61 protein-coding genes, 1 tRNA gene and 1 pseudogene (2 of these 63 cut by a window edge) are annotated in these 54,967 nt (G+C 70.3%); 23 read left to right on the forward strand and 40 right to left on the reverse strand.

The genetic code is table 11. From position 1 onward, the window contains the following. On the reverse strand, positions 1 to 211 hold the 5' end (the start) of the coding sequence (locus L6E10_RS30450; protein WP_236223595.1) for a DHA2 family efflux MFS transporter permease subunit. It extends 1,217 nt beyond the left edge of the window; 211 of the gene's 1,428 nt are visible here — the first part of the coding sequence; the start codon lies at positions 209 to 211; its stop codon lies off the left edge, out of view. Positions 212 to 531: 320 nt separating this feature from the next. Between L6E10_RS30450 and L6E10_RS30455 the strand changes: the two genes are divergently transcribed. Continuing rightward, the gene (locus tag L6E10_RS30455) at positions 532 to 912 is read left to right on the forward strand and encodes a hypothetical protein (RefSeq protein ID WP_236223596.1); all 381 of its coding nucleotides are present in this window, start codon (positions 532 to 534) and stop codon (positions 910 to 912) included. Between the two features lie 630 nt (positions 913 to 1,542). Here the strand turns inward: L6E10_RS30455 and L6E10_RS30460 are convergent. From L6E10_RS30460 to L6E10_RS30470, 3 genes are all read right to left on the reverse strand, one after another. After that, entirely contained in the window at positions 1,543 to 2,961 is a 1,419-nt protein-coding gene (locus L6E10_RS30460) for an alpha/beta fold hydrolase (protein WP_236223597.1), read from the reverse strand. A gap of 18 nt (positions 2,962 to 2,979) precedes the next feature. Further along, positions 2,980 to 4,002 (reverse strand): NADP-dependent oxidoreductase, encoded by a 1,023-nt coding sequence (locus tag L6E10_RS30465; protein WP_236223598.1) that lies wholly within the window; start codon positions 4,000 to 4,002, stop codon positions 2,980 to 2,982. Between the two features lie 86 nt (positions 4,003 to 4,088). Continuing rightward, positions 4,089 to 4,526 (reverse strand): nuclear transport factor 2 family protein, encoded by a 438-nt coding sequence (locus L6E10_RS30470; RefSeq protein ID WP_236223599.1) that lies wholly within the window; start codon positions 4,524 to 4,526, stop codon positions 4,089 to 4,091. 158 nt (positions 4,527 to 4,684) lie between these two features. Between L6E10_RS30470 and L6E10_RS30475 the strand changes: the two genes are divergently transcribed. Further along, positions 4,685 to 5,167 (forward strand): SRPBCC domain-containing protein, encoded by a 483-nt coding sequence (locus L6E10_RS30475; protein ID WP_236223600.1) that lies wholly within the window; start codon positions 4,685 to 4,687, stop codon positions 5,165 to 5,167. 217 nt (positions 5,168 to 5,384) lie between these two features. Here L6E10_RS30475 and L6E10_RS30480 read toward each other — a convergent pair whose 3' ends face one another. Genes L6E10_RS30480 through L6E10_RS30490 form a run of 3 tightly spaced genes read right to left on the reverse strand, consistent with a single transcriptional unit; the run spans position 5,385 to position 8,190 of the window. Continuing rightward, positions 5,385 to 5,645, reverse strand: a complete 261-nt coding sequence (locus L6E10_RS30480) for an ACT domain-containing protein (protein WP_236223601.1) — start codon at positions 5,643 to 5,645, stop codon at positions 5,385 to 5,387. Then, positions 5,645 to 7,357, reverse strand: a complete 1,713-nt coding sequence (locus tag L6E10_RS30485) for an acetolactate synthase large subunit (RefSeq protein ID WP_236223602.1) — start codon at positions 7,355 to 7,357, stop codon at positions 5,645 to 5,647. The genes L6E10_RS30480 and L6E10_RS30485 overlap by 1 nt, the downstream gene beginning before the upstream one ends. Before the next feature lie 17 nt (positions 7,358 to 7,374). Beyond that, positions 7,375 to 8,190, reverse strand: a complete 816-nt coding sequence (locus L6E10_RS30490; protein WP_236223603.1) for an AfsR/SARP family transcriptional regulator — start codon at positions 8,188 to 8,190, stop codon at positions 7,375 to 7,377. A 529-nt stretch (positions 8,191 to 8,719) separates the two neighbouring features. Here L6E10_RS30490 and L6E10_RS30495 point away from each other — a divergent pair. Then, positions 8,720 to 9,673, forward strand: coding sequence for a sensor histidine kinase (locus tag L6E10_RS30495; protein WP_236223604.1), 954 nt, complete (start codon positions 8,720 to 8,722; stop codon positions 9,671 to 9,673). A 37-nt stretch (positions 9,674 to 9,710) separates the two neighbouring features. Here L6E10_RS30495 and L6E10_RS30500 read toward each other — a convergent pair whose 3' ends face one another. The 3 genes from L6E10_RS30500 to L6E10_RS30510 all read right to left on the reverse strand — a co-directional run bounded on the left by L6E10_RS30500 (position 9,711) and on the right by L6E10_RS30510 (position 11,899). Then, entirely contained in the window at positions 9,711 to 10,316 is a 606-nt protein-coding gene (locus tag L6E10_RS30500; protein WP_236223605.1) for a DNA-binding response regulator, read from the reverse strand. Between the two features lie 245 nt (positions 10,317 to 10,561). Beyond that, positions 10,562 to 11,242, reverse strand: coding sequence for an SDR family NAD(P)-dependent oxidoreductase (locus L6E10_RS30505; RefSeq protein ID WP_236223606.1), 681 nt, complete (start codon positions 11,240 to 11,242; stop codon positions 10,562 to 10,564). Positions 11,243 to 11,308: 66 nt separating this feature from the next. Next, positions 11,309 to 11,899: a TetR/AcrR family transcriptional regulator gene (locus L6E10_RS30510; RefSeq protein WP_236223607.1), complete on the reverse strand. Its 591-nt coding sequence runs from the start codon at positions 11,897 to 11,899 to the stop codon at positions 11,309 to 11,311. Positions 11,900 to 11,988: 89 nt separating this feature from the next. On the opposite strand from L6E10_RS30510, the gene L6E10_RS30515 reads away from it, so the two are divergent. Genes L6E10_RS30515 through lipA form a run of 3 tightly spaced genes read left to right on the forward strand, consistent with a single transcriptional unit; the run spans position 11,989 to position 14,242 of the window. Beyond that, the gene (locus tag L6E10_RS30515; protein ID WP_236223608.1) at positions 11,989 to 12,297 is read left to right on the forward strand and encodes a hypothetical protein; all 309 of its coding nucleotides are present in this window, start codon (positions 11,989 to 11,991) and stop codon (positions 12,295 to 12,297) included. Then, positions 12,294 to 13,184, forward strand: coding sequence for an oxidoreductase (locus L6E10_RS30520; protein WP_236223609.1), 891 nt, complete (start codon positions 12,294 to 12,296; stop codon positions 13,182 to 13,184). The genes L6E10_RS30515 and L6E10_RS30520 overlap by 4 nt, the downstream gene beginning before the upstream one ends. A 56-nt stretch (positions 13,185 to 13,240) precedes the next feature. Continuing rightward, on the forward strand, positions 13,241 to 14,242 hold the full coding sequence (gene lipA / locus L6E10_RS30525; RefSeq protein WP_236223610.1) for a lipoyl synthase: 1,002 nt from the start codon (positions 13,241 to 13,243) through the stop codon (positions 14,240 to 14,242). 58 nt (positions 14,243 to 14,300) lie between these two features. Here lipA and L6E10_RS30530 read toward each other — a convergent pair whose 3' ends face one another. The 17 genes from L6E10_RS30530 to L6E10_RS30610 all read right to left on the reverse strand — a co-directional run bounded on the left by L6E10_RS30530 (position 14,301) and on the right by L6E10_RS30610 (position 23,156). Beyond that, positions 14,301 to 14,840, reverse strand: a complete 540-nt coding sequence (locus L6E10_RS30530; protein WP_236223611.1) for an alkaline shock response membrane anchor protein AmaP — start codon at positions 14,838 to 14,840, stop codon at positions 14,301 to 14,303. After that, a complete protein-coding gene (locus tag L6E10_RS30535; RefSeq protein WP_236223612.1) occupies positions 14,837 to 15,355 on the reverse strand; it encodes a DUF6286 domain-containing protein in 519 nt (172 codons plus the stop codon). The genes L6E10_RS30530 and L6E10_RS30535 overlap by 4 nt, the downstream gene beginning before the upstream one ends. After that, entirely contained in the window at positions 15,352 to 15,672 is a 321-nt protein-coding gene (locus L6E10_RS30540; protein WP_236223613.1) for an Asp23/Gls24 family envelope stress response protein, read from the reverse strand. Before L6E10_RS30540 ends, L6E10_RS30535 begins: the two co-directional genes overlap by 4 nt. Before the next feature lie 2 nt (positions 15,673 to 15,674). After that, complete coding sequence (locus tag L6E10_RS30545; protein ID WP_236223614.1) at positions 15,675 to 15,851, reverse strand: hypothetical protein; 177 nt, start codon at positions 15,849 to 15,851, stop codon at positions 15,675 to 15,677. A 10-nt stretch (positions 15,852 to 15,861) separates the two neighbouring features. Beyond that, entirely contained in the window at positions 15,862 to 16,302 is a 441-nt protein-coding gene (locus L6E10_RS30550) for an Asp23/Gls24 family envelope stress response protein (protein WP_236223615.1), read from the reverse strand. A gap of 57 nt (positions 16,303 to 16,359) precedes the next feature. Beyond that, the gene (locus L6E10_RS30555) at positions 16,360 to 16,659 is read right to left on the reverse strand and encodes a hypothetical protein (RefSeq protein WP_236223616.1); all 300 of its coding nucleotides are present in this window, start codon (positions 16,657 to 16,659) and stop codon (positions 16,360 to 16,362) included. Next, positions 16,653 to 17,000, reverse strand: a complete 348-nt coding sequence (locus tag L6E10_RS30560) for an Asp23/Gls24 family envelope stress response protein (protein ID WP_236223617.1) — start codon at positions 16,998 to 17,000, stop codon at positions 16,653 to 16,655. The genes L6E10_RS30555 and L6E10_RS30560 overlap by 7 nt, the downstream gene beginning before the upstream one ends. Before the next feature lie 4 nt (positions 17,001 to 17,004). Next, positions 17,005 to 17,547 (reverse strand): Asp23/Gls24 family envelope stress response protein, encoded by a 543-nt coding sequence (locus tag L6E10_RS30565; RefSeq protein WP_236223618.1) that lies wholly within the window; start codon positions 17,545 to 17,547, stop codon positions 17,005 to 17,007. After that, entirely contained in the window at positions 17,538 to 18,095 is a 558-nt protein-coding gene (locus L6E10_RS30570; protein WP_236223619.1) for an RNA polymerase sigma factor, read from the reverse strand. Before L6E10_RS30570 ends, L6E10_RS30565 begins: the two co-directional genes overlap by 10 nt. Positions 18,096 to 18,415: 320 nt before the next feature. Continuing rightward, positions 18,416 to 19,441 (reverse strand): trans-acting enoyl reductase family protein, encoded by a 1,026-nt coding sequence (locus L6E10_RS30575; protein ID WP_236223620.1) that lies wholly within the window; start codon positions 19,439 to 19,441, stop codon positions 18,416 to 18,418. A 9-nt stretch (positions 19,442 to 19,450) separates the two neighbouring features. Further along, entirely contained in the window at positions 19,451 to 19,744 is a 294-nt protein-coding gene (locus L6E10_RS30580) for a hypothetical protein (protein ID WP_236223621.1), read from the reverse strand. A 106-nt stretch (positions 19,745 to 19,850) separates the two neighbouring features. Further along, a complete protein-coding gene (locus L6E10_RS30585) occupies positions 19,851 to 20,315 on the reverse strand; it encodes a GNAT family N-acetyltransferase (RefSeq protein WP_236223622.1) in 465 nt (154 codons plus the stop codon). Positions 20,316 to 20,328: 13 nt separating this feature from the next. Then, positions 20,329 to 21,528: a cytochrome P450 gene (locus tag L6E10_RS30590; protein ID WP_236223623.1), complete on the reverse strand. Its 1,200-nt coding sequence runs from the start codon at positions 21,526 to 21,528 to the stop codon at positions 20,329 to 20,331. 40 nt (positions 21,529 to 21,568) lie between these two features. Continuing rightward, positions 21,569 to 21,949: a hypothetical protein gene (locus L6E10_RS30595; protein ID WP_236223624.1), complete on the reverse strand. Its 381-nt coding sequence runs from the start codon at positions 21,947 to 21,949 to the stop codon at positions 21,569 to 21,571. Between the two features lie 123 nt (positions 21,950 to 22,072). Further along, positions 22,073 to 22,144, reverse strand: a tRNA-Val gene (locus L6E10_RS30600). Positions 22,145 to 22,183: 39 nt separating this feature from the next. Continuing rightward, positions 22,184 to 22,648, reverse strand: coding sequence for a peroxiredoxin (locus tag L6E10_RS30605; RefSeq protein WP_236223625.1), 465 nt, complete (start codon positions 22,646 to 22,648; stop codon positions 22,184 to 22,186). A 76-nt stretch (positions 22,649 to 22,724) separates the two neighbouring features. Then, positions 22,725 to 23,156 (reverse strand): DUF3052 domain-containing protein, encoded by a 432-nt coding sequence (locus L6E10_RS30610; RefSeq protein ID WP_090100657.1) that lies wholly within the window; start codon positions 23,154 to 23,156, stop codon positions 22,725 to 22,727. A 320-nt stretch (positions 23,157 to 23,476) separates the two neighbouring features. Between L6E10_RS30610 and aceE the strand changes: the two genes are divergently transcribed. Then, positions 23,477 to 26,236, forward strand: coding sequence for a pyruvate dehydrogenase (acetyl-transferring), homodimeric type (aceE, locus tag L6E10_RS30615; protein ID WP_236223626.1), 2,760 nt, complete (start codon positions 23,477 to 23,479; stop codon positions 26,234 to 26,236). A 67-nt stretch (positions 26,237 to 26,303) separates the two neighbouring features. On the opposite strand, the gene L6E10_RS30620 is transcribed toward aceE, so the two are convergent. The 3 genes from L6E10_RS30620 to pnuC all read right to left on the reverse strand — a co-directional run bounded on the left by L6E10_RS30620 (position 26,304) and on the right by pnuC (position 28,968). Continuing rightward, entirely contained in the window at positions 26,304 to 27,071 is a 768-nt protein-coding gene (locus tag L6E10_RS30620) for a GNAT family N-acetyltransferase (protein WP_236223627.1), read from the reverse strand. A gap of 113 nt (positions 27,072 to 27,184) precedes the next feature. Next, a complete protein-coding gene (locus L6E10_RS30625) occupies positions 27,185 to 28,360 on the reverse strand; it encodes a M14 family metallocarboxypeptidase (protein WP_236223628.1) in 1,176 nt (391 codons plus the stop codon). Further along, the gene (gene pnuC / locus L6E10_RS30630) at positions 28,357 to 28,968 is read right to left on the reverse strand and encodes a nicotinamide riboside transporter PnuC (RefSeq protein ID WP_090100843.1); all 612 of its coding nucleotides are present in this window, start codon (positions 28,966 to 28,968) and stop codon (positions 28,357 to 28,359) included. Before pnuC ends, L6E10_RS30625 begins: the two co-directional genes overlap by 4 nt. A gap of 67 nt (positions 28,969 to 29,035) precedes the next feature. Here pnuC and L6E10_RS30635 point away from each other — a divergent pair, with 67 nt between their 5' ends. Together L6E10_RS30635 and L6E10_RS30640 are read left to right on the forward strand one after the other, a co-directional pair. Further along, entirely contained in the window at positions 29,036 to 30,124 is a 1,089-nt protein-coding gene (locus L6E10_RS30635) for a phytase (RefSeq protein ID WP_236223629.1), read from the forward strand. A 9-nt stretch (positions 30,125 to 30,133) separates the two neighbouring features. Then, complete coding sequence (locus L6E10_RS30640) at positions 30,134 to 31,174, forward strand: winged helix DNA-binding domain-containing protein (RefSeq protein WP_236223630.1); 1,041 nt, start codon at positions 30,134 to 30,136, stop codon at positions 31,172 to 31,174. Here the strand turns inward: L6E10_RS30640 and L6E10_RS30645 are convergent. From L6E10_RS30645 to L6E10_RS30655, 3 genes are all read right to left on the reverse strand, one after another. Continuing rightward, on the reverse strand, positions 31,171 to 32,214 hold the full coding sequence (locus tag L6E10_RS30645) for a glucose-1-phosphate thymidylyltransferase (RefSeq protein WP_236223631.1): 1,044 nt from the start codon (positions 32,212 to 32,214) through the stop codon (positions 31,171 to 31,173). The two genes, L6E10_RS30640 and L6E10_RS30645, sit on opposite strands and share 4 nt — an antisense overlap. Before the next feature lie 139 nt (positions 32,215 to 32,353). After that, positions 32,354 to 33,124 carry a hypothetical protein gene (locus L6E10_RS30650; RefSeq protein WP_236223632.1) on the reverse strand — a complete coding sequence of 257 codons (771 nt, stop codon included), beginning with the start codon at positions 33,122 to 33,124 and terminating at the stop codon, positions 32,354 to 32,356. A 206-nt stretch (positions 33,125 to 33,330) separates the two neighbouring features. After that, positions 33,331 to 34,890 carry an alpha/beta hydrolase gene (locus L6E10_RS30655; RefSeq protein WP_236223633.1) on the reverse strand — a complete coding sequence of 520 codons (1,560 nt, stop codon included), beginning with the start codon at positions 34,888 to 34,890 and terminating at the stop codon, positions 33,331 to 33,333. 119 nt (positions 34,891 to 35,009) lie between these two features. On the opposite strand from L6E10_RS30655, the gene L6E10_RS30660 reads away from it, so the two are divergent. The 5 genes from L6E10_RS30660 to L6E10_RS30680 all read left to right on the forward strand — a co-directional run bounded on the left by L6E10_RS30660 (position 35,010) and on the right by L6E10_RS30680 (position 39,810). Continuing rightward, entirely contained in the window at positions 35,010 to 36,209 is a 1,200-nt protein-coding gene (locus L6E10_RS30660) for a CdaR family transcriptional regulator (RefSeq protein ID WP_236223634.1), read from the forward strand. Positions 36,210 to 36,403: 194 nt separating this feature from the next. Further along, complete coding sequence (locus L6E10_RS30665; protein WP_236223635.1) at positions 36,404 to 37,333, forward strand: ACP S-malonyltransferase; 930 nt, start codon at positions 36,404 to 36,406, stop codon at positions 37,331 to 37,333. Further along, positions 37,330 to 38,307, forward strand: a complete 978-nt coding sequence (locus tag L6E10_RS30670) for a beta-ketoacyl-ACP synthase III (RefSeq protein WP_236223636.1) — start codon at positions 37,330 to 37,332, stop codon at positions 38,305 to 38,307. Before L6E10_RS30665 ends, L6E10_RS30670 begins: the two co-directional genes overlap by 4 nt. A gap of 34 nt (positions 38,308 to 38,341) precedes the next feature. Then, the gene (locus L6E10_RS30675; protein WP_030465146.1) at positions 38,342 to 38,578 is read left to right on the forward strand and encodes an acyl carrier protein; all 237 of its coding nucleotides are present in this window, start codon (positions 38,342 to 38,344) and stop codon (positions 38,576 to 38,578) included. Further along, positions 38,575 to 39,810 (forward strand): beta-ketoacyl synthase, encoded by a 1,236-nt coding sequence (locus tag L6E10_RS30680; RefSeq protein ID WP_236223637.1) that lies wholly within the window; start codon positions 38,575 to 38,577, stop codon positions 39,808 to 39,810. The genes L6E10_RS30675 and L6E10_RS30680 overlap by 4 nt, the downstream gene beginning before the upstream one ends. A 261-nt stretch (positions 39,811 to 40,071) precedes the next feature. Here the strand turns inward: L6E10_RS30680 and L6E10_RS30685 are convergent, their stop codons facing one another. Next, complete coding sequence (locus L6E10_RS30685) at positions 40,072 to 40,644, reverse strand: hypothetical protein (RefSeq protein WP_236223638.1); 573 nt, start codon at positions 40,642 to 40,644, stop codon at positions 40,072 to 40,074. Between the two features lie 603 nt (positions 40,645 to 41,247). On the opposite strand from L6E10_RS30685, the gene lanKC reads away from it, so the two are divergent. The 4 genes from lanKC to L6E10_RS30705 all read left to right on the forward strand — a co-directional run bounded on the left by lanKC (position 41,248) and on the right by L6E10_RS30705 (position 47,488). Then, on the forward strand, positions 41,248 to 43,812 hold the full coding sequence (gene lanKC / locus L6E10_RS30690) for a class III lanthionine synthetase LanKC (RefSeq protein WP_236223639.1): 2,565 nt from the start codon (positions 41,248 to 41,250) through the stop codon (positions 43,810 to 43,812). Between the two features lie 36 nt (positions 43,813 to 43,848). After that, positions 43,849 to 44,010 (forward strand): SapB/AmfS family lanthipeptide, encoded by a 162-nt coding sequence (locus tag L6E10_RS30695; protein ID WP_090006228.1) that lies wholly within the window; start codon positions 43,849 to 43,851, stop codon positions 44,008 to 44,010. A gap of 143 nt (positions 44,011 to 44,153) precedes the next feature. Further along, on the forward strand, positions 44,154 to 45,770 hold the full coding sequence (locus tag L6E10_RS30700) for an ABC transporter ATP-binding protein (protein WP_236223640.1): 1,617 nt from the start codon (positions 44,154 to 44,156) through the stop codon (positions 45,768 to 45,770). After that, on the forward strand, positions 45,770 to 47,488 hold the full coding sequence (locus L6E10_RS30705; protein WP_236223641.1) for an ABC transporter ATP-binding protein: 1,719 nt from the start codon (positions 45,770 to 45,772) through the stop codon (positions 47,486 to 47,488). The genes L6E10_RS30700 and L6E10_RS30705 overlap by 1 nt, the downstream gene beginning before the upstream one ends. 30 nt (positions 47,489 to 47,518) lie before the next feature. On the opposite strand, the gene L6E10_RS30710 is transcribed toward L6E10_RS30705, so the two are convergent. Next, complete coding sequence (locus L6E10_RS30710) at positions 47,519 to 48,022, reverse strand: DUF3145 domain-containing protein (RefSeq protein ID WP_236223642.1); 504 nt, start codon at positions 48,020 to 48,022, stop codon at positions 47,519 to 47,521. Between the two features lie 199 nt (positions 48,023 to 48,221). Beyond that, complete coding sequence (locus L6E10_RS30715; protein WP_236223643.1) at positions 48,222 to 49,562, reverse strand: S8 family serine peptidase; 1,341 nt, start codon at positions 49,560 to 49,562, stop codon at positions 48,222 to 48,224. Positions 49,563 to 49,705: 143 nt separating this feature from the next. On the opposite strand from L6E10_RS30715, the gene L6E10_RS30720 reads away from it, so the two are divergent. The 3 genes from L6E10_RS30720 to L6E10_RS30730 are packed head-to-tail and all read left to right on the forward strand — an operon-like array spanning position 49,706 to position 52,672. Beyond that, complete coding sequence (locus L6E10_RS30720) at positions 49,706 to 50,938, forward strand: hypothetical protein (protein WP_236223644.1); 1,233 nt, start codon at positions 49,706 to 49,708, stop codon at positions 50,936 to 50,938. Between the two features lie 12 nt (positions 50,939 to 50,950). Then, positions 50,951 to 51,310 (forward strand): VOC family protein, encoded by a 360-nt coding sequence (locus L6E10_RS30725; RefSeq protein ID WP_236223645.1) that lies wholly within the window; start codon positions 50,951 to 50,953, stop codon positions 51,308 to 51,310. Between the two features lie 21 nt (positions 51,311 to 51,331). Beyond that, a complete protein-coding gene (locus L6E10_RS30730; protein ID WP_236223646.1) occupies positions 51,332 to 52,672 on the forward strand; it encodes an NAD(P)/FAD-dependent oxidoreductase in 1,341 nt (446 codons plus the stop codon). On the opposite strand, the gene L6E10_RS30735 is transcribed toward L6E10_RS30730, so the two are convergent. From L6E10_RS30735 to L6E10_RS30750, 4 genes and pseudogenes are all read right to left on the reverse strand, one after another. Further along, positions 52,660 to 53,070: a hypothetical protein gene (locus L6E10_RS30735; RefSeq protein WP_236223757.1), complete on the reverse strand. Its 411-nt coding sequence runs from the start codon at positions 53,068 to 53,070 to the stop codon at positions 52,660 to 52,662. The genes L6E10_RS30730 and L6E10_RS30735 overlap by 13 nt on opposite strands. A 24-nt stretch (positions 53,071 to 53,094) precedes the next feature. Continuing rightward, positions 53,095 to 53,328: pseudogene (locus L6E10_RS30740) on the reverse strand (TetR/AcrR family transcriptional regulator); the annotation flags it as partial. A gap of 38 nt (positions 53,329 to 53,366) precedes the next feature. Beyond that, positions 53,367 to 53,585, reverse strand: a complete 219-nt coding sequence (locus L6E10_RS30745) for a DUF6343 family protein (RefSeq protein ID WP_236223647.1) — start codon at positions 53,583 to 53,585, stop codon at positions 53,367 to 53,369. Position 53,586: 1 nt separating this feature from the next. Next, a complete protein-coding gene (locus tag L6E10_RS30750; protein ID WP_236223648.1) occupies positions 53,587 to 54,189 on the reverse strand; it encodes a hypothetical protein in 603 nt (200 codons plus the stop codon). 136 nt (positions 54,190 to 54,325) lie between these two features. Between L6E10_RS30750 and L6E10_RS30755 the strand changes: the two genes are divergently transcribed. Both L6E10_RS30755 and L6E10_RS30760 read left to right on the forward strand, forming a co-directional pair. After that, entirely contained in the window at positions 54,326 to 54,754 is a 429-nt protein-coding gene (locus L6E10_RS30755; RefSeq protein ID WP_236223649.1) for a MarR family winged helix-turn-helix transcriptional regulator, read from the forward strand. Between the two features lie 90 nt (positions 54,755 to 54,844). Further along, a protein-coding gene (locus L6E10_RS30760; RefSeq protein WP_275677197.1) for an AAA family ATPase crosses the window boundary here: on the forward strand, positions 54,845 to 54,967 show its 5' portion. The gene runs 2,145 nt beyond the window's last position; 123 of the gene's 2,268 nt are visible here — the first part of the coding sequence; it begins with the start codon at positions 54,845 to 54,847; its stop codon lies beyond the right edge, outside the window.

The following is a 54,967-nucleotide window of genomic DNA, read 5'->3' on the forward strand; positions in this document are numbered from 1 at the left end:
CTGCCATGCGACCGGCGAGGAGCAGCAGGCCGGCCATCGGGATCAGATACGCGTTGATGACCCACGGCAGTGTGCTCGCGTCGAACTGCAAGGCCGACTGGATCGACGGCAGAGCCACGTTCATGATGGTGCCGTCGAGCACCACCAGCAGCTGCCCCACGCAACAGGCGAGCAGCACGAGGCCTGTTCGCCCTTGGTTGGTATTCGACATCGGTTGGCTCCTTCGCTGATGTACCGAGAGCGCGCGCAGGCGGTGTGCGCACTCCTCAGGTGACCCAGCCTCTCGCCACGCGGTACATCCGCGATCGGACCGCGCTCAAGCCCCGCGCCCGCGGCGGCACCGGGCCCTGTAGTCGTCCTCGACCGCACCTGGAGGTGCGTTGGCCACGCTGCCTTCGATCGCCTTCGATCCGCAAAGGAATGATTCAGATGCCCCGTATCGTCAAGAACTTGGCCGTGTTCGCCTCGGCAGCGGCGTTCGCGCTCACCGGAGCCGTCCAGCCGAGCGCCGCAGCGGCCGGAGGGGAACCGGTGACCAGCACAGAGTTGAAACCCAAGTACCACTCGGTGGTCGGTGCCTGGCAGGGAACCGTGCAGCACCAGGGTGGCAGCGGCCCGATCAGCCTCAACTTCGCGTCCTCGGGCTCCGTGTGCCTGCGCTCCGGCGATGGTGAACACGGCTACGGCGAAGGCACCGGCACGTGGGTGTCCACGGGCACCAACTCCGTCAAATTCACCGTGCGGGAGTACCTGTACGACAACGCGGGCAACCCGACCGGTTCGGTGGACGTGAGGCAGGCCGGCTCCATCTCCGGCAACACGCTGTCCACCTCGGGCATGTCCACGATCTACGACGTCAGCGGCAACTTCATCGCGACCGCTCCGGCGTCGATCACCGTGGTCCGCATCTGACCTGGTGGAGGAGACCCTGTTCCGCGGCGGCGGGGCAAACTCGCGGAGCGGGGTCTCTCGCAGGTGTTCTCCGGCGGCCACCGCCCCGATCCCCGGTGACGCCACACCGTCCCGGACGTCCGCGACGCACCCGCCCGGCCCCCGTGACAACGCTCGTTCGAAGGCGTGGCCGGGGAACACCGCCTCGCGCGGACAGCCACCGACGACCTGCACGTCGAAGTGGGGTGGCGACCGCGAGCCGGCACGTCGTCGGGCTCGACCGGTCCCAGGCAGTCGCCCAGCCCCGCGAACACCCCGCCCGCCCACTCCTCCGGTGCACCCGGCCACTGCGCGAACCGGCGCGGTGTCGCCGGGCACTGGCGTGCAGTCCGGCAGCCGGCGCGGCCACCTCACGGTGAGCCCCGGCCCGGCACCCGGTTCCCGCGATCACCGCTCGCCGATGTCCGGCTCGGCGGTGCGAACGTCCACATGGGACGCTTCGGCCACGCGGAGTCCAACGGACGGTCCGGCGGCGGACATCACCTGCGCGTGCGTCCCGCACTCGCGCCACTTCGGTTCCTCGCTCTCAGCGGGACGAAGTCTGCGGGCGGGCCGTCCAGTCGACGGCCCGCCCGCAGGGGAGGGAAGACTTCAGCGAACCACGTCGTCCGCGGGCACTTCGGGCCGCGGGTCACCCGCGCACGTCACGTCCTCTTCCGGCAGCTCGCCGTCGACCAGGTAACGGGTCACCAGGTGGTCGACCACGGCGTTGCCGGCGAAGGCGAACGTCTCGTGCCCGCCCGAGTCCGTCACGGTGATCATGCGGTGCCCCAGGGTCCGCGCCATCTCGACACCGCCCTCGTAGCAGCTCCACGGGTCGCTGTCGGTCTGCACGACGAGGCCCACCGGGTATCCGTCGCGGACCACGTCCGTGAACGGCTCGGTGTGCTTGAACGTCGCGAACGTCCCGACCCACGGCTGCGCGCGCATCACGCCGAACCCGTAGGGGTACTTCTCCCGGAACTCCCGCATGTCCGCGTAGTAGACCTCGAGGTCGGCCGGCCACTCGCTCTCCAGCGTCACCGCTTCGAGCACCGCCTCCCGGAGACCGCCCATCGTGGAACCGGGGCGCCACGCGCTCTGGCCGGCGAGCAGGGCCTCCGCCGCCGCGGGGTCGCCGTGCGCCACCGCCTTGCGCAGGTCCACCACGAGCCGGGCGAGCTGGTCCCACTCGTGCCGCCGCGGCGCCAGCACGCCGATCCGCTGGTCGAACAGCGTGCGCAGCAACGGGCTCGGCGTCAGCGCGGCGAGCCCGGCCGCGACGCCCTCGACGGAGCCGATCACCTCGGTCGCGCCGGCACCGAGCTCGTACCGGCTGACGCGGTCGCCGACCCACCCCGCCCACGCGTCGACACTGCTCCGGATCGCGGGGCCCTGCGCCTTGAACTGCGTGCGCCAGTCCCACCGGGGGTGCTTGCACGAGTCCAGCACGCTGCGGTCCAGACGATCCGGGAACATCGTGCCGTACACCGCGCCGACCATCGTGCCGTACGCGTAGCCGAGGTAGTTGATCTTCCCCTCGCCCAGCAGCGCGCGGATGGACTCGATGTCCCGCGCGAGGTTGCGGGTGCTGACGTGCCGGCGGAGGGTGCCGCCTGCCCGGCTGCAGCCCTCCTCCCGCTCCTTCATGTCGGCGGCGATCAGCGGGAACTGCTCGTCCGGTGGCCGCGAGTCGAAGGTCGCGGTGATCGGACTCGCCTCGGCGCCGAGGAACGTGGAGTCGCCCGTACCCCGCGGGTCGAACCCGACGAGGTCGTACACCTCGTTCAACGAGGTGGTGCGCCGCAGTTCGGCCGGCATGCGGGCACCGAGACCGTCGTCTCCGCCGGGTCCTCCGTTGATCGCCACCAGCACGCCGCGCCGGCGTGCCGGATCGATCGCCGGGATGCGGGTGAGCTTCAACGAGATCCGCTCGCCGGCCGGATCGGAGTAGTCGAGCGGCACCTCGGCGACGGCGTGCTGCACACCGTCCTCGTCTGCTGCCGACCACACGGGTAAGGACGTCGCCACGTTAAGTCCCCTTGATTGTCAGGTGAGCTTCACCAGAACGTTGCCGAAGTGCTTGCCCCGCAGCAGGTCGATCAGTGCCTCCGGCGCCTTCTCCAGGCCACCTTCGACGATCGTGTGCGGGAAGACGAACTTGCCTTCCTTCAGCCACGTGCTGAAGTTCTGCTGCCACGACCAGATCTGCTCGGGCGTGTGGTAGGTCGCGAACGGCCGGATCTGGATCTGGCGCACGATCGCGGTCATGATGTCGAGGCGCGGGAACGCGCCGTCGCTGTCGCCGACCTGGCCGGACAACGCTCCGCACAGGGCGAAGCGCGCGTCCTGCGCCGCCGCCTGGACCGCCGCCTCGAACTGCTCGCCACCGACGACGTCGAAGAAGACGTCGATGCCGTCCGGCGCCAGCCGCCGCAGGTTGTCGACGGCCTTGCCCTCCTTGTAGTTGAAGGCGGCGTCGAAACCGAGCTCGTTCACCAGGTAGTCGATCTTCTTCTGGCTGCCGGCTGAGCCGATGACGCGCTTGGCGCCGAGGCACTTCGCGATCTGCCCGGCGAGCGAGCCGACACCACCGGCGGCACCGGAGACGAACACCGTGTCGCCTTCACGCACCTGCGCGATGTCCACGATGCCGTGGTAGGCGGTCGGCCCCTGCGTCAGGTAGTGCTCCGGCGACGGGAACAGGGTGGGGTCGAGCTTCCAGAACGACTGGGCGGGCCCGACCGCGTACTGCTGCCAGCCGTTCATGCCCTGGACGCTGTCTCCCACCGCCAGGTCGGGGCTGTTCGACGCCACGACCTCGCCGACGGCGAAGCCCCACAGCGCCTCGCCGACCTTGTAGGTGGGCATCGGCAGGTCCGCGTCTTCGCGCATCAGGTCCTGCATCACCGCGGTGACCTGGAGGTAGTCGTAACGGACGACGACCTCTCCGTCACCGGGTGCGCGGACATCGACCTCGACGACGTCGAAGTTGGCCTCGGACACGACGTCCGTCACGTGGGAGGCGAGACGCACTTCCCGTGTCTTGGCGGGAATCGCCGTGGTAGCCATGAGGGAGACCTCCATACTAGGAACCGGTTTGGAGACCAGCCTCGGGCATCGCCCTAGAGCGGCGGTCGAGTCAGGCGGCCCGCAGGTCAGGAAGCCCGTGCGACCGGCTCGGTCTGCCCGTCGCGGTGGACGGTCCGCGACTTGGTGCGGAGCTGCCCGTCGACGCGCACCAGGACGTCCTCGATGAAGAACGTCGGCTCGAACGTGACCTTGCCTTCGGCGTCGGTCCGCGTCACGAGAGAGCAGTACGTGACGTTCAGGGTGTTCTCGTCGGCTTCGTCGATCAGGTAGTGGTCGTTCCAGTGCCGCACGGCCACGCCCCGGTACCGCGGCAGGGCGGCGTTGGCGCCGGCGATCAGAGCGGCACGGCCCTCGACCTTCTCGCCGCGGTGGGCGTGGTCGGTGACACCGTCCTCGGTGAACGTCTGGGCGTAGCCCTCGATGTCCAACGCGTCGAGCAGCCGCATCTGCTGTGCGTAGAACGTCTGGACCTCGATGTGGACCTCAACACTGACACGGGACACGACAACTCCTCGTCCGCCGGCTTCGTACGGCGAATATGCGTGGCCCTGCTGGACATCCGGTCGAGCCGTCCTCGTTCGACCCCGCTTCCATCCGGCGTCGAGAGGTGCTCGCCAGGCTGGGGCGACAGCATCCACACCGACCCGCGAGGAGGGCCACTATGGCCTCAGTTCCCGACGTCACCAAGTCGGTGACGGTCGAGGCGACCATCGAGCAGGCGTTCGCGATCTTCGCGGAACGGCCGTTGGAGTGGTGGCCGGAATCGCACGTGTTCGTCGAGCAGCGGACGGCGATCACGATCGAACCGTTCGTCGGCGGCCGCTACTTCGAGCGCGGTGCGGACGGTCAGGAGATCGCGTGGGGCACCATCGTCGAGTGGGACCCGCCGAACCGGCTGGTGATGACGTGGCGGGTCGGCCCCCACTGGCAGCCGATCTTCGACGACGAGAAGGCCTCGTTCATCAAGGTCGACTTCGTCGCCGCGGGCCCGTTCACGACGACCGTGACGCTGACGCACGCCGACCTGCACCGGCACGGTGACATCGCCGAGACCATCCACCAGGCGCTCAACGGTCCCTCACCCGGCGAGACGCTGGAGCAGTACGCGGCTGTCGTGGCCAAGCACATCCCCAAGGCGGCCTGATCCGCCTCGGCGCGCGAGCGCGACATGCGCTCGCGCGCCGAGGCGCCGGCAACCGCGACCCGACCGGCCGCGGGACAGGGGCGTCGTCGATCACCTCGGCGGCGCCTTCTCTTGTGCGCAAACGATTTTCCGGCGAAGACGTGCTGATGGACGGCGCGTGGCGGCACGTTCACCGGGATCGCACCGCCTCCGGCGACGCACGTTCGTCGTCGCCTGGTCAGGCGCCGAGTTCGAGTTCCTCGTCGGTGTGGCGGACCTCGCGGACGTCGACGAGCCTGCGCAGCTGCTCGATCAGCTGGGCGGGCGAACGGCCCGGCGGGAGCGCGACCTCGACGTCGAGGAGGAAAAGTCCGCCGGGACCGGCCGGGCGCAGGCTGAGCCGTTCGACCCCGACTCCCCGGCTCGAGAACAGCACCACGACGCGCGCGAGACCGCCCTGCTCGTTGCGCAGCGACATGGAGAGCGAATGCGTTGTCATCACTCATCTTCCTCGTCGAACAGGGGCCTGATGCCCCTCGCGGCCATGATCTCGTCGTTGCCGGTTCCCGCGGCCACCATCGGCCACACCTGCGAGTCCTGCCCCACCACGAAGTCGACCACCACGGGGCGGTCCCGCACCGCCATCGCCTCGGTGATCACGGCGTCCACCTCGGACCTCTCCGAGCACCGCAGACCCGCGCAGCCCATCGCGTCCGCGAGCTTCACGAAGTCCGGCAGACGGTTGTGGGTGTTCAGCCGCGTGTGGGAGTAACGGCCGCCGTAGAACAGGTTCTGCCACTGCCGGACCATGCCGAGGTTGCCGTTGTTGATGATCGCGACCTTGATCGGGATGCCCTCGATGGCGCAGGTCGTCAGCTCCTGGTTGGTCATCTGGAAGCAGCCGTCGCCGTCGATCGCCCACACCACCCGGTCCGGTGCGCCGACCTGCGCGCCCATGGCGGCCGGAACCGCGAACCCCATGGTGCCCAGGCCACCGGAGTTGATGAACGAGCCGGGACGTTCGTACTTCACGTACTGCGCGGCCCACATCTGGTGCTGACCGACGCCCGAGGTGTAGATCGCCTCCGGCCCGGCGAGCGTGCTCAGCCTCTCGATCACGTGTTGCGGGGCGAGCGCGCCGTCAGCCGGCCAGTCGTAGCCGAGCGGGAAGCTCGTCCGCAGGCCGTTGAGGTAGTCCCACCACGAGGTGAGGTCCGGGGTCGCGGTCACCACGGCGTTCAACGCGGTGATCACGTCCCGGCAGTCGCCGACGATCGGCACGTCGGCCCTGCGGTTCTTGGAGATCTCCGCGGGGTCGATGTCGGCGTGCACCACCGCGGCGTCGGGCGCGAAGTGGGGCAGCGATCCCGTCACCCGGTCGTCGAACCGGGTTCCCAGCGCGATCAGCAGGTCGGACCGCTGCAACGCGGCGACGGCGGGCACCGTGCCGTGCATCCCGGGCATCCCCAGGTGCTGCGGGTGCGAGTCGGGGAACGCTCCACGCGCCATGAGCGTGGTGACGACCGGAATCCCGGTGCGGGTGGCCAGCTGGAACAGCGCCCGGGCCGCGCCGGAGCGGATCACCCCGCCGCCGACGTAGAACACTGGCCGGCGCGCGGTCGCGATGAGCTGGGCGGCCTTGCGGACCTGCGCCGGTGACACGGCGGGACGGCTCCGGTCCGCCGGCGGTGCCGGTGTGTAGGTCACCGGAGCCGCCTGCACGTCCTTGGGCAGGTCGACCAGCACCGGACCCGGCCTGCCGGAGGCCGCGAGGGCGAACGCCTCCGTGATCACCGCGGGGATGTCCGCGGGATCGGTCACCTGGAAGCTGTGCTTGGTGATCGGCAGGGTGATGCTGCGGATGTCCGCTTCCTGGAAGGCGTCGGTGCCGATCACCGAGCGGGCGACCTGCCCGGTCACCGCGACGACGGGCACCGAGTCCATGTAGGCGTCCGCGAGCGGCGTGACGAGGTTCGTCGCACCCGGCCCCGACGTCGCCATGCACACGCCCACCCGTCCGGTCGCCTGCGCGTACCCCTGCGCGGCGTGCCCGGCGCCCTGCTCGTGGCGCACCAGCACGTGCCGGATCTTGACCGAGTCGAGCAGCGGGTCGTACGCGGGGAGGATCGCCCCGCCGGGCATTCCGAAGATCACCTCGCAGCCGACGTCCTCGAGCGCCTTGACCAACGCACCTGCACCGGTGGTATCCACGGTTCTCCCGAACGGGTTCAGCCCGCTAGCTGGCGCTCCAGCTGGCGAGGGGACAACGGCTTGTCGAGCGACGGCTCGGAACTCAGGATGGCCCGCTGCAACTGACGCAGCCTTTCGGACGGCTCAAGCCCCAGTTCCTCGATCAGCGTGTCCCGCAGCGACTGGTATGCCTCCAGCGACTTCCACTGCCTGCCCGCCCGGTACAGCGCGAGCATGTACTGCGCACACAGGTTCTCGTGCATCGGGTGCTGCGAGGTGAGCACGGACAGCTCGCTCAGCAACGACTGGTGCTTGCCGAGCTGGAGGTCGGCCTCGATGCGGGTCTCCAGCACGCCGAGGCGGCTCTCCTGCAACCGGGTGACCTCCATGCCGAGCCGGACGCCGATCTGCACGTCCACCAGGACCGGTCCGCGCCACACCTCGGCCGCGCTGCGCAGCAGCCGGCTCGCGGAGTCCAGGTCGCCGATCTCGAACGCCCGCTGACCCGCGATCGCGAGCCGCTCGTAGCTGCGGACGTCGACGCTCTCCGGCGGAACGGCCAGCATGTAGCCCCCGTACCGGGTCACCAGGACGTTCTTCGCGATGCCGGGTTCCTCACCCGGCATGGCCGCCTCGATGCGCCTGCGCACCTGCAGCACGTAGGTCTGCAGCGTTGTGAGCGCGCTGCGCGGTGGTGTCATCCCCCAGAGCTCTTCGATCAGCGTCGGCACCGTGACGACGTGGCCCGCCTGCAGCCCGAGCAGCGAGAGCACCTGCCTGGGCTTCACCGCGCTCGGCGCGATCGAGATGCCGTTCTCCCGTGCTTCCAGCGGTCCGAGAACCTTGATCTCCATTGGAGCCTCCCCAGCTCAGCAGCGGCCGATTTGGTCGTGCCACAAGTTCACCTGAGCTGGGCTATCTCCCGCCACGGACGGCACCACGACCTTCGGATGGCGCAGTACCGAGTCGGAGGTGAAAAACTCATGTGCCCGGACGAACCCGGACCGATCCGGCCGCTGACCGGGCGGTGATCGGCCGGACACGGTCGGTGACACCAGCGCGAAATACTCGTACGCCGGCACGACATTGACTCGCTGGTCAATGTCGTGCACATCTTCTGAACCGATACAGAACAGTCCCCCGAACCGCGCTCGGCTGTCTACGATTCGATCTGGGCGCCCTGGGGCCGCGTTTGCTCTGGAGCAGTTGCTCTTGGGGGTAAACGTGAATGCGACGTCTTCCGCACCGACTTACCGCGCGATCGTCGTCGCGGTGTTCACCGCGGTCTGCCTGACCGATCTGACCCGTGCGCTGCTCCTCGCCGGGGAAATCACCGAATTGGCGGTGTCAATCGTCGGCTTGGCGGTACTTGTCCTGCTGCAAGTGTCGTTTTTCAGGCCGCTCGACACTCTTCGGCGCCACCTCGTCCTCGCCGCCCAAGCCGTGCTGCTGGCCCTGCCCTTCGTCCTGTACGGCCATTCCTGGACGGGCGTCGCGGGCCTGGTCGCGGGCAACGCCCTCCTCGTCCTGCGTCCCGTCGTGGGCTGGACGGTCTTCGTGACGACCGTGGCGGCGACCGCTCTCACCCAGGCCACCCACGACGACCCGATGACGGCCGTCGCCGTCACCGCCCTGCTGCTCGCGGGCCTGGCCACCGGCTTCGCCACCCACCGCACGACCCCGCCCGACCAGAAGGCCCCACCGGTCGTCGCAGTCGTGGACGCCACCGTCGCCGCCGTCGCCGCCGAACGCGTCCGCTTGGCCAGGGACCTCCACGACCTGCTCGGGTACAGCCTCAGCGCCATCAAGCTGAAGAGCGAGCTCGCGCACCGGATCGTCACCGACCGCCCCGACCGGGACTGGGACTTCGTGCGCGAGCACATCGTCGAGATCATGGACCTCACCCACAACGCCCTGGCCGACGTGCGCTCACTGGCTCGCGCCTACCGGCCGATCTCCCTGGCGGACACGTCCGACTCGGCCAAGGCGATGCTGGCCGCCTCGAACATCGACGTCCGCGTCCAGCTCAGCCACGACCCGCTGCCGGAGACCGTCGAGACGGTCCTGGCGGCCGTGCTCTGCGAGGCCGTCACCAACGTCCTGCGCCACAGCGACGCGAGCACCTGCACCATCGACGTGCGGCAGCGCGGCGCCACGATCCTGCTCGACGTGATCAACGACGGCGCCGCCGAGCGCGCCGTCTCCGCCGACTGCAACGGCGTCCGCAACCAGGCCGAACGCGTCCACGCCGCCGGCGGCACCTTCACCGCCCGTCACGTCGGCGACGGCTCGTTCCACGTCCACGCCACCGTTCCGGCCGCGCTCCCGCCCGCCTGACGGCGGTTCACCGGCACCGCCCCGCGCCGCCGGCCGGTCAGAACCACCCGGACTTGCGGGCGATCCGGACGGCGTCGACGCGGTTGCGGGCGTCGAGCTTGGCCGTGGCGGACGTCAGGTAGTTGCGCACCGTCCCGACGGACAGGAACAACGTCGTCGCGATCTCCATCGCGTCCGCGCCGTCGGAGGCGAGCCTCAGCACCTCCAGCTCGCGCGGTGTCAAAGGGCACTCGTCCGTGTCCCACGCCGACAGCGCGAGATGGGAGTCGATCACCCGGCGCCCGATCGAGACGCCGCGGATGGCGTCCGCGAGCTCACCGACGGGAGCGTCCTTGAGGATGAAGCCGTTGACGCGGGCGTTCAGCGCCCGGCGCAGAGTGCCCGGCCGGCCCAGGCTCGTGAGAATGAGCGTGCGGGTGTCAGGGGCGGTGTCGTGGATCACGGTGGCCGCGGAAAGGCCGTCCATACCGGGAAGATCGATGTCCAGGACCGCCACGTCCGGTTTGTTCTCCGCCACCGCCGCGATGATTTCGTCGCCCGTTGCGACGGACGCGACAACCTCAATATCCGGTTCTAGATTCAACAAAGCGACCAACGCGCCGCGGACCATTTGCACGTCCTCGGCGAGCAGCACTCGGATCATCCGACCCCCCTTGCCCCCAGGTCACCATTTCGAGTTTTACACTCGGTGACCAAGCAGGCAAGCGGTCCGGTCAACTGTTCAGGGCGTTACTCCGAATGCGCCCGCATTATATGGATTCGTAATCGCCGAGTGACCTGGAGTTACCGCGTGCTCACACGCGGCTCAAGAGCCGAATCGGCGACCGGGACATCCGGGCACGGTCCGGGCGGAACGGCGGACGCGGTCCGGCGACTCGCCGCGGTGGCTCAGCGGGGCTCGCCCCACCGCTCCAGCAGTCCGAGGCCGCCGTCGACGGTGATCACCTGCCCCTGGATCCAGGCGGCCTCGTCGGTGCAGAGCAACGACACGGCGTCGGCGATGTCCTCGGGCAGGGTGACGCGGCCGGACGGGCTCTTGATCGCGAGCCGGTCGACCAGGCCGGGGTCGATGTTCATGGGGCCGTTGTCGACGACCTGGGTGACGACGGCGTTGACGGCCACCCGGTACCAGGCCAGTTCCAGCGCGAGCGTCCTGATCACGCCGTACACCGGCGTCGCCGTGTAGGCGGCGATGACCACCCGGCCACCGTCCTGCAGCGACTTGGCGAGCGGCTCCACGATGTTGAGCAACGGCGTGAGATCGGGCGATTCGGCGTGGTGCACGAACATGTCCAGCTGGCCGCGCTCCTGCTTGACCCGGTCGAGCAGGCGGCGCACCGAAAGCTCGTCCTGGACGTCGAACTGGGCGACGGTCACCGAGCCCGGCCTGCCCGTCAGCACGAGCCTCGCCCGCTCCAGGTCGACGTCGTCGCCGGAGGTCGTGATGATGACGTGGGCACCGTTGTCGCAGAGCTTGCTCGCGATGGCGAGGCCGAGTCCGTGCGTTCCCGACGTGACCAGGGCGATCTTCCCGTCGAGTCCCAGGCGCGTGTTGACCGGTTCGATCATGATCGTGACCACCTCGTTGTCCGCGTGGTGATCGACGGTCCGCCGGGGTGCTAGGGCCGAACTCGACTACTTCTTGCGCAAACCCTCCAGAACGCGCAGGATCGCGCGTTCGACCTCGCGGCCGGTGCGCTTCGGGTCGGACGAGCTGGCGATGGTGCTGGCGCACGCGGACAGTGCTCCGAACAGCAGCCGGGCCATGATCTCCACCGGTGCCTCCTCGATCTCGCCGGCGTCCACGAGCAGCTGCACGGCTGTGCGCAGCAATCCGAAGCTGAAGTGCTCTTCGGCCTCACGCCAGCGCTCCCAGCCCATCACGACCGGCGCTTCGTGGATGATGATCCGCTGGTATTCCGGTTCCAGGCACTTGCGCACATAGGCGCGCAGACCCGCGACAGCGGTGTCCCAGGGCTCGCCGTCACCGGTGACGACCGCCGTCAACGACTCGATCGAGCGGGTCTCGACCTGGGTGAAGGCCGCCTCGAACAACGCCTGCTTGCCGCTGAAGTGGTGGTAAAGCGCGCCTTTCGTCACGCGGGCGCGTTTGACGACCTCGTCGAGCGAGGTGCCGGCGTAACCGCGTTTGGTGAAGAGGTCGACGGCGCTGTCCACGAGCGCCTGCCTGGTCGACTCCGAGTACTCGGAGCGTCGAGTTCGCACGCACGAAACGTATCTCACATACTGCCGGTACGTACCGGTGGTATGGTCGTGTCATACCGAGGGTATGCGAGAAACCGGGGGTACGAGAAATGGGCTGGGCAGACCACTACCGCCGTCGTGACGCGCTCGACGCCGTGCTGCGCGACGCTCACCGCGACCCGTCCGCACCGCTGATCGTGGATCCGGACGTCTTCGGCTCGCTGCACGAACTGCTGCTGGCGCTCGACCACCGCTGGCAGAACAAGCTGACCGCGCGCATGGAGGCAGCGGCACTGGAAGGCCCCGTCGACGAGGACCGGGTGACCGCCGAGCTGGCCGCCGAGGAGCCGGTGTTGCGGGCGGTGCTGGACGCACACCTTTCGCTCGGCAGTTACCGGACGGTAGGAATGACTCCATGAGTCGTTGGACCGAAGCCGACATCCCCGACCAGACCGGCCGCACCGTCCTCGTGACGGGAGCGAACTCCGGTCTCGGCCTGCGCACCGCCCAGGTGCTCGCGGCGAAGGGGGCCCATGTGCTCATGGGCTGTCGCTCGGTCCAGCGCGGTGAGGCCGCGCGGCGCACGGTGCGCGGGTCGGCGGAGGTCCTCGAGCTCGACCTCGCCGACCTCGGCTCCGTGCGCACTGCCGCGGAGAAGGTCGAGGCGCTCGACGTCCTCGTCAACAACGCGGGCATCATGGCCGTCCCTAACGGCCGGACCGCCGACGGCTTCGAGCGCCAGTTCGGCACCAACCACCTGGGCCACGCCGCGCTGACGTGGCTGCTGCTCCCGGCGCTGAGGCGACGTCCCGGCGCGCGCGTCGTCACCGTCTCGTCGCTGATGCACCGCGCCGGCCGGATCGACTTCGAGGACCCGAACTGGGAGCGCCGGCCGTACAGCCTGCAGGGCTCCTACGGGCAGTCGAAGCTCGCCAACATCCTGTTCGCGCGCGAGCTCGAACGCCGCTCGCCGGACGTGACGTCCATCGCGGCCCATCCGGGCATGACGGCCACCGAGCTGACCAACAACATGGCCGACGCGCACCGGTCCGCGGTCATGAAGATCGCCGGCCGCATCTCCCACCTGTTCTCGCAGTCGGTCGAGATGGGCGCGCTTCCGCAGCTCTACGCGGCGACGTCACCGGACGCGCGCGGCGGCCAGTACTACGGCCCGGACGGCTTCAACGGCCTGCGCGGCTACCCCGGCGTCGCGCGGATGACCGCCGCGGCGCGCGACGACCTGGCCGCGAACCGCCTCTGGGAGCTCACGGTCAAGCTCACCGGGATCAACCCCGACCTCCCGTGAGCGTCCCCCGGAGTGCGTGACGCCGGACACGCGGGCGCGGAGCGTAGTGTGAGGTGGTGACTGTGGTACCAGAGGGTCGGAAGCTGCTGCGGCTCGAGGTCCGCAACAGCCAGACGCCGATCGAGAAGAAGCCGTCCTGGATCAAGACGCGGGCCAAGATGGGCCCCGAGTACCGGGAGCTCAAGGGTCTGGTCAAGCGCGAGGGCCTGCACACGGTCTGCGAAGAGGCCGGCTGCCCCAACATCTACGAGTGCTGGGAAGACCGCGAGGCCACGTTCCTGATCGGCGGGGAGCAGTGCACCCGGCGCTGCGACTTCTGCCAGATCGACACGGGCAAGCCCGCCGACCTCGACCGCGACGAACCCCGTCGCGTCGCCGAGTCGGTCCAGGCCATGGGCCTGCGCTACTCGACCGTCACCGGCGTCGCCCGTGACGACCTGCCCGACGGCGGCGCGTGGCTGTACGCCGAGACCGTCCGCCAGATCCACGAGCTCAACCCCGGCACCGGCGTCGAGCTGCTGATCCCGGACTTCAACGCGGTCCCCGAACAGCTCGACGAGGTCTTCGAGTCCCGCCCCGAGGTGCTCGCGCACAACCTGGAGACCGTCCCGCGGATCTTCAAGCGCATCCGCCCGGCGTTCCGCTACGAGCGCTCCCTCGAGGTCATCACGAAGGCCCGCGAGTTCGGCCTCGTCACCAAGTCGAACCTGATCCTCGGCATGGGCGAGACCCCCGAGGAGGTCACGGAGGCGCTCGCCGACCTCCACGACGCGGGCTGCGACATCATCACCATCACCCAGTACCTGCGCCCGTCGCCGCGGCACCACCCGGTCGAGCGCTGGGTGAAGCCCGAGGAGTTCGTCGAGCACAAGGAGACGGCCGAGAAGATCGGCTTCCTCGGTGTGATGGCGGGCCCGCTGGTCCGCTCGTCCTACCGCGCCGGCCGCCTCTACGCGCAGGCGAAGCAGGCGCGCGGCGAGGAGCTCCCGGAGAACCTCCAGCACCTGCTGACCGTGTCGGCGTCGCAGGAGATCACGAGCCTGCTCGCCCCGCGGTAGCGCGTCACGGCAGAGCGGAAGCCCAGGTCGGTCGACCTGGGCTTCCGCGTTTCCGCGATCAGCGGGCCCGTGCCCCGGCCTTCGCCGCGGCGATGCGGAACTCGACGGTGGTGGGCAGTTCGGGCGCCTCCAAAGCCTCCCGCAGGCGCGGCAGCCCCTCGTCGTCGATGCGGCGGCGGATGTCGCGCAGGTCCGCGTCACCGTGGGCGCGCACGACGAGAGCCAGGCGCGGAGCCGTGTGCGACCCGGTCAGCTCCGCGTCGACCTTGCGCACACCGGGATAGGCGGTGACCTCGTCGGCGAACGGCGCGACGGCTGTCGACGTGCTCAAGCGGGTCGCGCCCGCCTCGTCGGCCCAGCGCCACGAGGCGACCTCGCGCCGGGGCACCTGGGCGACGAGCCACCACAGGCAGAGCAGCGCGAGCAGCACCGCGACCGCCGCCGTCACCCAGAGCACCCACGTCGGCGGCGGCGCCGTGCCGGGCACCAGCACGGCGCCGCGGTCCACCCGCGGCACGTGCCCGAGGGTGATCGCCAGCGCTCCGCCGCCCGCGACCAGCAGGACGAGGCCCAGCAGTCCGAGCAGGAAGCGGTTCACGGTGTGCTCCTCAGCGCCTTGACCCTCACCACGACCTGCGGCGGCCGGACGAGGGCGAACTCCCCGACGCGGTTCTCGAGCGCGGCGCGGACGGCGTCGCCGAGACCGTCCGCGACGGCCCGCTTCGTGCGCACCACTGTCTTCACGCGGCGGCGGCGCACCTTCACGGAGGCGGACTCCACGCCGTCGACGTGCGCGGCAAGGCGCAGTGCGTTGCGCAGGCCCCGCACCGACAGAGCCGTGTTGCCGTCCAGCTCCACCGTCCTGGCGCGGCCGGGCACGACCGCGGCCAGGAACAGCAGCAACCCGATGGCCGCGGCGACCCCGCCCGCCACGGCCACGGTCGTCGACGACCACCTCACCTCGTTCAGCCGGCCCGCCACCGCGTCGTAGGACAGCCAGGGCTGCTCACCGAGGGCGAGCTGGACCGCCGTCACGGCCACCACGACGGAGGCCGCGAGCAGGACGAGCGCCGTGAGCGTGGCGGGCAGGGCGCGACGGGAACGCCGAGTCATCGGACCCTCCTCGCCACAGCGGTGTCGGCGCGCAGCAGACCGATCGACACGTCCACGACGGACACCCGCAGACCGGTCAGCTCGGCGACCCGGCCGGCCAGGTGCGCGCGGACCCTCGCGGCGGTCGAGGCGACCGGTGCCGGGTAGCGGAGGTCGAGGCGCGCGTCGAGCGTCGCCACCGCCCCGGTCACCCGTGCGGTGACCGCGCAGCCGAGCACGTCCGGCACCTCCATCGCGGCGCGTCCCGCGATGCGGCCGACGGCGCGGTCCGCGACGGTGGTCAGGCCCGGCTGCGCGGCGGCAAGAGAGGCGGTCATGGTCAGTCCCGATCCCTGCCGAGCAGCTGCGCGAGGTCGAGCTTGCCCTCGGCGACCCGGCCCGCGACCAGGCCGAGCGCACCGAAGACGAGCACGACCAGGAACGCGCTGAAGCCCCCGAACGCGGCGGCCAGGCCGAGCGCGAGCCCGGCCAGCAGACCCAGTGCGGTGGTGCTCATGACGCCTCCCTCACTGCACGCGAGCGGTGTCGGGCTCTTCGCCCTCGGACTCGTTCGGGATGTGCACGTCGTTGACGTTGATGTTGACCTCGACGACCTCGAGGCCGGTGATCTGCTCGATGGCGGTGATCACGTTGCCGCGCACGGACTTCGCCAGTTCCGCGATCGGCACGCCGTACTCGACGACGAGCTCCAGGTCCACGGCCGCCTGCTTCTCGCCGACCTCGACCGACACGCCCTGGCCCGCGCTCGCCGTGGCACCGGGAATGCGGTCGCGCAGTGCGCTGAGCGCCCGCGTGGCACCGCCGCCGAGGGCGTGCACACCGCGGATCTCCCGTGCCGCGAGGCCCGCGACCTTCTGGACCACGACGTCCGCGATGGTGGTGGAACCCTTGTCCGTCACCAGCTTCCCGTTGGTGGTGTTGACCTTCTCCACGGCCTGCGTGCTCATGGCAACCCCTTCCTCCGAAGCGTTCACATCAGATGGACACGGCGGCCCTGGAAAACGTCACGCCCCGTTCAGGTGATCGAGTGCACGTTTGTCCACATCGGTCACGACGATCCGGAGCACCGCCTTTTCCCACCGCGTGCCAACGAGAACAGCGCGCAGCGCCGCACCCGCCTCGTCCAGCGACAGCGGCAGGCTCGTGGCGACGACGCGGACGCACACCTGCTCGTCGGTCACGTCGACGGCCATCATGTCGACGTCCCACGGGATCCACGACCGAGCGGGCACGGACGCCGGCGTCGACGGCCGCAAGCCTTCGACCTTCTCCAACGCCTTCAACAACTCCGCGGCGATCAGCATGCGACGTCCACCACCGTCACCGCCACGGAGCCCACCGCGACCCCGGTCAGTTCGGCGACGACCGCGCGCACCGACCGCTGCACGGCGCGGGCCACGGCCGCGGCCTGGTCCAGGCCGGAGATCACCACGTCCACCTCCAGCACCGCGACGGCGCCCTCCCAGCGCACCCGCACACCTTCCACCGGCGCGGGCTGCAGGCCCTTGACCTGCTGCCGCGCCACCCGCACCACCGAACTCACCAGCCCGGCGACGCCCGGCTGCACGCGCACGCCGGGGACCAGCTCCGCCGCGTGCACCGCGACCGCCGCCACCGCCGGGGCGGACACGACTGCCTCGATCACTTGCTCACCCTTCGAGAACGTCGGACACGACGAGGTCCAGGCGGGCGAGCCGCACACCGATCCGTGCCGAGGCCGCGGCCAGCACGCGCCGCCGCACCTCGTCGTACGCCTCGTGCGTGACGAGGCCCGCGGTGATCGCGATGGTCAGCTCGACCTCGATCACCGGGTCCGGCACGGTCGACTCCGGCGCCTCGGTGACACGGCACCCGCGGGCGCGCACGCCGTCCACGCCGTCCGCCGCGTACCGCAGCACCGCCGCGACCGCCCGCGTGCTGATGCGGGCCAGTCCGTCGCCGGGCAAGGGCACGGCGCCGGACCGGCGCACATCAGCCCGGACAGCCGACATGATGCGGCTGACCAGGTCGGACGGTGGTTCGACCTCGTCGCGAGCCATCTCCTCGGTGGCTTCGCGCAGCACCAGGAGGCTCTCGCGCACCGCCGCGCAGTGCGGGCAGGCGCGCGTGTGCTCGTCGGAGAGGTCGATCGCCTCCCAGACCTCTTCGACGTCCCGCCCGCACGGCAGGACGTAGTCGGATGTCACCGCCACGGCGCCATCACCTCCGCGAGTTGTGCCCGTGCTCGCGCGAGCCTGCCGCGCACCGACTGCTGGGTCGTGCCGATCGCCTCGGCGATCTCGTCGTAGGACCGGCCGTGGACCTCGCGCAGCACCCAGCACGCCCGCTGCTCCGGCGTGAGGCCGCGCAGTGCGGCTTGCAGCGCGTCGAGCTGCGCGTTCACCTCCACCGCGCGGTCGGGCCGGGTGCGGGGCGCCGGCGACTCGTGCTCGTCGAGCTCCGTGTCGGCGTGCGGCTTGCGCTTGCGCAGCACGTTCAGGCACTGGTTGGTGGTCGTGCGGTAGAGCCAGCCGAGGAACGCCCCGTCGTCGTTGAGCTGCCCGAGACGCCGCCACGCGGTCAGGAAGACGTCCTGCACCGCGTCCTCGGCGTCACCGGTGCTGCCCACGATGCGCAGCGCCAGCCGGTACATCGGCCCCTGGTAACGACGCACGAGCTGCTCGTAAGCCCTCATGTCGCCGTCACGGGACCTGGCCACCAGCGTGGCATCGTCGAGTGCGGCTACCTCGGCCACGCTCATGCGCACACCTCCGCCCACTTTGCTCTGTCGTCTTGAAGACACGTTCGAAACCGGAACGTCACGCGGTTCCCCGACTTCCCGCCGGTGACCGCGTCCACCCCGGATTTCACCCGGCAGTGGCGTGAGGACAGCGGGACCGCGGGTGTCGGACAGGCGTTGACGAACCGGCTCCAGCCCGGGGCAACTCGACTCAGGAGGCCGCGGGGGAGGTCACCGGCGACCGGGAGCTCGCGGACGAGGGCCGCGCGGAGCAGGCGAAGGCCGCCGTCGGCGGAGTCGTCGACAGCGTCGCCGGGCAGCTCGGGAAGTGACGCCCGGGATCAGGTGAAGCGGACCTCGCCCACGACGACGCCGTCGAGCTCGCGCACGAAGTCGGCGCCGAAAGCGCTCGACGGCGTGTGCGAGCCGGGAGCGACGTCGCCGATCCCGGCGACGGCGCGCAGCACGGCGTCCGCGGTGAGGCTGTAGGCATTCGGCGTGGTGACCGCGCACTCGACCTTCGTGCGCGCGTCCCACGCCTCGCCGAACACCTCGGCGCGCGTCTTCGCGCGCTTGCGCTCGTCAGGTCCCTTCACCTTCCCGGCGACGGTCTTGGCGAAGCCCTGCACGAACGAGGTCCGCAGCACCGGCGCGAACACCTGCTGCAGCTGCCCCAGCACCCCCGGCACGAGGGTGAACGTGGTGATGTTCGGGATGCCGGTCGACCGGTAGGCGGTCGACACGTCGCCCCACGGGATGCTGCCGACCTCGCGCGGTCCCGACCGGAAGCGGGCGGTGCGCCGGCGGTGCCCGATGCGCACGCTCCTCAGCTCGCCGTTCACCCGGATCCGCCCGCCCACGGCCGCGGCCTCGACGGAGGTCTTCGTCGTGCCCGCGCTCGCCCCTCCCCCGACGACGAACGCCAGGTCGAGGTGCGTCGCCGACGGCAGCGCGTTCTTCAGGATCGCGGCCACGCAGTCCGTGGGGACGACGTCGAACCCAGCGCCGGGCAACATCACGATGCCGGCCTTGCGCGCGTCGGCGTCCCTCAGGCTGACGGACTCGAAGACGTCGATCTCACCGGTGATGTCGAGGTAATGCGTCCGGCTCCGCAGACAGGCGTCCACCATCGCCTCGGACGTCTGGGAGAACGGTCCCGCGCAGTGCACGACGGCATCGACGTCCTCAAGGTTCCGGCCCGCCTCGGCCAGGCCGAACGCCCGGTGCTCCAGCCCGAGAGCCGCGGCGAGCGGTTCGACCTTCTCCCGCGAGCGCCCGGCGAGGATCGGCCGTTCACCGCGCTCGACCGCGAGCTCCGCGATGAGACGACCGGTGTAGCCGTTGGCGCCGTAGACCATCCACGTCATGCCGCGACCTTACCGGCGAGTAGCCCTGCGGGCACCGACCGAAGAGCCGAGCAGCAGCAACGCCCCCAGCCCGGCCACCGGCACGCCCCAGAGCAGCCGCCGGTGCCGGAGATCGGCGCAGATGTCCACATAGGCCGGACTGACCGCGGAGGCGGCCGGCTCGTCGAACCCGATCCCCAGGGCGTTGCCGCACGGGATCAACGACCCGCTCGGCGCCTCGACGGCGAGCGCCACGAACAGGATCGCGCCCCCGCCGAGCAGGAACGCGAGACCCACCACAACGGCGAAGGTGCGCACGGACATGAGGAAAACTTACGTCTCAAGTGGACTTCGGGATAGCCCTGGTCAGCCGCATTGGGGCTGATCCCCTAATCCCCCGCCGAGCGTTCCGATGATCCCCCGGATCCCACTATGCGACCGAGAACGCGTAGCGCTGCTCCGCACGGCCGTGACGCGGATGCGGCGCAGGGGCGCCGACCTTGATCCATCCGAGGCGTTCGTAGAGCCGCACGCCCCGCACGTTGTCGACGAAGACCAGCAGCTCCGCCTTCCCGTAGCCGCACCCGGCCAGCGCGGCGGGCAGTGCGCGCAGCAGCGCCTCCGCGACCCCCTTGCCCCAGGCGTCGGGGTGCACCCCGACGTAGTTGATGTACGCCGTCCTCGCCTCCTGCGGACCGCCGGCGACGAACCCCACCGGCTCACCGTCCCGCATCGCGAGCAGGAACAACGACGGCTCGCCCGCGAGGGCGTTCTCGATGCCGGGCCGCGCCTCTTCCCGCGCCGGAACCCCGTACCCGTCCCTTTCGGCGACCGCGTGCGCCCAGATCAGCGCGGCCGCGTCGACGTGCTCCGGTCCCCCGGTGATGATCTCCACGCGCTCCAGCGTCTCAGCGTCCGAGGACGACGGGAAGCGATTTGAGGCTCGCCATGATGTCGCTGTGCGTCACCTCCGGCGGTTCCCCGGCCGGACAGGTGGTGCGCGGGAACCGCGACGTGAGGTGGCGCAGCACCGTTTCGGCCTCCAGGCGGGCGAGCCCCGAGCCGAGGCAGAAGTGCGGCCCGTACCCGAACGCCACGTGGCCGGTCGTCTCCCGGTCGACCCGGTACCGGTCGGCCCTGTCGTGCGCCTCCGGGCACCTCCCGGCAGCGCCCAGGTTGATCAGCAGCACCGTGCCGGCCTCGACGGGTACGCCGCCGATCTCGACGCGCTCGGTGGCGATGCGGTGCGTGGCGCTGCGCACCGGCGGGTTGTGCCGCAGCGTCTCCTCGACGAGCACCGGAACGAGCCCGGGATCCGTGGCGGCCTTCGCCCACAGATCGTTGTCCAACGCGTCGTGCACAACGTTCGCGATGAGGCCGGCCGACGTCTCATGACCAGCGACGACCAGAAGGAACGCCATCGCCATGAGCTCGTCATGACTCAGACGGTCACCTCCGTCGTCGGCCGCCACCAACGCACCGAACAACGACTCCTCGTCGAGAGACTTGCTCGTCAGCAACGCGTGGAAGTAGCCGCCCAACTCGTCGCTGGCGGGCTGCGACACCTCGGGCACCATCGACATCATCGTCTCGATCAGCACCCGGACACGGCCCCGATCGTCCTCCGGCACCCCGAGGACCTCACCGATGACGTGCAGCGGCACCGGCACGGCCACCCGTTCGACCAGATCGACCTCCCGCCCCTCCGACAGCCCGCCGACCAGCTCCGCGGTGATCTCCTCGACACGCGGCGCCAGCCGCTGCACCGCCCGGCCGTTGAAGGCCTTCACCGCCAGCGCCCTGAGCCGGGCGTGCTGCGGGTTGTCGCTGTTGAGCATGCTCGGCCCGAACAGCCCGGCGAGGTTCTCCTGCGTGCTCCCCCTGGCCGCGAGCTGCCGCTTGATCTCGCGCTGCAACTTCGCGCTGTCCTTGGAGAGCCGTTGATCGGCGAGCAGCTGACGGGTGAGCTCCAGCCCAACAGTGACAACCTGCATCTCGACACCGTTGGGCAACGTCACGGCATGCAGCGGCCCTTCGGCTCGTGCGTCGTCCTCGATCCGATGGTGCTCCCGCGCGCGCAGCTCACCGCCGATGAGCAAGTGGGACATGGCCCCTCCGTTGGATACGGCTGAAGACCGTTCTACCGCTCTAACGGAACGAGTCCAACGCCCGAATCGACTCGATCGAGGGCAGCCGAGGCGGCGCGGAGGCGATGGCCCTGCGCCCGAGCACCCACTCCGGCAGGTGGTGCTGCAACGCCAGCCGCCCCTCGGACGTGACGTCGACCGGCGCCGCCATCCCGTGCTCCACCTGACGAGCAGGCCTGGCCCACGTGATCCAGTTCCTCCGCTCGAGCACCTCGAGGTCGTCCGCGTCCCACTGCTTGGCGGGCCGGTACTCGAGGTACCAGCTCGTGGCGCCGCGGTGCACCCCGCCCTGCTCGACGAGGGCCAGCAGCTTGATCTGCTGCTGGGTGACCTCGGTGCTGACGGGCCCGGCGGCCTTGGTCTTGCGCCTCAAGCTCTTCACGGGTCTTCGTCGTCCTTCGGAGGTGGCGGGCCCGAACGTCCCCGACAAACGTCGAACAAGATACCCCGGAAAACACCGAGGCGACGTGGTCTGCGCTTGCGCAGACACGCCGCCTGGGACGAGTGGGCGCGACAGGGTTCGAACCTGCGACCGCTCGGGTGTAAGCCGAGTGCTCTTCCGCTGAGCTACACGCCCCGACACCCCGGCGCCAACCACCGGGGAGGTACAGCTACATCATGCCTCCAACGAGGCTACGGCCTTCTTCCAGACGTCCTGATCGCGGGCCTCACCCGGCGACTTCACCTCGGCGAACCGCACCACGCCCGACACGTCGACCAGGAACGTCCCCCGCAGCGCCGTACCCGCGGCCTCGTTGAACACGCCGTAGGACTGCGCGACGGCCCCGTGCGGCCAGAAGTCCGACAGCAGCGGGAACTGGTAGCCCTCCTGGTCCGCCCACACCTTCAGGGCGAACGGGGAGTCCACGGACACGCCCAGCACCTGCACGGCCGAGGCCTCGTAGGCCGAGATCTCGTCGCGCAACCGGCAGAGCTCGCCGCGGCAGGTTCCGCTGAACGCGAACGGGTAGAAGACCAGGAGCACGTTCTTCGAGCCGCGGAACGACGACAGCGTCACGCGCTGCTTGTTGTAGTCGTTGAGCGTGAAGTCCGGGGCTTCCGAACCGACCTCGACCGCCATGGGACGACCCCTCCAGCAAGGCACAGGACCACGGGCGGACCTACGCCCGTGGACCGAACCCTATGTCAGCTGGGGATCACCGCTTCGCCTTGGCCGACTTCGGCCACACCAGGCGGATGCCCGCCCAGTCCTCGGCGACGCTGATGTTCGAGGTCTGCGACAGGCCTGCGGTCGGGACCGCTTCGGCCACGTCGGCCGGCTCCACGTGGCCGGGACGGCCGGTCTTCGGGGTGAGAACCCAGATGACGCCGTCCTCGGCGAGCACTCCGGTGGCCTCGAGGAGAGCGTCCACCAGGTCGCCGTCGTCCTCTCGCCACCAGAGCAGGACGACGCTCACCGTCTCGTCCGCCTCCTCGTCGAGGAGGTCGCCCCCGATCTGCTCCTCGACGGCGGCACGGAGGTTGTCGTCGACATCCTCGTCCCAGCCGAGTTCTTGGACGACCATGCCCGGTTCGATCCCGAGCTTCTCGGCGACGCCGATCCTGCCGGCGTCTTCCGCGGCGACCACGGTTTTCACTCCTCCAACTACGCAAGAGCGACAGCCCTAAGACTGCCGCTGAAGTCCGTTACTCCGGCTAGCGAACACTGTCGGCTACCTCCGGCGCAACTGTTGACCACGTGACACGCCGTAACAGGCACCCCTGTCGAAGCACCTACACTGGCATGAGGCACGCTCTACATACCTCTTATCGCGCGCGCGTGAGTGACACGATCCAGAACTACCGATCAGTAGCGGTGACGAAGTCGTCGCGCAAGGACAACGATAGGGGCGCGTGGCACGGTTTTCCGGGCCATCGCGTGTACCGCCAACGAAGCCGAGGAGACACCTTGAGCCCGCAGAACACCGGCCCCGAGCGGGTACGTGTCATTCGCGACGGTCTGGCAGCGCACCTGCCGGACATCGACCCCGAAGAGACGGCCGAGTGGCTCGAGTCGTTCGACGAGGTGCTCAAGGGCGGTGGCCAGCAGCGGGCGCGTTACCTGATGCTGCGTTTGCTGGAGCGCGCGGGCGAGAACCAGGTCGGCATGCCGTCGCTGATCAGCACGGACTACGTCAACACCATCCCCACCGAGCGGGAGCCGTGGTTCCCCGGTGACGAGGAGGTGGAGCGCCGTTACCGCGCGTGGATCCGCTGGAACGCCGCGATGACGGTGCACCGGGCGCAGCGTCCCGGCGTGGGTGTCGGTGGCCACATTTCGACGTACGCGTCTAGCGCGTCGCTTTACGAGGTCGGCTTCAACCACTTCTTCCGCGGCAAGAACCACCCCGGCGGCGGCGACCAGGTCTTCATCCAGGGCCACGCCTCCCCCGGTGTCTACGCCCGCGCGTTCCTCGAGGGCCGCCTGTCCGAGCACCAGCTCGACGGCTTCCGCCAGGAGTACTCGCACGCCGGTCCGGGCGGCGGCCTGCCGTCGTACCCGCACCCGCGCCTCATGCCGGACTTCTGGGAGTTCCCCACGGTCTCCATGGGCATCGGCCCGATGAACGCGATCTACCAGGCGCGGTTCAACCGCTACCTGCGCGACCGCGGCATCAAGGACACGTCCGACCAGCACGTGTGGGCGTTCCTCGGCGACGGCGAGATGGACGAGCCGGAGTCGCGCGGCCTGCTGCAGCTCGCGGCCAACGAGCAGCTCGACAACCTGACGTTCGTCGTGAACTGCAACCTGCAGCGCCTCGACGGCCCGGTGCGCGGCAACGGCAAGATCATCCAGGAGCTGGAGTCGTTCTTCCGCGGCGCCGGCTGGAACGTCATCAAGGTCGTCTGGGGCCGCGAGTGGGACGCGCTGCTGCACGCGGACCGCGACGGCGCGCTGGTCAACCTGATGAACACCACGCCCGACGGCGACTACCAGACCTACAAGGCCAACGACGGCGCGTACGTCAAGGAGCACTTCTTCGGCCGTGACCCGCGCACAAAGGCTCTCGTCGACGCCATGAGCGACGACGAGGTGTGGAACCTCAAGCGCGGTGGCCACGACTACCGCAAGGTCTACGCGGCCTACAAGGCGGCGACCGAGACCGTCGGCCAGCCCACCGTCATCCTCGCCAAGACCATCAAGGGCTACTCGCTCGGCCCGCACTTCGCGGCCCGCAACGCGACGCACCAGATGAAGAAGATGACCCTGGACGACCTCAAGGGCTTCCGCGACAGCCTGCGCATCCCGATCTCGGACGCGCAGCTCGAGGCCGACCCGTACCTGCCGCCGTACTACCACCCCGGGCAGGACTCGCCGGAGATCCAGTACATGCAGGAACGCCGCCGCCAGCTGGGCGGGTTCGTGCCGGAGCGCCGCACGAAGTCCAAGGCGCTGGTGCTGCCGGGCGACAAGGTCTACGAGGGCGTCCGCCGCGGCTCGGGCAAGCAGGAGGTCGCCACGACGATGGCGTTCGTCCGGCTCGTCCGCGACCTCGCGAAGGACCCGGAGATCGGCCCGCGCATCGTGCCGATCATCCCGGACGAGGCACGGACGTTCGGCATGGACTCCATGTTCCCGACGCAGAAGATCTACAACCCGAACGGCCAGGCGTACACCTCGGTGGACGCCAACCTGATGCTCGCCTACAAGGAGTCCGAGCAGGGCCAGATCCTGCACGAGGGCATCAACGAGGCGGGTTCCACGGCGTCGTTCACGGCGGTCGGCACGTCCTACGCCACGCAGGGCGAGCCGATGATCCCGATCTACATCTTCTACTCGATGTTCGGCTTCCAGCGCACGGGCGACGGCCTGTGGGCGGCGGCGGACCAGATGGCGCGCGGCTTCGTGCTCGGCGCCACCGCGGGCCGCACCACGCTGACCGGTGAGGGCCTGCAGCACGCCGACGGCCACTCGCTGCTGCTGGCGCACACGAACCCGGCCGTGATCGCGTACGACCCGGCGTGGTCGTTCGAGGTGGCGCACATCGTCAAGGACGGTCTGCGCAGGATGTACGGCGAGAACGCCGAGAACATCTTCTACTACATGACGGTCTACAACGAGCCGTACGTGCAGCCGGCCGAGCCGGAGAACCTGGATGTCGAAGGCCTCCTGCGGGGCCTCTACAGGTACCAGGAGGGCCCGCGGACCGGCGGTCCGCGCGTGCAGATCCTCGGCTCGGGCGTGGGCCTGCCGTGGGCGCTCAAGGCCCAGCAGATGCTGGCCGACGAATGGGGCGTCTCCGCGGACGTGTGGTCCGCCACGTCGTACTCGGAGCTGCGCCGCGACGCCGTCGAGACCGACCGACACAACCTGCTGCACCCGGACGCCGAGCCGCGCGTGCCGTACGTGACGCAGGTGCTGAAGGACGCGCAGGGCCCGGTCGTCGCCGTCTCGGACTGGGCGTCGGCGATCCCGGACCTGATCCGCCCGTACGTCCCGACCGACATGACGACCCTGGGCACGGACGGCTTCGGCTTCTCCGACACCCGCCCGGCCGCCCGCCGCCACTTCCTGGTGGACGCGGAGTCGGTCGTCGTCGCCACGCTGGCCGCCCTGGCCAAGCGCGGCGAGGTCGAGCAGTCGAAGGTCGTCGAGGCAGCCCGCAAGTACCGCATCGACGACGTGCAGGCCGCTGGGCCGTCCACGTCCGACGCGGGCCTGGCGTAGCCACCGGAGCCCTCTCAAGGGCTCAGAAACGATCTGAGGGGCCGTTCCGCTGCTGCGGAACGGCCCCTCAACCGTTGAGGGCGTACTCGGTGAAGTGACCGCACGGCGTGAAGCCGAGCCGTCGGTACACGGGCTCGCCGTCGGCGGACGCCTGCAGCACGGCGACCGGGAGACCTTCGTCACGGGCGACGTGCAGGGCGGCGGCCGTGATCGCGCCGCCGTAGCCGCGGCGGCGGTCGCCGGCGAGCGTCGCGATGTTGTAGATGCCCGCGACACCCGCGTGCAGGAACACCTCGGCCGTGCACACGGGCCGGTCCCCCACGTACCCGACGAGGTAGCGGGCCCGGCTGCGCAACGCGGGCCCGTCCACCTCGGCGTAGAAGCGGCGGACGGTCTCGGCGGGCGGGTCCCAGTTGGCGGCGAGCACGGCGGCGTAGTCGGCCAGCTCGTCGGCGGTGGACACCCGCCGGACGTCGAGGCCACCGGCGTGCGCGCCGGGCAGCGGGCCGTCCAGGTCGAGCCACATGCCCGTTTCGGTCTCGGACGCGCTGAGCCCCGCGCCGGTGAGCAGCGCGCCCAGTCCGGGCGAGCCCGGCCCGACCCACCACGAGAACGGGCGGCCGGTGGCCTTCACCGCGCTCACGGTCTCCGCCACGCGCGCCGCGTCGGCGAAGCGCGCCGAGGTGACGATGTTGAACGTGTCGTCGGCCAGGCCGCTGTCCGCGACCAGCAGGTCACCGGTGTCCGTGACGGTGCCGCCCGGCAGGTGCCGGTGGAGGTGGCAGGCGTGCTCGGCGAGGTTGCGCTCCATGCGCTCGGCCAGATCGGTGTCCATCGGTGCGCGGGCCCTTGCAATGAGTCTTTTGCGGACGAAGTCAAAAGTCTCGTTGCAAGGGCCAGGTCAGGCAACCGATATATCAGTTGAGGGCGATATATCAGTTAGAGCGTCTAGCACTGTGCGACGACGCGGGCCTTGAACAGCGGTTCGTCGGCACGCGGGTCGAGCAGCAGCGGGATGATCGGGCGGGCTTCCTGGCGCACCGGCACGATGCGGTCGCCGCCCCTCAGGTACTGCGACGTGACGCCGTGCAGGGCGAGCCGGTCGCGCACGGTCAGGAACTCGGCGGCGGTCAGCGCGTAGCCGCACGGCTGGGGTGAGACGACGTCCTCGGGTGCCGGGGGCTGGTTGTCCGCGCCGCCGAAGTACACAGGGCCGGTCCGCACGGCGCGGGAGGCGGCGGTGGCGGCCTCGATCGCCGAGCGGTTCCCGTCGACGAACGACCGGGTGCCGTCGAGGGCCGCGAGGTGCGACTCGACGCGGAACGCGGGCGTGTTGTCGACGTTGGTCTCGACCAGCAGGCCCATGCCGTGCTTCAAGCCGCCGGTGTTGCGCAGGATGCGCTCCTGGCCGTCGCCCGCGACCTGCCGGATCGGCTCGCCGGTCACCGGGTCGACGTAGACGCCGTAGACGCCGGAGGTGCGGCCGGCGGCCTCCACCGCGGGCCGGACGTACGAGCGCGACAACGTCTCCGACAGGTCGTGCACGCCGTCGGCGACGTTGAGGTTGCGGGGCCACAGCCAGAGGACGTCCTTGACGTAGTACGGCGCGGAGGGGCCGAACTCGTGCAGGTCGTGGATGACGTCGGGCTTCCAGTCGCGGATCACCGACGCCATCGCGCGGGCCTCGGCGGTGCGCAGCAGCAGGTGGTCGCGGTTGACGTCGATGCCGTCGGAGTTGCCGCGGGTGTCGGCGGCGCGGCCGTCGGGGTTGGCGTTCGGGACGAACAGGTACGTCACGGACGACGTGCGCGGCAGTGAGCGCATGCGGATCAGGCACGCCTCACGGCCGGCGGGTTCGTCACCGTGCTGGGAGCAGATGAAGAGAACCACCGTGCGCGCGGTGCGGGAGCCCACGCGCACGAGCTGGATCGGGCGGCCCTGCGCGGTCGTCCCGATCTCCGAGACCGGGAGGCCGGTGGCGCGCAGGTAGGCCTGTTCCCCGGCCTCGGTGGTCCACTCGCCGGTGAGCTCGAACCCGGTGCGAGGCTGCGGAGCGGCCTGGGCGGCGGGAAGTGCTACCAGCGACGAGACAGCGGTCAGCAGAGCGATCAACAGTCCCCTCATAGGGGAGACTTTGCCGCCTGTGTCAACCGGCGGGCGGTGCGGTTCCAGTCGATGAAACCGTGGACCACCAGGCCCGCGAAGATCACGTAGACGAGCGCGCTGAAGTACAGGCCCGACTGGATCTGCAACGGCACGCCGACGGCGTCTACCACCAGCCACACCAGCCAGAACTCGACGAGGCCGAGACCCTGCAGCGCGAACGCCAGGATCGTGCCGACGAAGATGGCGGCGTCCGGCCAGGGCGCCCACGAGGCGTCCAGCGCGTCCAGGACCAGCGCGAACGCGACCGTGCCGACGACGAAGGCGCCGACGACCGCGACCCGCTCACGCCACGAGCCCTTGCGCACCACCACGCCGAACACCGGGTCGCGCCGACGCACCCACGCGTACCAGCCGTAGACGGCGATCGCACCGACCACGATCTGCCGCGTCGCGAGGCCGCCCAGGTGGCTCGACATGTAGACGGTGAACAGCAAAGCGACGGAGACCAGCTGCACGGGCCAGGTCAGCAGTGACCGCCGCTGCGCGAGGAACACCACCGCGAGCGCCAGCACCTGCCCGACCAGCTCGGTGTAAGCGATCTTCTGGCCGAAGATCGTCAATCCCATCTCGTACCACACGACTTGTTCCCCCGGGGTTCAGTCGCCGTATACCGGTGTTCCCTACGGTCCCACCATGTCATCTCCCTTAGCACTGGCGCTCGTGCCTTTGTTCCTCACCACTCCCTCGCCGCCCGTCGTCACACCGACGGTGATCACGCAGACGTTCGAGGAGCCCGCGGACGCCGACGACCCGGCCATCTGGGTGAACCCGCGCGACACCGAGCGCAGTGTGGTCCTGGGCACGCTCAAGGAAGGTGGCTTGGCGGCGTTCGACCTCAACGGCCGCACGATCGGCGTCCTCCCGGCGCCGCAGCCGCCGACGCCCGACGCCAAACCCGGCCGTTACAACAACGTCGACGTCCTCGGCGACCTGGCGTTCGTCAGCGACCGCGGCCGTGACCGCATCCGGGTGTTCCAGGTGGACGAGCACGGCGCGCGGGACGTCACGAACCCCGCGACGAAGCCCGTCTTCAGCCGGACCGAGGCCGAGGTCGACGACCAGCACACCGTCTACGGCCTGGCCGCCGGGCGCGTCCAGGGCAAGGACGTCGTCGTGACGAGCCGGCGCAACGAGACGAGCATCGCGTTGCTGCAGGTGCAGAAGGGCAGGACGTACGACACCAGGAAGGTGTCCACTCTGGACCTCCCGAGCACCTTCACGCTGCCGGACGGCAAGAGCTGGACCGTGTGCGGCGAGCCCGGCGAGGGCCCGCAGGTCGAGGGCATGGTGATCGACGAGCGGACGAACACCCTGTACGCCGCGCAGGAGGACGTCGGCATCTGGCGCATCCCGTTGCGCGCCAACGGCTTCGGCAAGCCGCAGCTCGTGGACAGGGTTCGCGCGTTCGGCGCGCCGCAGAAGTACGACCCCGAGACCGAGGAGTGCGCACCGGACGGCCCGAACCCCGGTTTCGGCGGGAAGTGGCTCGAAGCCGACGCCGAGGGCCTCACGATCGCGGACGACGTGCTGCTCGCCTCCAGCCAGGGCGACTCGCGGTTCGTCGCCTACCGCAAGGCCGACATGGTGCCGCTAAGGGACTTCCGCGTGAAGGACGTCGAGCACTCCGACGGTGCCGACATCGTCCTCGGCAAGCTCAACCTGCTCGTCGTCCACGACGGAGAACGCCCGAACGGCACCGGTTTCGCGTTCATCAGGTTCTAACCTGTCCCGATGGGGACCCTCAGCCAGGACCAGCTCAACAGAGCGCTGATCGAACGCCAGATGTTGCGCGAGCGCGCCGGCAAGAGCGCGCTCGCCGCCATCGAGCACCTCGTCGGCATCCAGGCCCAGGAACCGAAGTCGCCCTACGTCGGCCTGTGGACGCGCATCCACGACTTCCAGCCGCGGGAGCTGGAAGACCTGCTGACCCACCGCGAGGCCGTCCGCGTCCTGCTGATGCGCGGCACGATCCACCTGGTCAGCGCACGGGACGCGCTCGGGCTGAGGCCCCACACCCAGCTCCGGCTCGACCGCGAGCTGCGGAGCGGCCCGTTCGCCGCCCGCCTGAGGGGCCTCGACCTCGACGAGGTCGCCGAGGCCGGGCGCGAGATCCTCGACGACACCCCGCAGGGCACCGCGGACGCCGGCAGGCGGCTGCGGGAGCGCTGGCCCGACCGCGAGCACACCGTCCTCGGCAACGCCCTGCGCAACAAGCTCGCCCTGGTGCAGCTCCCGCCGCGCGGGCTGTGGCACCGCAGCGGCCGTGCCGTCTGCACGACGCTGGAGAACTGGCTCGGGCGGCCGCAGCAGGCGATGGACAAGCGCGAACTGGTGCTGCGCTACCTGAAGGCCTTCGGCCCCGCCACCGTCATGGACGCCCAGCAGTGGTCCGGCCTCACGAAGCTCAGCGCGACGTTCGATGAGCTCAGGCCGGAGCTCGTCACCTTCCGCACCGAGGGCGGCAAGGAGCTGTTCGACCTCCCCGACGCCCCGCGGCCCGACGCGGACACCCCGCTGCCGGTCCGGCTGCTGCCCGAGTTCGACAACGTCCTGCTCGCCCACGCCGACCGCCGCCGGGTCATCGCCGACGACCGCCTCGGCGTGGTCATCGGCGGCAAGCCCACGGTCCTCGTCGACGGCTACGTCGCCGCCACCTGGGCGGTCACCAAGGACCGCACGATCACCGTCGACCACCTCGACGAGCTGCCGCCGAGCAGGAAGAAGGCGGTCGCCGAGGAGTGCGACCGGCTCCAGGACTGGATCCGCGGCTAGGCGGCGACCTCGACGTGCGCGCCGTCACCGACCACGAGCCGGTGCTGGCGCGCCGACCCCACGCGGGCCCGGCGGCCGATCAGCGACGTCTCGATGCCCGACACGTTGTGCACGGAGGCCTCGTTCAGCACGATCGAGCCGGCCACCCCGGACTCGGTGATCCGGCAGTCCGCTCCGATCGACGTGTACGGCCCGATGACCGACTCCTCGACGAGCGTCCCGGCGCCGATGATCACGGGACCGACGATGCACGACCGCACGACGCGCGCACCCTCCTCGACCACGACGTCGCCGATCAGCCGCGACTCGTCGTCGACGACGCCCTGGATGTCGGTCCGCAGCCTCATCAGCAGCTCGCGGTTGCACTCCAGCATGTCCTCGACCCTGCCGGTGTCCTTCCAGAACCCGGAGTACATCCGCGCCCGCACGTCGCGTCCGTGCGTCACGAGCCACTGCAGGGCGTCGGTGATCTCGAACTCGCCGCGCCACGAGGGCTCGATCGCGTCGACGGCGGCGTGGATGGCGGGTGTGAAGAAGTAGACGCCGATCATCGCGAGGTCGCTGCGCGGCTCCCGCGGGTGCTCGACCAGCCGCGTCACGCGCGAGTTCTCGTCGACCTCCGCGACGCCGTACAGGCGCGGGTCCTCCACCTTGTCGACGAGCACCTGGGCGGACGGGCGCAGCCGCGCGAACTCGTCCGCGATCTGGCCGATGCCCTCGACCAGCACGTTGTCGCCGAGGTAGAGCACGAAGTCGTCGTCACCGAGGAACGGCCGGGCGATCCGGACGCAGTGCGCGAGCCCGAGCGGCAGGTCCTGCCTGATGTAGGTGATCGAGACGCCCAGGTAGGAGCCGTCGCCGAACAGCTCGGAGATCTCCTGGCCGTGGTCACCGACGACGAGGCCGATCTCGGTGATCCCGACGTCCCTCAGGTTCTCGACCACGTACTCGAGCACCGGCTTGTTCGCGATGGGGACGATCTGCCTGGGCAGCGAGTACCCGGCCGGGCGCACGCCCGCGGACAGCACAAGGGCTTTCATTGGTCCTCCACCGCGACGGAACAGTTCGGGTGGCTACGAGGCTCCGTGCGCACACTGGACCGGAACTGGAGAACCCCCGGAACACGAAGAAGGGGCCCTGCGCGTGATGTTTGCGCGGGCCCCTTCCAGCAGACGGGAACTACCTGCCGGTCATCGGCGTGCCCGGCGGCGGCGTCGGGGCGTCGCCCGGGTGGCCGCCGACGGTCTGCGGCATCTCCTGCGAGGCGCGCGGCATCGGGGACTGCGACCGCGCCTCGTCCTGCACGCGGGTCAGCCAGCCCTCCCAGCGCTGCTGCATCGGGCGGACCAGGCCGCCGCCCACGCCGATGATGACGACGCCGGCGACGGTCGCGAGGACGGCGATCAGGACCGGCATGGTGACCGAGATCGCGATGCCCAGCTGGTTCAGCGCCGCGATGACGCCGAGCGCCATGACGAAGCCGTACGTGATGTTGCCCAGCAGCTTCGTGTAGGAGCGCTGGCCGAGCGCACCGGTGACGAGCCCCTTGAGCGCCGTGCCGATGGCCGACGCGACGATCACGAGCACCACGGCGACGACGATGCGCGGCAGGTACGCGATCACCTCGTTGAGCAGCGTGCTGACGGGGTTCGAGGCGCCGAAGACGCCGAACGCCAGCTGCAGCGCGATCAGCAGCACGAAGTAGTAGACGATCTTGGAGATCAGCCCGGACGCGTCCATCGACGACTGGCGCATGGCGCCGCTCAGCCCCGACCTGTCGACCAGCTTCTCGAAGCCGACGCGCTGGAGCAGGAACCGGACGCCCTTGGCCAGCGCCTTGGCGATGAACCAGCCGATGACCAGGATCAGCAGGAAGCCGAGCAGCTTCGGCACGAACGTGGCCACCATCGCCCACGCCTGGCCCAGGCCCTCGGTGATTTGCGAGCCCACGGGCCCTCCTGGAACGAAGTTGCGGTGAGTGAAGATCCGACCCGTTGATCGTTTCGCGGATCACATCGCCCCACAACCGCGACACTGTGACACGAAAGGGTGGCTGACGTGGATTTTTGTCTCAATACAGTTCAGAGTGGAACCACCGGTGGGGACCGGGGAGAGGGAAGCGCCCGACACGCTCCGTGTCGGGCGCTTCCACATTTCTACGGCCGCACCGCGCTCAGCCCGCGCCCGTCGAGGTAGGCCTGGATCCGGATGGAGGACAGCGCGGGAGCCGCGCCGCCCTGGCCGTCCTGCGGCACCTCGGGCCGCGGATCCCCGGCGCACTCGGAGCTGCTGCCGGGCAGCGCCCCGTCGACCAGGTAGCGGTTCACCTTGGCGTCGACGCACGCGTTGCCGCCGTTGTAGAGGCCGTGCTTGCCCTCGTCGACGACGGTGACCAGGTTGTGCCCGAGCCGCTGCGCCATCGCCGGCCCGCTCGCGTACTGGGTCTGCGTGTCGCCCTCGGACTGCACCACGACGCCGACCGGGTAACCCTTGCGGCTGATCCTCACCGGCGGCTCCGGCGGCGTGAACGAGCGGAAGGTGCACGTCATCGGCGCCGCCCGCACGATGCCGAAGCCGTACGGGTAGCGCTCGCGGAACATCCGCATGTTCTCGTAGTAGACGTGCAGGTCGGTCGGCCAGTCCGCCTCGCAGGTGACCGTGTCGAACACGCCGGAGCGCAGGTCCTGCAGACCGGTGTTGGCGAGCACCTGGCCGGCCTTGGCACCCTCGGCGTTCTGCGCCTGCTCCCCCGACCGCAGCTGGACCACGATCGACGCCAGGTCCGACCACAGCGGACGGTAGCGGGAGCCCACGCCCACCGCGCCGTCGAAGGCGGAGCGGTCGTACTCGCCGACGGGTGCCGCGTGCAGCTTCGCGGCGACCTTCTCGACCTCGGCCAGCACCTCGTCGCGCGACTTGCCCAGGCCGAACTTCTCGTGGCGCCGCCCCACCCACGCGGCCCACGCCTCGACGTCCATCCTGTACGCCACGGCCTGCTGGCGGAACTGCTCGTGCCAGATCCACTCCGGGTGCACGGCCGAGTCGAGCACGCTGCGGTCGAGCCTGTTCGGGAACAACGTCCCGTACACCGCGCCCAGGTACGTGCCGTAGGAGTAGCCCAGGTAGTTGATCTTGTGTTCGCCCAGGGCGCCGCGCACGACGTCCATGTCCCGTGCGGTGTTGGGCGTGCTGATGAACTGCCGGATGCCGCCGGCGGACCTCTGGCAGGCCTCCTCGGCCTCGCGCGCCTCGGCCGCCCACTTGCCGAACTCGCCGTCCGGGGGCCGCGACTCCGGTGTGGCGATCGCGGGCGCGGTGCGGCAGTTCAGCGCCGTGGAGCCACCGACGCCGCGCGGGTCGATGCCGATCACGTCGTAGACCTTCCCGACCTCGGACTTCGCGAGGAACAGCGGCAGGCCGAGCCCCGATCCGCCAGGTCCACCCGGATTGGTGAACAGCACGCCGCGCCTGCGGCCGGGCTCGGTCGCCTTCTTGCGGCTGATCGTCAGGTTGATCCGCTCCCCGGCCGGCTGGGTGTAGTCGAGCGGCGCCACGAGCGTGGCGCACTCCAGGTCGGCCAGCTTCCCGCCGCACTGCGCCCACCCGACCGGCTGCGCGTAGAACCCGGCCAGGGGGTCGGGAGGGCCGGCTGTGGCGGCGGTGCTCGTCGTCAGGAGCACCACCGCGCTCAAGGCAAGGGCCGGGAACCTGTGCATGACGAACCTCCACGCCGCGCGAAAGACCTCTGCTGCCCGAAGGTATGGCCGCGAAAACGACCACATGGGTTCTGTCACCCGTCCCAGTGATGCCTCTCCCCTGGCCTTAGGCTGCGGGTATGACCAGCAGCAAGGCGAAGGAGGAGCACCCGCCCGCGCTCTCCGCCCGCACCATGCGCAAGATCGAACGCGCGTCGGGCTCGCTCGCGACCGCGAGCGTGTCGGAGATGGAGCGGCGGCTGTCCTGGTTCGCCCGGATGCCCGCGGACCAGCGGGCGAGCGTGCTGCTGCTGATCCAGAACGGCGTGGCCGGGTTCGTCGAGTGGCTGCACGACCGGCAGCAGGCGATCCGGCTGACCGCGGACGCGTTCCGCAGCGCCCCCAAGGACATCTCCCGCTGGGTCAGCCTGCGCCAGACCGTGGAGCTGGTCCGGATAGCGCTGGAGCTGTTCGAGGAGCAGATGCCGCAGATGGCGGCGAACGAGGCCGAGCGCGCGCTGCTGATGGAGGGCGTGCTGCGGTACGGGCGGGAGATCGCCTTCTCCGCCGCCACCTCCTACGCGGCGGCCGCCGAGGCGCGCGGTGCGTGGGACGCCCGGCTGGAGGCGCTGGTCGTCGACGGCATCGTGCGCGGGGACCCCGAGGAGTCGCTGCTCTCCCGAGCCGCCGCGCTCGGCTGGGACCCGGCGCTCGAGGCGACCGTGCTGGTCGGCAACCCCGGCGGCGAGGACCCGCCCGCGATCATCTACTCGGTGCGCAGCAAGGCGGCCCGCGCCGGGCGGCCCGTGCTGCTGTCCGTGCAGGGCTCGCGGCTGGTCGTCGTGCTCGGCGGGCCGACGGAGACCGGTGAGGACGTGCTGGGCCGCATCGCCGAGGGCTTCGGCGAGGGTCCCGTGGTCGCCGGGCCGACCGTGGCGAGCCTCTCGGAGGCGCACCGCAGCGCGAGCGACGCGCTGAGCGGGCTGCGGGCCGTCGTGGGCTGGCCCGCCGCCCCCCGGCCCGTCCGGTCCCTCGACCTGCTGCCGGAACGGGCGCTCGCGGGCGACCCGGAGGCCGAGTGGCAGCTCGTCGACCGGGTCGCGAGACCGCTGGAGGACGCGGGCGGCGCGCTGCTGGAGACCGTGGACGCGTTCCTGGAGGTCGGGGGCGTGCTGGAGACGTGCGCGAAAAGACTGTTCGTGCACCCGAACACGGTCAGATATCGCCTTCGGCGCGTTCAGGAAATGACGGGAAGAAATGCACATGACGCTCGGGACGCACTTGTGCTTCGCGTCGCTTTGTCTGTAGGACGCCTTGCCCGCTCCCGGGGCCTGTGGTAGTGAACTGGTTGTGACGGAGTTCGCACCCATCCGTTGGGGTGAGGACCAAACGAACCCCCGGCGCCCTGAGCTGGGCTTACGCCGAGACGCGTTCATCCGGGCGACACTTTTGTAGGGTTTCTACAAATACGATCGCCGTACTTAGTTGTTCACGACATGGGGTACCGGCGGGTCCACCGGCTTTAGTAATCGGCGTGATCGCACTCCTCGCGCCCGGACAAGGGTCCCAGACGCCCGGCATGCTCGCCCCCTGGCTCGAACTGGAGGGGGCCGAGAAGCAGGTGCGCACGTGGTCGGAGATCACGGGCCTCGACCTGGTGCGCCTCGGCACCACCGCGGAGGCCGACGAGATCGTCGACACCGCGATCACCCAGCCCCTCGTCGTGGCGCTCGCCGTGCTCGCGTTCGGCGAGCTGCGCAAGCGCGTCGCACTGCCGTCCGAGGTGGTGGTCGGCGGGCACTCGGTCGGCGAGCTCGCCGCCGCCGCGGTCGCGGGCGTCATCAGCGCCGACGACGCCGTCGCCCTGGCCGCCGTGCGCGGTGCGGCGATGGCGCAGGCCTGCGCCCTGGAGCCCACCGGCATGGCCGCGGTGCTCGGCGGTGACGAGCCGGAGGTGCTGGCGCGCCTCGAAGAGCTCGGCCTCGTGCCCGCCAACCGCAACGGTGCCGGTCAGATCGTCGCGGCCGGACCGCACGCCGCGCTCGACGCGCTGGTGGAGAACCCGCCCGGCCCGGCGAAGATCCGCAAGCTGGCCGTCGCGGGCGCGTTCCACACCAAGTACATGGCATCGGCCGAAGACGCCGTGCGCGCGCGTGCCGCCGAAGTCGTCACGCAGGACCCGTCGCTGCCGCTGGTGTCCAACAAGGACGGTCAGTTCGTCGCCGAGGGCGCCGAGGTGCTGCGACGCCTGGTCTCCCAGGTCACGAGCCCCGTCCGCTGGGACCTGTGCCAGGCCGCGTTCGTCGAGAAGGGCGTCGGCGGCTCGGTCGAGCTGCCGCCCGCCGGCGTGCTGACCGGTCTCGCCAAGCGTGCGATGAAGGGCACCGCCACCCTCGCCCTGAAGACCCCTGACCAGCTCGAGAAGGTCGCGGAGCTCTTCGACACCGTTGGAGCCACCAAGTGACGACCTTCCAGGCCCCGCAGGCAGCCGCGGGTAGCCGCATCCTCGGCCTCGGCAGCTACCAGCCCGAGACCGTGGTGAGCAACCACGACCTGGCTCAGCGCATGGACACCTCGGACGAGTGGATCCGCGAGCGGGTCGGCATCGTCAACCGGCGCGTGGCGGCGAAGGACGAGGGCGTCGTCGACATGTCCGTCCTCGCGGGCGCGAAGGCGATCGAGGACGCGGGCCTCACGCCCGAGGACATCGGTGGCGTGATCGTGGCGACGTGCACCATGCCGTCGACGATCCCGAACGCCGCCGCGCAGGTCGCCACCCGGCTCGGCGTCAAGGCCGCGGCCGCGTTCGACCTGAACGCCGCGTGCGCGGGCTTCTGCTACGCCGTCGCGACCGCCGCGGACATCGTCCGCGCGGGAACGGTGAAGAACATCCTCGTCATCGGCGCGGAGAAGCTCACCGACTGGACCCACCAGGACGACCGCTCGACCGCGATCATCTTCGCGGACGGCGCGGGTGCCGTCGTGGTCGGCGCCAGCGCCACGAACGAGATCGGCCCCGTCGCCTGGGGCTCGGACGGCTCGATGTCCGAGGTCATCAGGATCGACGACCGCGACTCGTTCATCCACCAGGAGGGCCAGGCGGTCTTCCGGTGGGCGACGACCCAGATCGCACCGGTGGCGCTCCGCGCCGCCGAACTCGCGGGCGTCGAACTGTCCGACGTGGACGTGTTCGCCCCGCACCAGGCCAACCTCAGGATCATCGAGTCGATCGCGAAGCGCCTGCACAAGAATGGTGCGCGCGAGGACCTGAAGATCGCTCGAGACATCGTCGAATCTGGCAACACCTCCTCGGCCTCGATCCCCATGGCGCTGGACCACATGAGGTCGGCGGGCGAGATCTCCTCCGGAGACGTGGTGCTGATGGTCGGGTTCGGCGCGGGCCTGTCCTACGCGGGACAGGTGGTCCGGTGCCCATGAGTTTTTCCACCGTTTCAACCGAAAGGGAACTTCAGTGAGCGACAACGTCCTGTCCGGTCTTGCCGAGATCGTCGAAGAGGTCGCCGGCGTTGCCGCCGACGACGTCACCGCTGAGAAGTCCTTCGTGGACGACCTCGACATCGACTCGCTGTCGATGGTCGAGATCGCCGTCCAGGCCGAGGACAAGTTCGGCGTGAAGATCCCCGACGACGAGCTGGCCAACCTCAAGACCGTTGGTGACGCGGTGAACTACATCACCAGCAACAAGTGAGTTCGGGCATCGAGGTCGTCATCACCGGGCTGGGTGCCACCACCCCGCTCGGTGGTGATGTCACGTCCACCTGGGACGCGCTGCTGGCCGGCAAGAGCGGGGTCCGCCCCATGACCCACGACTGGGTCGAGAAGTACGACCTGCCGGTCAAGATCGCGTCGCAGCTCGTGGTGGACCCGACCGAGGTGCTCCCCCGCGTCGAGGCCCGCCGCCTGGACCGCTCCGAGCAGGTCGCCATCGTGGCGTCCCGCCAGGCGTGGGCCGACGCGGGCCACGACGACGACACCGTCGACCGCCAGCGCCTCGCCGTGATCATCGGCACGGGCATCGGCGGCGCGATCACCCTCCTGACCCAGGACGACCTCCTGGAGCAGCAGGGCCTGCGCAAGGTGTCGCCGCTGACCGTCCCGATGCTGATGCCGAACGGGCCGGCCGCGCACGTGGGCCTGGAACTGAAGGCACAGGCGGGCGTGCACGCCCCGGTCTCCGCCTGCGCGTCGGGCGCCGAGGCCATCGCGTGGGCCTACCGCATGATCATGGCCGGCGAAGCCGACGTGGTCGTCGCGGGCGGCGCGGAAGCGTGCATCACGGCGATCCCGGTCGCGGGCTTCTCGCAGGCCCGCACCATGAGCACCCGCAACGACGAGCCGGAGAAGGCCTCGCGCCCGTTCGACACGGCCCGCGACGGCTTCGTCCTCGGCGAGGGCGCGGGCGTCATGGTCCTGGAACGCCGCGAGTTCGCCGAAGCCAGGGGCGCCAAGATCTACGGCCGCCTCGCGGGCATCGGCACCTCCGCCGACGGCTACCACATCACCGCCCCGGACCCCGAGGGCGTGGGCCAGTCGCGTGCCATCGCCGCATCCCTGCGGTCCGGCGGCATCGACCCGTCCGACGTGGGCCACGTGAACTGCCACGCCACCTCCACCCAGGTGGGCGACGTCGCGGAAACCGTGGCGATCCGCAAGGCGATCGGCGACCACCCGGTCCTCACCGCCCCGAAGGGCGCCCTGGGCCACCTGCTGGGCGCGGCGGGAGCGGTGGAGGCGATCGTCACCGTCCTCTCGATCCGCGACGGCATCGTTCCCCAGACCCTCAACCTGGAGAACCTCGACCCGGCCGTCACGCTGGACGTGGTGGCGGGCGAACCGCGCAAGATCAAGCTGGAAGCCGCCGTGAACGACTCGTTCGGCTTCGGCGGCCACAACGTGGCCCTGGCCTTCACCCAGGCCTAGGTCACACCCGCACCACCGCGAAGCCCCGGTCGCCACCATCGGACCGGGGCTTCGCGCTGTCCGCGTGCGGGGACGTGGTGGTGGCGGGAGGAAGCACGAGTGGCGCGGCGGTCTTCACCGCGAGGCCGAGGGCGAGCCGCCCAGCGCGACAGAGGTGCCACCAGCGTGCCCGTGGCGCCGACCGGTCAACCCGGAAGCCCTCAACGCACCAGGGGGAACGACCCACTCCACCGGCGCACCCGCGCCTAAGGAGGCGACCCCTCAGCACTTCTCCATCTGCGGGTTCCGGTTCTCAGGGGCCTCGTCCACCTTCAGCTCCCCGCCCTCCCACGCCAGGACGTAGACGACCCGCCACCGGATGCACGGCTCGGGCAACGCGGGCGGGGCCTTGGAGACGTCCTGAGTGGACACGAAGGAGATCAGCACCCGCAGCCGCCGGCCCACCACGTCGGACTCGACCCGCTGCACCACCACCGACCCGTCCCGGGTCGTCTCGTAGGCGGCGATCCAGGCCGACTCCACGGTCGACGACACCCGCCGGGCGGACACCACCGACCGCCACGCGGCGAAGTCCAGGTTGTTGATCGAGTCGAAGTAGGACTGCAGCACCCGCTGCACCGACGTCCGGTCGGGGTGGGTGAACGAGTCGGGGCTCAGCCGCACCTCGGACGTCCCCGGCACGGGCCCGGCCACGGACGACGACGGCACCGCGGGTGATCCCTGGGCCTCGGCCGGGCGCGAGTACACGGCACGGCCCACCATGCCGGCCGCCACCGCGGCTCCGGTGATCACCACCACGGCCGGCACCAGCCAGCGGCTCGCCACGCTCCCCACACGCGCAGCCTAGCCTCACGCCGGCCGGAGCAGCGGAGCGCCGCAGGCGGACGTACGGCGTTACGCCCGAAAACTGATTTCACCCGAAAGAAAACATTAGGCATCAAATTGACGAGGTGCATGTAGCAAGACAATATTTGCTACATAAGTTTTCAATGGACAATCTCATCCTGCGAATAGGTCCGTCCGGAGCAGGGCATACCGCCGAACAGCGTCACCAAACACGCATGTGGAGTCATTTTCAGCTTCACCCGGAAAGAGCAGTCGACACGGCGCGTGCACGACGTTTGCCCCCACCCAACTATACGTCGAGCCCCAGCTGGAATAGCCCAGGTCAGAGACACGCGATTTGCTGTACGACTCGGTGCCGTTTAGCGGCGACACGCCAGACTGCCATCACACCACCGTTCTTCAAACGTCTCAACCGGGTGAGATGGATCCAAACCTCATCACCTAATGTGTCATACCCATCAGTAGCGACGGCTCTTCTACGCACGAACAGGTGACCCATATGACCCAGACGGCGGATTGGCCATAGCTGCGAATTTGTGCGGGAATATGCCGCGTCAAAGAAAACACAAACGAGCCGGGGAGGGGATTTCGGTGGACCTCAGATACGAGGCGTACTGCTTCGCCGATCGGCAGTTCTACGATCTGCAGAGCAGCACCGAAAGCACTCCCGCGGACGACTTTTCCACCGAACTGCCCGCGCTCCCGCCCGACTGGGTGACGGTGGAGCGCAACGTGTGGCGGCACCACCACCCCGCGGGGGTCCGGCTGCCGAACCAGGGGTGGAAGATCCACGTCTCCGCCGGTCTCGACAACGCCGGCCGGGTGCTGAAGGCGGCTTTCGACTACTGCGTCGACCGGCGGATCCCCTTCAAGTACCTGCGGACGATCTCGATCGTGCTGGCGCGCAACTCGAAGTACGCGCCCCGTGAGGGCAGCGGCAAGCTCGTCACCATCTACCCGGTGAGTGCCGAGCAGCTCGAGACGATCTGCACCGAGCTCGCGCAGGTCCTCGACGGCGAGCACGGGGCGTACGTCCTGAGCGACCTGCGGATCGGCAAGGGGCCGCTGTACGTGCGCTACGGCGGGTTCTCCGAGCAGTGGCTCGAGGTCGACGGGCAGCAGGTGCTCGCGATCGAGGGCCCGGACGGCGAACTGGTGGCGGACAAGCGCAAGCCGGTGTTCAGCCTGCCCGAGTGGGTCGAGCTGCCGGCGTTCCTGGAGCCGCACCTCGCCGAGCGCAACGCCGGTGACCCGGAGAAGTTCCCCTACGAGATCAAGAGGTCGCTGCACTTCTCCAACGGCGGCGGTGTCTACCTGGCGACGCGCAAGAGCGACGGCAAGGAGGTCGTGCTCAAGGAGGCGCGGCCGCACGCCGGGCTCGACCGCGAGGGCCGCGACGCCGTGGCACGGCTGGAGCTCGAGCACGAGATCCTCACGAGACTGCACGGCATCAAGGGTGTTCCCGAGGTGTACGACCGCTTCACGGAGTGGGAGCACCTGTTCGTGGCCATGGAGTTCATGCCGGGGCGTTCGCTCGGGCAGTGGCTCGGCCACAACTACCCGCTGACGCACCGGGACACCACCGACGAGCTGCTGCGGGACTACCGCGTCCGCGCCGAGGCGCTCATCGGCAAGGTCGAGGCCCTGGTGGCCGAGGTGCACGAGCGCGGTGTCGTCTTCGGCGACCTGCACACGATGAACATCCTGGTCGACGACAACGACGACGTCTCGCTCATCGACTTCGAGCTGTCGTCGACGATCGAGGCCCCGCACCGGCCCACGCTCGGCGCGCCGGGGTTCCAGGCGCCGCAGGACCGCGAGGGCTTCGAGGTCGACGCCTACCCGCTGGCCGCGCTCAAGCTGTGGATCTTCCTGCCGCTCAACGCGGTGCTGGAGCTCGCGCCGGCCAAGCTGCGCCAGCACGTGCACGTCGTCGCGGAGCGGTTCGGGCTCTCCGAGGACTACCGGCGGCAGATCCTCGACGTGCTCACGCCGCGCGTCGACCCGCCTGCCGATCCCGCGTTCACCGCGTTCGACGACGAGAACCCCGACTGGGCGGTGGTGCGCAAGGAGATCGCCGCGGCGATCCTGCACAGCGCGACGCCGCACCGGAAGGACCGGCTGTTCCCCGGCGACATCGAGCAGTTCGAGACCGGCGGCCTCGGCTTCGGCCACGGCGCCGCAGGTGTGCTGCACGCGCTGGCGGACAGCGGCGAGGGCCGCTACCCCGAGCACGAGCGGTGGCTCGTCGAGGCGGTCAGGAACGACCCGCCGAAGCAGCCCGGTTTCTTCGTCGGCGCGCACGGCATCGCGCACGTGCTGGAGAACTTCGGCCACCACGACCTCGCCGCGCAGCTCGTCGAGAGCTACGCCCCGCTCGTCCGCACCACGCGGGACCACGGGCTCAGCGCCGGTCTGTCCGGCATCGGCCTCAACCTGCTGCACTTCGCGGACTCCCGCCGCGACAGCGGTTTCACCGCGCAGGCGGAAGAGCTGGCGCACCGGCTCGCGGCGCGGCTGGAGCAGGCGCCGCCGCCGGGCCCGAAGGCCAGGGCGGGACTGCTGCACGGCTGGTCGGGTCCCGCGCTGTTCTTCCTGCGCCTGTCGGAACACACCGGTGACCGGCACTGGCTCGACCTGGCCGAGCAGGCCCTCGAACGCGACCTGGCGGAAACGATGGTCGCGCTGGACGGTTCCCTGCAGGTGCGCGACGGCACGTTCCGGTCGCTGCCCTACGTGGGCATCGGCGGCGCCGGAATCGCGTTGGTGCTCACGGAGTTCGCGAAGGCGGCGCCGGAACGCGCCTGCGTGGCGAAACTCCCGGAGCTGCTCGGCGGGTGCACCGGCGAGTTCGTCATCCAGCCGGCGTTCACGCTGGGCAGGGCGGGACTGATGGCCACGCTGGCCCACGCGACCAGGCACCGGCCGGACGAGCGGCTCGAACGCTCCGTCCGGCAGCACCTCAGGGCTCTCGGCTGGCACGCCGTGCGCTACGGCGGGGGGCTCGCCTTCCCCGGCGTGCAGCTGCGCCGGCTCTCCATGGACCTCAACACCGGCGGCGCGGGCGTCCTGCTCGCCATCGCCTCCACAGTGGACGGACGTCCACCACTCCCCTTCCTCGGAAGGGCACAGGCCCCGGCCCTCGCGGACCGGTAGCAGGAAACATCGATCCCTCGACCTTAGGAGATTGTCATGGGCTTCATCCTCGACATGCAGGACCTCGAGACCCCCGAGGCGCCGAGCAACGCGATGGCGTCGGGCCACGGCGGCGGCGGTGGCGGCTCCACGACCGCGTCCAACGCGTCGCTGCTGCTCCCCTGCTCGCACAGCACCGTCAGCCTGCTGGCCTGCTGACTCGCGCCTCAACTGAACCACCGCGGTGGGTGAGCGGCATAGGCGAAGTATGCCGCTCACCCTCCGACTGCAGGGCCCGGCAGCCGGCCAGCTGTCGGGCCCTGGCTCATGATGCGCCCTCGTGACCTCCGGAGGAACAGCCGATGGCCAAACCAGGCGACGCCCTGCTGTTCTCGGTCGTCCGCCGCGACCACCGCCCGTGGCTGCTGATGCTCAACGCCGCGGTCGCCACGACCGGCGGCCTGCTGCTCCCCGCGGCTCTCGCGAGCGCCGTGGACATGGCCCTGAGCGGTACGTTCGTGCTGTTCACGGTGGTGTGGCTGCTCTTGCTGGCGGCGACGGAGATCATCGGGGACGCGATCGGCATCGTGCTCGCCGCGAGCACCACGAGCCGCGCCACGGCCTGGTTGCGCCGCGAGCTCTCCCGCAAGCTCCTCGCGCTCGGCCACCCCTCCCCGTTCGCCGCCGGTGACGCGGTCAGCCGCGTGACGGGCGACTGCGGCAACGCGGGCGGCATCGCCGTCACGCTGATCACGTTGCTCGTCACCGCCGTGTCCTCGGCGGGCGCGGTGGTCGCGCTCGCGTTGCTGGACTGGCGGCTCGCGGCCGTGTTCGTGGTGAGCGTTCCGCTGGCGGGCCTGCTGATCCGCACCCACATGCGCATGACCGCCGACGACGTGCTGACCTACCAGGAGGTGTCCGGCGAGGTCTCGGCCCGGCTGCTCGACTCGGTGTCCGGTCTGCGCACGATCGCGTCCGCCGGTATCGCGGGCCGCGAGACGAACCGCGTGCTGGAGCCCCTGCCCCGGCTCGCCGCGGCCGGCGCGGGCATGTGGCGCACGCAGGCGAGGATGATGTGGCGGGCCGGGTTGCTGCTGCCCGCCGTCGAGGTCGCGGTGCTCACCGCCGCCGGGTTCGGTGTGATGCAGGGCAGGCTGAGCACCGGTGACGTGCTCGCCGCCCTCGGCTACGCGGCGCTCGGCATGGGCATCGTCGGCCAGATGACCCAGCTGACCGTGCTCGAACGGACCCGCGCCAGCGCCGCCAGGATCGCCGAGGTGCTCGACACCCCGGTACCGCGACGCCCCGCGCCCAAGCCGTCCAACGGAGTCATCGAGCTGCGGAACGTCAGCGTCGACGGTGCGTTGCACGACGTGAGCCTCCTGATCCCGGCCGGCACGTTCACCGCCGTCGTCGGTGCTTCCGGCGCGGGCAAGTCGACGCTCGCGGCGGTGCTCGGCGGACTGTCCTCAGTGGACTCCGGCGAGGTGGCGGGCCACGACTCCGTCGGGTACGCCTTCGAGCGTCCCGCCCTGCTGGGCACCACGATCGGCCGTTCGATCGGCTACGGGACGGACGCGGACGAGGTCCGCGTCCGAGAGGCCGCCGTCGCCGCCCAGGTGCACGACGTGCTGGTCCGGCTGCCCCACGGCTACGACACCCCGCTGGCCGACGCCCCGCTGTCCGGTGGCGAGGCGCAACGGGTGGGGCTGGCGCGCGCGATCATCCGCGATCCGGAGGTGCTCGTCCTCGACGACGCCACCGCGAGCCTGGACACCGTGACCGAGGCCAAGGTGGACGAGGCGCTCACCACGACGCTGCCCGGGCGGACGCGGGTGGTCGTGACCCACCGCCCGGCCACGGCGGCGAGAGCGGACCTGGTCGTGTGGCTCGAAGGCGGTCGCGTCCGCGGCACCGGCACCCATCGCGAGCTGTGGGACGACGAGGACTACCGAGCCGTGTTCACCGGGGGCCAGTGATGCGTTTCTACCTCTCCACGCTGGCAGGACACCGCAAGGGCGTTCTCGTCCTGCTGGCCTGGTCGCTGCTCGAGGGCGTTCCCGCGTTCTTCGGCGGCAAGCTGGTCGGCAGCGCCGTCGACCGGGGCTTCGCGGCGGGACGGCCGCTGGCCGGTGTGCTGTGGCTGCTCGCGTTCGCCTCGCTCGCGGTGGCCGGCGCGCTGGGTCAGCGGCAGGTCTTCGCCCGGCTCGGCTCGGTCGTCGAACCGATGCGCGACGCCTTGGTCGCGCGGGTCGTGCGGGGCGTGCTGAGCGATCCGACGCACCGACGCACCCCGGACGCCAGCGCCGTGGCCATGATCACCCGGCACGTCGAGGTGGTGCGCGACGCCACCGCGGGCGTGCTGGTGCAGGCCCGCGCCCTTCTGGTCACCACGGTCGCCGCGCTCGTCGGTCTCGCCACCACGGCCGCCGCGCTGTTCTGGCTGGTCGTGCTCCCGATCGTGGCCGCGCTGGTGCTCTTCGGGTTCATGCTCCCCTCCCTGGCCCGACGGCAGCGCCACGCCGTCATGGCCGACGAGAGCACCGCGGAAGCGTCCGGCGCGGTGCTGACCGGCCTGCGCGACGTCGCCGCCTGCGACGCGGCCACCGAGGCCTTCGAGGACATCGCGAGGCAGGTCGACCGGCAGGCCAGGGCCACGATCACGGTCGCGTGGGCGAACTCGTTGCGCGCCACGGTGATCGCGATCGGCGGCTTCGCGCCCATCGCGCTGCTGGTGGCGTTCGCTCCCCCGCTCGTCTCGTCGGGTCAGCTCACGACCGGCGCGGTGCTGGCGGCCGTCGTCTACCTCACCACCAGCGTGAACCCCGCGCTGCACGGCCTGGCCCGCACCACCGGCACCGTCGTCATGCGGCTGATGGTCGCGCTCAAACGACTGCAGGAAGCCGCACCGCGCACCGGCGTGGAGAGCGGCGACGAGATCCCGTCCGGCGGCGGCTTCGCGCTGCGGGACGTCACGTTCGGCTGGAGCCCGGAAGCGGTTCCGGTGGTGCGCGGCCTGTCGCTCGACCTGCGTCCCGGCGACCACCTGGCCGTCGTGGGGCCCTCGGGCATCGGCAAGTCCACAATGGCCGGTCTGCTGACCGGCCTGATGCCGCCGGACCACGGCCACGTCCTGTTCGGCGGCGTCCCCGTCGACCGGGTGGTGCCGGCCGTCCGGCACCACGCGATCGCGCTGATCCCCCAGGAGACGTACCTGTTCACCGGCACGGTGCGGGAGAACCTCACGCTCCTCGCGCCGCGGGCGACCGACGAGGACCTCGTCGAGGCGGTGAACAAGATCGGCGCCGCACCACTGCTGGACCGCCTGGGCGGCTTGGACGCCGCGCTCGGCCACGGCGGTGAGGGACTTTCCGCCGGTGAGGCGCAGCTCCTGGCGCTCGCGCGCGTCTACGTCACGTCGGCGAGCGTCATCGTCCTCGACGAAGCGACCTCACACCTGGACCCCGCCGCCGAGGCGCGCGTCGAACGGGTCTTCGCGCAGCGGGGCGGGATTCTCGTCGTGATCGCGCACCGGCTGAGCTCGGCGCTGCGGGCGAACCGGGTGCTGGTCATGGACGGCGGCAGGCCGTTGCTCGGCACCCACGAGCACCTGCTCGAGACGTCCGCGCTCTACGGGCAGCTGATGCTGGCCTGGGACCCCACGCACAGAGAAGAAACCCCGCTGCCCAAACGGTGAGCGGGGTCCACTCCGGACTGGACGACCCGGTCAGCCAACGCGGTGCAGCCAGGTCACCGGTGCTCCGTCGCCCGCGCGGCGGAACGGTTCCAGCGCGTCGTCCCAGGCGGCGCCGAGGAGTTCGTCCACTCCGTGCGCGAAGGATTCACCACCTCTGGCCCGTGCCGCGAGAGAACGCAACTGGTCCTCGTTCACGACTATGTCGCCGTTGGCCGAGGTGCGGGCGTGCCACAGCCCGAGAACGGGCGCGAAGCAGAAGCGCTCCCCGTCCTGGCCCGAGGAGGGTTCCTCGGTCACCTCGAACCGGAGCATCGGCCACGCGCGCAGCGCGGCGACGAGCTTGGCGCCGGTGCCGGCGTCTCCGGTCCACGCGCATTCAGCGCGCAACTGACCTGGTGCCGCTGGTTGCGCTGCCCACCTGAGGTCCACCCGGGCACCGAGGGTGCCCGAGATCGCCCACTCGACGTGCGGACAGACCGCAGACGGCGACGAGTGGACGTAAACCACGCCACTGGTGCTGCCACGGGTGCTCACTGCTGACCTCCGCTACTCGACGAGGGACGTCTTCCCCTACGCCTTTGCCGAGTGAGGTGATCACCGTGAAACCCGTTCGCTGCATTCTGCCCCGACTTGAGGCATGTCCGCCATAAGAACCAGCTCGATCATCACCCGACCGGGGCAGATACAGGTCTTAAGTCCCGATCTCCCCGGCCGAGCGATGCGCGATCGTGATCTACAACGCGTTTACCGCGGCGACGACGTCGACCAGACCTGTTCCCTTGTCGAAAGACGAGGTGTAGGGCCCGGCGGGCTGGTAGCCGGTGCCGTACCGGTACGCCGTCGACTTGAGCGCTCGCTCGACGTCGGCGGGCGTCGCGGACGGCTTCGACTGGAACAGCTGTGCGACGATCCCGGCGACGTGCGGGGCCGCCATCGACGTGCCGCTGATCGTGTTGAACGTGCCGAGGTCGAGCAGTCCCGGACCGTTCAGCGGCTGCAGGCCGGTCGCGCAGATCGGCAGGTGGAGCCGGCACGACGAGGTGATGTTCTCACCGGGCGCGGAGATGTCCGGCCAGGTCGCGGAGTCCGCGGCGAGGCCGCGCGAGGAGAAGTCCGACACAGTGCCGTCGCGGGTGCCGGTCTCCTGGTCGTTGTAGGAGGCGACCGAGATCACGCCGGGGGTCGGGTCGGAGCCGGGCGGGTTGGACAGGTTCGCGGAGCCGTCACCACCGTCGTTGCCGTTCGCCCACACCACGACGACGCCCTCGGCCACGAGCTGCCGCTGCAGCTTCACCGTCACGGACCCGGGGTCGAACGCGCCGCCGCCGGACGGGCCGTAGGAGTTGTTGACCACCTTGATCGGCGGGCAGGTGGACGCGGGCACGCCGGCGCCGCACGGTGCCCGGTGGTTCTCCAGCACCCAGTTCAGCGCGGCGTCCGCGCCGAGGATGAGGACCGCCGCGCCGGTGGAGATCACGACGCCCTTGGCGCCGGGAGCGGCGCCGCGGATCACGGGGCCACCGGTGGTCCGCACGTCACCGCCGATCGCGATGCCGGTGACGTGGGTGCCGTGCCCGCCCAGCGACGTCGTGTCCGTGTCGAGGAAGCCCGGCACCGGCACGATGCAGTTCGCCTGCGCGGACCCGTCGAGGCAGAGGCTCTTGAGGTTGCGCACGATCCGGCCGCCGAACGACGGGTGTGTCGGGTCGACACCGGAGTCGATCACCGCGACCGACACCCCGGCGCCGGTCAGGCCGAGGCTGTTGCGGGCGTCGAGACCGCGCGTGGCGGTGTGCGAGGTCGACCCGAGGAACCTGATCGGCTTCTGGACCTCGACGCGCGTCACGCCCGCCCCGGCCCTCGCGGAGGAGATCCGCGCGTCGTCACCCCTCGCGGCGACCACACCGATCTTGCGGAAGCTCGTGAGCTTCTCCAGACCGGCCGCCTCGACCGCGGCTTCGGCGGCCGCGATGTCGGTGCCGTGGACGTAGACCGTGGAGGTCGGAGCGGCCGTCGCGACAGGGGATGCGGCGGCCACCAGCAGTACGGCGAGCAGTGCAGCGCGTGTGTACATGGACCCTCCGTGAGCATTGGCAGGCGTTCACTCCAACGAGTGATCCACTTATCGGTGACGGCCATCACGCCAGGTCTCCACCAACTGCGGTGAACCGACCCCGGAGCGCTACGGTGTCCCCCCGTGCGGAAAGGTGGGGACTCGTGCGGCTGATCCGTCTGGGCGCTGAACCTTCGGCCATCGGGGCGGACGTCCGTGCCGCCCTCACGGCCTGCGGCGCGGGTACCGAGGTGCTGGGTGGCGTGGCGCTGATCGGCGTGCAGCCGCCGGACTGCCCCGTCCCCCTCGACGCGATCGTCGTGCTGCCCAAGGGCGTGATGGTGATCGTCGGCGTCGACCTGCCCGACCCCGCGGTGAAGCTCGAGGCGCCGCTCGGCGGTCAGTGGAAGATCGACGGCTGGCCGCTGGTGTCCCAGGACGGCTCGCCGAATCCGGCGACCGAGGCCGTGGCGGCGGCGACGGCGGTGGCGCAGCGGATCCAGGCGATGCGCGCGGAACCGCTCCCGGTGAGCACGGTCGTCGCGGTGGGCCCGTTCGTGAGCCAGGTCGTCCAGCCGACCGTCGACCTCAACCGGGGCGTGCGGGTGCTGCACCCCAAACCGTCCACTGTGCTCAGCGCGGCCCGGGAACTCGCGACGTCCTCGGTGCCGTGCACGGCCGACCACGCGGTGAAGCTCCTCGCGATCCTGCAGACCACCGGCACGCCACCGGACGCGCGGTCGCTGCTGTCCGAGGGCTTCAGCGACGCCGTCTCCGACCTCGCGTCCGCGAACACGATGCTGATCCCCAAGGCGCAGATGCGGGCGGCGCTCGGTCGCAAGCGTTTGCCGCGCAAGCTGACCTGGACGTACGTGGCGGCCGGCGCGCTGGTGGCGTTGCTGCTCGTCGTGTGGCTGGTCGTGGCTCTGCCCGGCGGTGACGGCCCGGCCGACGCGACGCCCACACCGACGTCGGCCCAGCCGACGACGGTGGTCGTGGACGGCACGACGTTCGTGCCGAAGGACATGAAGAAGGACAAGGAGTGCCAGGCGCAGGCGTTCGGCGACGTGAAGGCGTGGCTGACCGCGAACGACTGCGGTGTGCTGCTGCGCGCCACGTACGAGGCGACGGTGCAGGGCAGGCAGGTGACCGTGATGGTGGCGGACATGGACCTGCTGGACGCCCCCAGCGCCAAGTCGTTGCACGCGGTCGTCGTGCTGCCCGGTTCCGGCGGCGTGAACGGCCTGGACGGCAAGCCGCTGGAGAGCGCGGCGTTCGCCAACAGCACCAAGGGCAGCCACGTGACGCTGGCGTTCGCGGTGTGGACGGGCGGTGCGGGCGACCCTTCGCTCGAGCCGATCGCCAAGCAGGCGTTGCGGCTGCCCGCCACCCGGTAGAGAGTGGAGGGCATGGTCGGACAACTCCGCTCAGTCGTGCTCGACTGTCCCCAGCCCTCCGAACTGGCGTCGTTCTACGAAAAGCTGCTCGGCGCCGAGAGACTCCCCGGTGACGACGACAACTGGGTCGTGATCGTCGCCTCCGGCACGCGCATCGCGTTCCAGCGCTGTCCCGGCTACCGGCCGCCGGTGTTCCCAGACCCGCACGGGTCGCAGCAGTTCCACCTCGACGTGCTGGTCGAGGACGTCGAGGAGGCCGAACCGAAGGCGCTGGCCCTCGGTGCCCGGTTGGTGCAGAAGGACACCGACGACGACTTCCGGGTCTACGCGGACCCGGTCGGGCACACGTTCTGCCTCGTGTGGCTTTCTTGACCCAGGCCTACTGTGGGCGCCATGGATTTCGACGTCATCGTCATCGGTGGTGGCCCCGTGGGTGAGAACGTGGCCTGGCGGACGGCCGCGGGAGGCCTGTCCACCGCCATGGTCGAGAAAGAGCTGGTCGGCGGCGAGTGCTCGTACTGGGCGTGCATGCCTTCGAAGGCGTTGCTGCGGCCCGGTCACGCGCTCGCGGCCGCCCAGCGGGTGAAGGGCGTGGTCGGCGGGTCGCTCGACCCGGCCGCGGTGCTCGAGCGCCGCACCGGGTTCACGTCGAACTGGGACGACAGCGGCCAGGTCCGGTGGGCCGAGTCGGAGAACATCCACGTCCTGCGCGGCGAGGGCGAGGTCACCGGCGAGCGCGAGGTCACGGTCGGCGGCGAGGTCCACCGGGCCCGGCAGGCCGTCGTGGTGTGCACCGGCAGCGTGCCGAAGATGCCGCCGCTGGACGGTCTCGCCGACACTCCCGTGTGGACGTCGCGGGAGGCCACCTCGGCGCGCGAGGTGCCGGAGTCGCTGGTCGTGCTCGGCGGCGGCGTCGTCGGTGTCGAGATGGCGCAGGCGTGGGCGCGGCTCGGGTCGAAGGTGAAGCTGGTCGTCTCCGGTGACCGGCCGCTGCCGAAGATGGAGGAGTTCGTCGGGCCGCTCGTCGTCGAGGGCCTGCGGGCGGACGGCGTCGAGGTGCTGCTGAACGCGCGGGCGTCGGCGGTCAAGCCGGGCGAGGTGACCCTGCGGGACGGCAGGGTCGTGCGGGGCGAGGAGATCCTCGTCGCGACCGGCAGGGTGCCGGCCACCCAGGACGGCAAGCCGCTGACCATCGACGACACCGGTCTCGTGTCCGGTGTGGACGGACGGTGGCTGTACGCGGCGGGGGACGTCACCGGGCGCGCGTTGCTGACGCACCAGGGCAAGTACCAGGCCCGCGCGGTCGGCACGGCGATCCTGGAGCGCTCGCGCGGGTCCGAGCCGGAGCAGTGGTCGGCGGGTCGGGCGTGGGCGGACCACGTGGCGGTGCCGCAGGTCGTGTTCACCGACCCCGAGGTGGCGTTCGTCGGGCACACCGCCGAGGAGGCGCGGGCGGCCGGGCGGGACGTGAAGGTGGTCGACCTCGACATCGCGGTCGCCGGGTCGTCGTTGCACGCCGACGGCTACCAGGGCAGGACGCGGATGGTCGTGGACGAGCGGACGCGGACGCTGGTCGGTGTCACGTTCGTCGGCCAGGACGTCGCCGAGCTGCTGCACTCGGCGACGGTCGCGATCGTCGGCGAGGTCACCGTGGACCGGTTGTGGCACGCGGTGCCCTCGTACCCGACGATCAGCGAGGTCTGGCTGCGGATGCTCGAGGCTTACGGGCTCTGAGGTTCCAGCACGGACCCGAGCATGCCGGTGAGCAGCTCGTTCGCCGTGCCGACCACGTGCGCGCGGTCGCTCTCGTCGACCCGTTCGGCGAGCTTGAACAGCGCGTCCGCGGTCTGCACGGCGATCCGGAACGTCAGCACCACCGGGGCGTCGCCGTGCGCGCCGAACCGGGAGACGAACAGGTCCGCCAGCCGTTCGGCCATCAGCTCGTACTGGTCGACGCTCGAGTCGAGGCGGTGGCTGTCGAGCAGGTCGCTGAACCGCACCCGCCCGAATCCCGGCACCTCGACGAGCATCCGCATGTAGACGGTGACGACCTGCTTCATGGCCTCGTGCCACGTGTCCGCGATCAGGTCCGCGGCGAACAGCTCCTCCACCTCGCGGAGGTAGGTCTCCATACCGCGAAGCGCCAAAGCGTGCACAACAGATCGTTTGTCCGGGAAGTACTGATAGAAAGAACCAATGGGCACTCCGGCCACATCGACGATGCGCGCCGTGGTGATGTCGTCGTAGTCGTATTCGTTCAGCAGGCTCGCGCAAGCGTCGAGGATCGCGGAGACAGTCGCCGCGCCGCGTTGTTGCACCGGCTGCCGGCGCATCACCCTGGCTAACCTGCCTCTGGCCGGGTTCTCATGCACACGGACATCTTTGTCCATGTGGACTCGAAAGCCCAAGCACAGCTTGGCGACGACTTTCAGCCCGGATCCCCGCGGCGTTTGCGGCGGAGGACCCAGAAGAAGTCCACGAGGCAAACAACGGCGAGTAGCAAAAGCACCACGGCGAGCCAGACGAGGTCAGCTCGCAGCGCCAGCCACCCGGCCACCGAGTTGAACACGAGACCGAACCCGGCCAGCCACAACCGCAAGGTCAGCGCGCTGCGCGGCGGCGCGGGCGGGGGCAGGTAGTCGCTCACCTCATCCGGTTTCCCGCAGCAGCGGGGCCTCAACCCGCCTCAGCCGGCGCGGCGGTTTCGTCACATAAGGGCTGACCAGGCGCGTGATGGCCAGGCCGGGCGCGATGAGCGGGACCACCGCGGTCAGCACCGCGGCCGTGATCCCGGCCCGGGCGACGTCCTTCGGCATGACGGCGACGCGGTCGACGACGAAGGCCCGCCGGCCCGTGACGGAGACGGCCGCGAGGACGGCCAGGAAGACGACCATGCTGAGCATCGCCCGCTGGACCGCGGGCTCGTACCCCGCCGCCTCGCCCGCCACCAGGACCGCGAACCACCCGGTGAGGGCGGGCAGCTGCCCCTGCTCGGTGGTGGCGGCCCAGCTCAGCCCGCCGAGCGTCGCGAGCCAGACCAGGACGTCGACGCGTTCGCGGGCCCATAGGGAAGCCGAATCGAGGGGGATGCCGGTCCAGGCGAGCACGTCGAGCGGCCGCAGGGGGTCGTCGGCGAGCTGGCCGAGGACCCAGGCGAGTGTCCACGCGGAGAGCAGCACCGCGACGACGAGTTGCCACCGGGGCCGGCGCACCACACAGCGGGCGAGCCGGACGATCTCCGCACGCGTCATACCCCCACCTTGCCGCTCCCAGGTGGTCCGCGGAGAAACGTCACCCCTTCGCTCACCCTGTCGGCCCTCGTCCGGGCGCGTTCCTCACGCAGCGCTATCCACGATAGGGGGATGGATCTTTTTTAGACTGGAGGACATGAGCCTTGATCAGCTCCTGCGTCTTCCCAGCTACCTGATGCTCGGACTGGTGCGGGAAGCACGCCGGATCGGGCGCGCGGACCTCCGCGGGCCCCACCTGACCGTGCTCGCGTACCTGTCCGAGCAGGAGGCCGTGGCGCAGAAGCGGATCAGCGACCGGGTGCGGATGGACCCGAGCGACCTCGTGTCCGTGCTCGACGACCTGGAGGGCCTGGGGTTCGCCCGGCGCAGGCGGGACGAGAAGGACCGGCGGCGGTTCGCCGTGTCGATCACCGACGGGGGCAGGCGGGCCCTGCGCGAACGCCTGGAGGCGGCGCGGGCGCACGAGGACGAACTGCTGGCGCCGTTGACACCGCACGAGCGCGATACGTTGGCCACACTGCTGCGGAAGGCGTACCTGCACCACGCTGATCTGCGTGTAGATTAGACGATCTGCGCTCACGCGAACCCGGCGCGGGCAGGACGATGCGAATCGGAATAAAATCCGACGACGCATGATATCGAGAAATGAGGCAAGTTGTCAAGCCCCTCCGATGACCTCCGGCTCGCCGAAATGGAGCCGGAGCAGGAATACGTGGCCATGTTGTACGGCCGGCTCGACGACCTCCGCGAACAGACGTCGAAACGACTCGCACAATCG

The sequence above is a fragment of the Lentzea sp. CC55 genome, from assembly GCF_021056325.1.
Lineage (GTDB): Bacteria > Actinomycetota > Actinomycetes > Mycobacteriales > Pseudonocardiaceae > Lentzea > Lentzea jiangxiensis.

Excerpts from the sequence above, each read along its gene's own strand:
- L6E10_RS30465 (WP_236223598.1), bottom strand. The coding sequence starts at position 4,002 with ATGGCTACCACGGCGATTCCCGCCAAGACACGGGAAGTGCGTCTCGCC.
- L6E10_RS30475 (WP_236223600.1), top strand. The coding sequence starts at position 4,685 with ATGGCCTCAGTTCCCGACGTCACCAAGTCGGTGACGGTCGAGGCGACC.
- L6E10_RS30480 (WP_236223601.1), bottom strand. The coding sequence starts at position 5,645 with ATGACAACGCATTCGCTCTCCATGTCGCTGCGCAACGAGCAGGGCGGT.
- L6E10_RS30490 (WP_236223603.1), bottom strand. The coding sequence starts at position 8,190 with ATGGAGATCAAGGTTCTCGGACCGCTGGAAGCACGGGAGAACGGCATC.
- L6E10_RS30500 (WP_236223605.1), bottom strand. The coding sequence starts at position 10,316 with ATGATCCGAGTGCTGCTCGCCGAGGACGTGCAAATGGTCCGCGGCGCG.
- L6E10_RS30505 (WP_236223606.1), bottom strand. The coding sequence starts at position 11,242 with ATGATCGAACCGGTCAACACGCGCCTGGGACTCGACGGGAAGATCGCC.
- L6E10_RS30515 (WP_236223608.1), top strand. The coding sequence starts at position 11,989 with ATGGGCTGGGCAGACCACTACCGCCGTCGTGACGCGCTCGACGCCGTG.
- L6E10_RS30520 (WP_236223609.1), top strand. The coding sequence starts at position 12,294 with ATGAGTCGTTGGACCGAAGCCGACATCCCCGACCAGACCGGCCGCACC.
- L6E10_RS30535 (WP_236223612.1), bottom strand. The coding sequence starts at position 15,355 with ATGACTCGGCGTTCCCGTCGCGCCCTGCCCGCCACGCTCACGGCGCTC.
- L6E10_RS30540 (WP_236223613.1), bottom strand. The coding sequence starts at position 15,672 with ATGACCGCCTCTCTTGCCGCCGCGCAGCCGGGCCTGACCACCGTCGCG.
- L6E10_RS30545 (WP_236223614.1), bottom strand. The coding sequence starts at position 15,851 with ATGAGCACCACCGCACTGGGTCTGCTGGCCGGGCTCGCGCTCGGCCTG.
- L6E10_RS30550 (WP_236223615.1), bottom strand. The coding sequence starts at position 16,302 with ATGAGCACGCAGGCCGTGGAGAAGGTCAACACCACCAACGGGAAGCTG.
- L6E10_RS30555 (WP_236223616.1), bottom strand. The coding sequence starts at position 16,659 with ATGCTGATCGCCGCGGAGTTGTTGAAGGCGTTGGAGAAGGTCGAAGGC.
- L6E10_RS30570 (WP_236223619.1), bottom strand. The coding sequence starts at position 18,095 with ATGAGCGTGGCCGAGGTAGCCGCACTCGACGATGCCACGCTGGTGGCC.
- L6E10_RS30575 (WP_236223620.1), bottom strand. The coding sequence starts at position 19,441 with ATGACGTGGATGGTCTACGGCGCCAACGGCTACACCGGTCGTCTCATC.
- L6E10_RS30580 (WP_236223621.1), bottom strand. The coding sequence starts at position 19,744 with ATGTCCGTGCGCACCTTCGCCGTTGTGGTGGGTCTCGCGTTCCTGCTC.
- L6E10_RS30590 (WP_236223623.1), bottom strand. The coding sequence starts at position 21,528 with ATGTCCCACTTGCTCATCGGCGGTGAGCTGCGCGCGCGGGAGCACCAT.
- L6E10_RS30605 (WP_236223625.1), bottom strand. The coding sequence starts at position 22,648 with ATGGCGGTCGAGGTCGGTTCGGAAGCCCCGGACTTCACGCTCAACGAC.
- L6E10_RS30620 (WP_236223627.1), bottom strand. The coding sequence starts at position 27,071 with ATGGACACCGATCTGGCCGAGCGCATGGAGCGCAACCTCGCCGAGCAC.
- L6E10_RS30625 (WP_236223628.1), bottom strand. The coding sequence starts at position 28,360 with ATGAGGGGACTGTTGATCGCTCTGCTGACCGCTGTCTCGTCGCTGGTA.
- pnuC (WP_090100843.1), bottom strand. The coding sequence starts at position 28,968 with ATGGGATTGACGATCTTCGGCCAGAAGATCGCTTACACCGAGCTGGTC.
- L6E10_RS30635 (WP_236223629.1), top strand. The coding sequence starts at position 29,036 with ATGTCATCTCCCTTAGCACTGGCGCTCGTGCCTTTGTTCCTCACCACT.
- L6E10_RS30640 (WP_236223630.1), top strand. The coding sequence starts at position 30,134 with ATGGGGACCCTCAGCCAGGACCAGCTCAACAGAGCGCTGATCGAACGC.
- L6E10_RS30645 (WP_236223631.1), bottom strand. The coding sequence starts at position 32,214 with ATGAAAGCCCTTGTGCTGTCCGCGGGCGTGCGCCCGGCCGGGTACTCG.
- L6E10_RS30655 (WP_236223633.1), bottom strand. The coding sequence starts at position 34,890 with ATGCACAGGTTCCCGGCCCTTGCCTTGAGCGCGGTGGTGCTCCTGACG.
- L6E10_RS30660 (WP_236223634.1), top strand. The coding sequence starts at position 35,010 with ATGACCAGCAGCAAGGCGAAGGAGGAGCACCCGCCCGCGCTCTCCGCC.
- L6E10_RS30695 (WP_090006228.1), top strand. The coding sequence starts at position 43,849 with ATGGGCTTCATCCTCGACATGCAGGACCTCGAGACCCCCGAGGCGCCG.
- L6E10_RS30700 (WP_236223640.1), top strand. The coding sequence starts at position 44,154 with ATGGCCAAACCAGGCGACGCCCTGCTGTTCTCGGTCGTCCGCCGCGAC.
- L6E10_RS30705 (WP_236223641.1), top strand. The coding sequence starts at position 45,770 with ATGCGTTTCTACCTCTCCACGCTGGCAGGACACCGCAAGGGCGTTCTC.
- L6E10_RS30715 (WP_236223643.1), bottom strand. The coding sequence starts at position 49,562 with ATGTACACACGCGCTGCACTGCTCGCCGTACTGCTGGTGGCCGCCGCA.
- L6E10_RS30725 (WP_236223645.1), top strand. The coding sequence starts at position 50,951 with ATGGTCGGACAACTCCGCTCAGTCGTGCTCGACTGTCCCCAGCCCTCC.
- L6E10_RS30730 (WP_236223646.1), top strand. The coding sequence starts at position 51,332 with ATGGATTTCGACGTCATCGTCATCGGTGGTGGCCCCGTGGGTGAGAAC.
- L6E10_RS30735 (WP_236223757.1), bottom strand. The coding sequence starts at position 53,070 with ATGGAGACCTACCTCCGCGAGGTGGAGGAGCTGTTCGCCGCGGACCTG.
- L6E10_RS30750 (WP_236223648.1), bottom strand. The coding sequence starts at position 54,189 with ATGACGCGTGCGGAGATCGTCCGGCTCGCCCGCTGTGTGGTGCGCCGG.
- L6E10_RS30755 (WP_236223649.1), top strand. The coding sequence starts at position 54,326 with ATGAGCCTTGATCAGCTCCTGCGTCTTCCCAGCTACCTGATGCTCGGA.